Here is a 57671-nt window from a genome sequence, read left to right on the forward strand (position 1 = left end):
CGGATGATAGGTGCCGGTGGCGAACTGCACGTCCTTCGGCACGTCGACGACGACCGGACCCGGTCGGCCCGTTGTCGCAACGTAGAAGGCTTCATGCAGAACCTTGGCGAGATCGTTGACGTCGCGGACCAGCCAGTTGTGCTTGGTGCAGGGCCGCGTGATGCCGACCGTGTCGCATTCCTGGAACGCGTCGTTACCAATGAGATGCGTCGGGACCTGACCGGTGATGCAGACCAGCGGGATCGAATCCATCAGCGCGTCGGCTAGCGGCGTCACCATGTTGGTGGCGCCCGGACCGGACGTCACCAGCACGACGCCCGGCAGGCCGGTGGAGCGCGCATAGCCTTCGGCGGCATGGCCGGCGCCCTGCTCGTGGCGGACCAGAATGTGCTCGACCTCGGACTGCTGGTAGATCTCGTCATAGATCGGAAGCACCGCACCGCCGGGATAGCCGAAGATGTGCTTGACGCCATGATCAGCAAGCGCGCGCACGATCATCGCTGCGCCGGTCATCTGATTGGGATCGTGAGGCTTGCTGTCGCTCATGGTTCGCTCCGGATGCGCTCTGCGGCGCGGCTTGGTCTGGATAGTCGCTGGGTTCGGAAAGCTTGAAGTTCAGACAATAAAAAAGGGCCCGTTCAGGACCCTGTGCACACCGCTCGGTTCGTGGGTAGCCGTCAGCTACCCCCGGCGGTGCGCCAGGGTACCACGATAATAAGGAGATTTGTAACTTTGTTGCGCACAGGATCAGTCCGACTTTTCAAAACTTGCGCGGAACATAGCCAGCAAACGGGGGATGTCAAGGGAAGTTGCTGTGATCGCGCTGATTTTGAAGCCTAGCTGGGTCTTCGGCGTTCGGCGAGCAGAAAAATCGGGCGGGCTGGTATGCGCCCTCGGGTTTCGAAGGCACCGCCCCTCAACCGCCATGCCCGGCGCATGCCGGGCATCCACGCCTTTGGCCACAAGCGAAGACGTGGATGGCCGGGTCAAGCCCGGCCATGACGGTGCGTTAGTTACTAACGCCGGTGGCCACCCTCGCCCCCGCCTCCTCCGGCGTCACCCATGCGAACTCCGGCAGTTGATGCCGAAACCAGGTGAACTGCCGCTTGGCGTAGTGCCGCGTATCCGCCTGCCCGACCACGCAAGCTTCGTCGCGCGAGATCTCGCCGCGAATATGCCGGATCAGCGCTGGCACGCCATGCGCTTTCATGGCCGGCAGCAGCGGGTCCAGACCGCGTGCCGCGAGCGCCGCGACCTCGTCCAGCGCGCCCTCATCCAGCATACGCTCGAACCGCGCATCGATCCGCGCATAGAGTTCATCGCGCTCCGGCGTGAGAAAAATCGCGGTGAATGTGCCCGGCGGCAGCAGCGGCGGCAGGCCCTCGCCGTGCCAGTCGGCGAGCGAACGTCCGGTCGCTTCCACGACTTCCAGCGCGCGCGCGATGCGCGTGCGGTCGCGCAGATTGAGCCGCGCGGCGGAGACCGGATCAACCAAAGCGAGCTGCGCATGCAGCGCCTCCGGCCCATCCCTTTCCAGGCGCGCGCGTACATCGTCGCGCACCTCGGCGGCGACGGGTGGTACGGCCGAGAGCCCGCGCGTTAGCGCCTTGAAGTATAGTCCGGAGCCGCCGATGAAGATCGGCAGCCTGCCTTGCGCCCGCACCTCGGCAAGGACGCGCGCGGCTTCATCCACCCACGCCCCGGCGGAGAAGTTCACGGCAGCATCGACACTCCCGTAGAGCCGGTGCGGCGCCAGCGCCTCTTCCTCAACCGTCGGCCGCGCGGTGAGCACGCGCAGGTCGCGATAGACCTGCATACTGTCGGTATTGATGACCACGCCGTCCCGCGCGCGCGCCACGGCCAGCGCCAGCGCCGACTTGCCGCTGGCGGTCGGCCCTGCGATAAGCAGCGCTCTGTTGTCTGGCCTGGAACTCACGTCATGTCTCTCGTTGCGACCCTGATCTGCAACCCCGCCAATCCCGCTCTCGATAGCACGGTGGTCGACGGTCTGCGCGCACTTCTGCCGGGCGACACCGAAGCGCACTGGCTGAGCGACGGCGTCGCCGCCGACATCCTCTTCACCAGCGACCACAACGTGCTCGCGCTCGGCGACCGCCTGCGCGCAGCCCGCGGCGACATGCCGATCGACGTTGTCGTGCAGCCTGTCAGCGACCGGCGCAAGAAGCTTTTTCTCGCCGACATGGATTCCACCATGATCGGCCAGGAATGTATCGACGAGCTCGCCGACTTCGCCGGCCTCAAGGCCCATGTCGCCGCCATCACCGAACGCGCCATGCGCGGCGAGATCGAATTCGAGCCGGCGCTGCGCGAACGCGTTGCGCTCCTGAAGGATCTGAAGGTCGACGTTGTCGACGAGGTCCTGGCCTCGCGCATCACGCTGACGCCCGGCGGCCGCGAGCTGGTGCAGACCATGCGCGCCAATGGCGCCTATACGTGTCTGGTCTCCGGCGGCTTCACGCTGTTCACCAGCAAGGTCGCCGAGCTCGTCGGCTTCCAGGAAAATCGCGCCAACGTGTTGCATGTCGCTGATGGCAAGTTGACAGGCACCGTCGCCGAGCCGATCCTCGGCAAGGCTGCGAAACTCGCCACGCTGGTCGAGCTGCGCGAGTCCTTCGATCTCGACAATCTCGACACCATGGCCGTCGGCGACGGCGCCAACGATCTCGCCATGATCCAGGACGCCGGTCTCGGCGTCGCCTATCACGCCAAGCCTGCCGTGGCAGCGGCGGCGGCAGCCCGGATCGATCACGGCGATCTTACGGCGTTGCTCTATGCGCAGGGCTACAAGCGCAGCGAATTTGTGAGCTAGAGCCTCACTCCGAAAGCCCCGGTTTTCGGGCAGGATCGCGCTCCTGCGAGAAAGCCGGCTGTTTCCGTCGTCCCGGCGCATGCCAGGAGCCACGACCACCGTTAGCATGGCGAAGCGGCAGTCACGGCAGCGCTCTCATCCAAGAGCTCAATTGTCGAGCTGAAATCCCGATTGTTTGACGACCGGAGCCCAGCGCGCTGTCTCCTCCTGAATGCGGCTCGCAAGCTGCTTGGAATCGAGCGTGTAACTGTCAAATCCCATTTGCTCGAGAAATTCTGCGACCGGCTTCGCCTTCATCGCGGCGTGAACCATTTGCTGCAATTGTTCGACGATCGGCTGCGGCGTCTTGGCGGGCGCGAAGAGCCCGTACCAATCAACTCCGGTGACCTGGTCAAAGCCGAGTTCGGCGAATGTGGGCACATTCGGCAAGAAGCGCGATCGCTGCGCGCTCGTGACCGCGAGCGCGCGCAGCGCTCCTGATTCTACATGTTGGCGAATGTCGCCGGTCACCGCCATCGATGTCGGCATCGTGCCCGACAGCAGGTCCGGCACAATCGCCGCCATTCCGCGATAGGGCGCATGAGTCATCTCAATGCCGGCCTGCTGGGCAAACGCCCAGCCCTGGAAATGCATGATCGAGCCGGCAGCCGGCGTGGCATAGAACGTCTTGTTGACTTTGGCCCAGCCAATAAAATCCCGCAGTGTCTTGACCGATTCAGGAACGGCCTTTCCGACGACGAAGGTTTGCGCATTCGAGCACACTGGCGTGATCGGAATAAGATCCGCGACCGGATCATAGCTCAGCTTCGTGTAGACATGCGGAAAGATGACGATCGGCGAGGATGGCGAGAGTACGATGGTCGTGCCGTCAGGCGTGGCAGTTTTGGTGGCGTCGATCGCGATGCGACCACCAGCGCCGGTACGACCTTCGACGATGACCGAGTCGGCAAAATTCCCGCCGAGCTGATCGGCGAGCCGGCGGCCGATCACGTCGAGCGTCCCACCAGCCGCGAAACCAACCATGATCCGGGCCAGCGATGGTCGCGCCAACGCGCGACCACTCCAGAGTGCGGCTGAAGCGGCGACGCCCTGCAAGAGATGGCGGCGTGTCATGGGCATGGGTAATCCTCCGGACAAGGTCAGGTGCGGGATTGGGGCAGGTAGGCGATAGCCTTGATCTCGATCAGCAGATGCGGATGCGGAAGCTGGTGAACGGCGACCGTCGTCCGCGCAGGACCGTCGGAGCCGAAAAATTCGGCGTACACGTCGTTGTACCCGCCAAAGTCGTTCATATTGACGAGGAACGTGCTGACTTCGACGATATCGGACAGTCCGCCGCCGGCCTCGCTTATTATCCTCGCAATATTCTCGATCACCGCGCGGGTCTGTAACTGGATATCGACCGTCACCGTTCCCATGGCATCGGCGCTCGCGCCGGCTATCGTGTTATCCGCGCGTCGCGAGCTTGTTCCGGAAACGAAGACCAGGTCACCGGCACGCTTGAAGTGCGGATAGCGGCCGCGCGGCGTTGCCATGCCCTCCACGACAACTGCTTGAGGATCGGTCGTCATGTTGCTCTCGCCTCGTCGCACGTCATGCAGCATCTCGCAAATTTGTACGTATACGTCTCTTATCAAAAGCTAGCGATTGCCCCGACTACTGTCAAGAAAACGGAACTCGCACCGACTACACTGAAGTCAGCAGAAGTCACCGCTCGTATCGAAGAAGCCGAAGTATGCTGCTATCTTGTTGGGCTTTCTACGCAGTGCTAGAGCGTGAACTGCCTATTCGTGCATCGCGATGTGATCGCTCGTACGGCAATATCTGCAGATCGTGTCGGACCACCATGACCAGAACAACGACCAAACGCCGAACCAGGATGTCGGGCTCATCGCGCAGAACGGCGACCGGCAAGGCTTCCGCATCGTCCCTGCCTTCCCGTGGCGCCGAGGCCGCGCTGACGGCGCCGGTGCGGTCCATCCTCGACCGCTTTCGACTCGAAGACGTCGTGTCGCATTTATTGCGCAGGGCACATTTCGCCGCTGAGGAACGGTTCTCGCGCGAGTTTGCCGATGAGCAAATTACCCCGCGGCAGAAGGCGACACTGGTTGCGATCTACCAACGTCCCGGCCTCAGCCAGAACATGCTTGCCGAGCATCTTTTCTTGGATCGCAATACCGTCGCCGAAATGGTGAAGCGACTGGTGGAGCGACACCTGCTTGAGCGGCGACCGGCGCCCGGAGATCGACGTGCCTATGAGCTGTTTCTGGCACCTGACGGTGCAGCCATGCTGAATCGCGTCATGACACGGGACGCGTCAGTCGAGCGAGCTATCCTGCAAAGACTCCCCAAGGGAGCCGAAAAGCAATTCATGAAGTGTCTTCGGCTGATCGTTCAGACGCCACACTAGCAAGCGCCGCTGCGCGGGCATCATGGCGCATGGCACAGGTCGTCCGGGGCAGAGAGGCCATCGATACCAAGCCCAGCAGGGTCCGCATTCGTCCGCGTATCGTCCCGGCGTGCCCTGGAATGACAGTTTTTTTGGGGGATGCGGAGCCGCATCAAACATTTTTTCCTATCTCTCCTTGACAATATCCTTATATAGATTATTTTCTTATTCGTCCTACCCCTTCGAGAGGGGCGATCGCGATCGTCACGGTCGTGGGGTGGGATGCGGTGGACGCCGGAGATGCGGCGTCACGCGGTTCATGGGGTGACGTCTGTCTTCGGGCAGGACGGATCTGCGCCAGCACTGCCACTGGCAAGGAGACGGCTGGCCTTGAGATGGAAAGACCCCTGGACAGTGTGACGGACGACCAAGTCAAAACGCGTCCGGCTTACTCGCTTGAGGCACCCTGTCCCTCCGCCCTGGGACTGTAATTTTGGTGATGGGATCGTTCGCCATGGCAACGCGCAAGCAACCGAAAAAACACAGCAGGCGGAACGCCGGGCACTTCGCCCAGCGCGTCCGAAAGTCCTGATGCACTCACAATTGCGGAAGACCGCATTCGCATCAGGCCCAAGGGTGCAACGGGCACCCGGCGTTCCGCACGCCCTCTCACAAGGGGGCGGGAATGCGAAACACGACGGCGCCCCCGCGCCGCAAACACTGGGGGTGATGACGCATGTCTGAAGAGCAGTGGCTGTTTGACAGTTGAATCTGACATCGCATGACGCGCGAACGCCAAAATCAAACGCCGTCATGCCCGGCGAATGCCGGGTATCCACGACTTGGCCACAAGCAAGACGTGGATGGCCGGAACAAGTCCGGCCATGACGTGGGGATAGAACAGACAACCACTCTCCCCGCTGTGCGCGGCAACGCCGCGCTTGAGGGAGGGAGAAGAACCGCCCTACTGCACGCTCAGCGCCACGAAGCGCAGCTCGCCTTCGGCATTCGACACCAGCAGCAGGACCGACTTCTTGCCGTCCTTCTTCAAGGCATCGACGCGCTTCTTCACGTCGGCGGCATTGGTGACCGCTTCCTGCGCGACTTCGACGATGACGTCGCCGGCAGCCAGGCGCTTCTCGGCGGCGTCAGAGCCAGCATCGACGCCGGTCACGATGACACCCTTCACGCTGTCCTTGATCTTGTACTTGGTACGCAGATCCTTGCTGAGACCCGTGAGGTCCAGGCCCAGCGCCTTCTGCGTCGCCGGCTTCTCGGCTTCCGGCGTGGCCTTGATCGAGGCCTGCACCGGCTTGTCGTCCTCGAGACGTCCGAGGGTGACCTGCTTGGTCTCTTCCTTGCCCTTGCGAATGATCAGCACATTGACGGCCTTGCCGACGGCGGTGCCGGCAACGATGCGCGACAGGTCCTTCGGTTCCTTGACGTCACGGCCGTCGAACTTGATCACCACGTCGCCGGGCTCGAGGCCGGCGGGCTTGGCCGGGCCCTTGTCGTCGACGCCGGCGATCAGCGCGCCGCGCGCCGGCTTGATGTTCAGGCTTTCTGCGATCTCGTCGGTGACCGGCTGGATGCGCACACCGAGCCAGCCGCGGCGGACTTCCTTGTATTCGCGCAGCTGCTCAATGACGCCGACCACGGTCTTCGACGGCACGGCGAAGCCGAGGCCGATGGAGCCGCCGGTGGGCGAGATGATCAGCGTGTTCACGCCGACGACTTCGCCATCGAGGTTGAACAGCGGACCGCCCGAATTGCCGCGATTAATCGAGGCATCGGTCTGGATGTAGCTGTCATAGGGGCTGTTGTTGCTGATCTCGCGGTTACGCGCCGAGACGATGCCCGCAGTGACGCTGCCGCCGAGCGAGAATGGATTGCCGATCGCGATCACCCATTCGCCGAGCCGCAGCTTTTCACTGTCGCCGAACTTCACGGCGACCACCGGCTTCACCGGGGTAAACTTCAACACCGCCAGATCGGTCTTCTTGTCGACGCCAACCAGCTCGGCCTTGATCTTGGTGCCGTCATTCATGATGACGTTGATCTCGTCGGCGCCGTCAATGACGTGGTTGTTGGTGACCACAACACCCGAGGCATCAATGATGAAACCGGAGCCCAGCGAATTGGTCTTGCGCGGCTGCAGGCCGCCATTCTTGTCGCCGCCCGGGCGGCCGCCGCGGTTCTTGAAGAAGTCGTCGAAGAACTCTTCGAACGGCGAGCCCGGCGGCAGTTGCGGCATCGCCCCGCGGCCACCGCCCTCCCCCTTGTCGCTGTTCTTCGCCTCGACGGTCGAGGTGGTCGAGATATTGACCACGGAATCGATCACCTTCTCGGCAACGTCGGCGATCCCGTCCGGCCCGCGGGCCGAGGCCGGCGCGGAAAACGCGGCGACCGCGGCGCCGAAACAAAGCGCCGTCAGCAGCGGACGCAGGCCGCTATACGGTGCACGGCGCGAAACGAGGCTCAGAGAGGAATGAGCGATGGACATGTCGGAAACGTCTCCAAAAGAGAGTCGGCAAATTTGACTGAGAGTGCGCCCGAACGGCGACATCGCGCAAGCCTTCGGGCGGGCCATCCGGCTGGCCCATCTGGGACGGGGATTGCGGCGGAATGCAGACGTAAGCGTGCACGATCGCGTTGATCTGCAAGAGCTTTTTCGGACGCGCCGGAGAGATCACGAGTGGCGGCTAGCGCCGAATCGCCCAGATCAGGATCAGGCCACCGACGGCGGAGACCAGACCGGCGATACGCAGGATATTGTCAGGGCTTTGCAGCGCGCTCTTCATGGCGCGGCGCATCCATCCGGGAAATGCCAGGAACAGGATGCCTTCGAACATGAACAGGATTCCGATGCCGATGAGGAAGTCGGCAAACGCTATGGACCTCATCTGACGTCAACTCCCCGAACCTTCGCACCCTGGCCGCAGTTTCTTGGCAGTTTTCTTGGCGCTTTTCTGAAAACAAATGAGGCGCACCACGATGGCGCGCCTCATCCTTAGATCAGAGTAGGAGCGAACGCAAAACAGGTATCCGCGTAAGCTTAACCAGCGACGCCGTTACTGCGGCTTTGCCGCGGGGGGCTTTCCCGACGGATTGGCGAAGAAGCGGAAGAACTCCGAATCCGGCCGCAGCAGGAAGCGGGTGTCGTTGCTCTTCAATCCGTTCTCGTAAGCGGTCATCGAGCGATAGAACGCGAAGAACTCCGGATCCTGGCCGTAGGATTCAGCGAACAGACGGTTGCGCTCGCCGTCACCGGCACCGCGGGTCTGTTCAGCGGTCGAGTTGGCATCGGCGATGATCACCGTTGCTTCACGATCGGCCTTGGAGCGAATCTCCTGCGCCTTCTGGCCACCGCCCGCGCGGAATTCAGCGGCTTCCCGCTGACGCTCGGTCTGCATCCGCTGATACACCGCCTGGCTGTTCGCCTCCGGCAGATCGGCGCGGCGGATACGAACGTCCACGACGGAGATGCCGTAACCGTCGGCTTCCTTGTCGAGCTGCTCGCGGATCTTGTTCATCAGGTTCTCGCGCTCGTCGCGCACGATCTGGATGAAGGTAACCTCGCCGAGCACACGACGCATCGCGGCGTTGAGCAGCGTGGTCAACTGGATGTTCGCCGCCTGGATCGACCCGATGCTCTGATAGAAGCGCAACGCGTTCTTGATCTTGTAGCGGGCGAAGGCATCGACCACCAGACGACGCTGGTCATTGGCGATGATTTCCTGAGCCGGGTTCTCCAGATCGAGGATACGCTTGTCGATCGAGATCACGCTGTCGATGAACGGGATCTTGAAGTTCAGACCGGGCTCGGTGACCACGCGGACGGGCTCACCGAGTCGCACCACGAGGGCCTGTTCAGTCTGGCGCACCGTATAGATCGAGCCGAAGCCCACGATGACCAGCACCAGCACTACAATCAGTGCAACGATACCTGAGATGCCGGTTTTCATCGGGTGCTCCCGCTCTGCTGAGGCTGACCAGATGGCGCCGGAGGCTGACGCCGCGGCGTCAGTTCATTCAAGGGAAGATAAGGCACAACGCCCTGCGAAGCGCCGGCGCCCTGGCCGCCGTCATAGACTAGCTTCTCGGCACCGCCGAGGATCCGCTCCATGGTTTCGAGATAGATACGCTGACGGGTCACGTCCGGCGCCTTCTTGTACTCGTCATACACTTTCAGGAAGCGCGCGCTCTGGCCCTTGGCTTCGGCGATCGCCTGTTCGCGATAGCCTTCGGCGACCTGCAGTATCTGCGCAGCACGACCGCGCGCATCGGGAACGACGCGGTTGGTATAGGTCTGGGCTTCGTTCTGCAGACGCTGGGCGTCGGCCTGTGCCGCCTGCACGTCACGGAATGCATCGATCACCTGTGCCGGCGGATCGACCTTCTGCAACTGGACCTGCTGGATCAGGACGCCGGCGCTATAGCCGTCGAGCGTCTTCTGCATCAGTTCCTGCACCTGGGTTTCGGTGGTGGTGCGTGCGCCGGTGAGGATCGGCTGAATGTTGGCGCGGCCAACGACTTCACGCATCACGCTTTCGGCGACCGCTTTCACGGTGCCTTCGGGGTTCTGGATGTTGAACAGGAAGTTGCCGACACCGTCGGGCTTGATACGCCACAACACGGTGAAGTCGACATCGACGATGTTCTCGTCGCCGGTCAGCATCAGGCTTTCTTCCGGCACATCCCGGATGGTGCGGCCACGGCGACCGGTGTCTTCCAGGATCGACATGCCGACCGACAGGGTCGATACGCGCAGCGCCTTCGGCAACAGCACGGTCTCGATCGGATAGGGCAGATGATAGTTGAGGCCGGGCTGCACGGTGCGGACATGCTTGCCAAACCGGAGGACGACACCGAGCTCTTCGGACTGCACGCGGAAGAAACCGGACAGACCCCAGATCACGAGCGCCACGGCGAGCACGAGCGCGATGCCCATGCCGCTGACGAAGCCGCCGGGCAGCATCGACTGCAGACGGTCCTGCCCCTTGCGCAGCAGATCCTCAAGATCAGGCGGCCTCGGTCCGGACGATTGCGGACCAGAACCCCAAGGTCCCTTCGGACCAGAGCCCCATGGGCCTCCGCCTTGATTCTTCCACGGCATTCAACACTCTCCTCTGCGCGGCCGGACATACCGGTCTCGCCACGTCTGCATGGCTTTATAGGGGACGCCCCCAGCTCTTACAACGCGGGGTTCTTGATCGCTGGAGCTATGCCGGAGGTCGCAAATGTCAATGTTAACGGGCGGAAAACGCGGTTAACGGGGCGCTCTCCGGCAATATGTCACATAGGAGAAATCGACGCTGTCCTCGCCCGCCGCAGCGTTCCTGACGCGCGCAACTTCTTCCCACACAGTGAGATCAACCGGCGACATAAAGGTATCGCCGGTCGGCTGCGCGTGAACTTCGGTGACTTCGAGACGGTCGGCGATCCCCATCCATTGGGCATAGATCTCGGCGCCGCCGATCACGGCAATCTCAGTGACCAAACGCCGCAGCGCATCGCCAGTCGCCACCGCGCGTGCATCGGCAAGCGATGTGGTGACTACGGCGCCTGCGGCCTGATAGCCCGCATTGCGCGTGATGACGATATTGGTCCGTCCCGGCAGCGGCTTCGGAAACGACTCGAACGTCTTCCGGCCCATCACGATGGGCTTGCCAATGGTAAGCGCCTTGAAGCGCTGCATGTCCGACTTCAGCCGCCATGGAATAGCATTGCCCTGCCCGATCACGCCATTCTCGGCGACGGCATAGACGAAGACGACCTGGGGGGCAGCCGTCGTTGCGGTCAAACCGCAACCTCGGCCTTGATGTGCGGATGCGGATCGTAGCCTTCGAGGGTGAAGTCCTCATAGCGGAACGCGAAGATGTCCTTCACATCCGGATTGATCTTCATCACCGGCAGCGTGCGCGTCGGCCGCGTCAGTTGTAGCCGCGCCTGCTCCAGGTGATTCGAGTAGAGATGCGTGTCGCCAAGAGTGTGGACGAAGTCGCCGGGCTTGAGACCCGTGACCTGCGCGATCATCATCGTCAGCAGCGCATAGGAGGCGATATTGAACGGCACGCCGAGGAAGACGTCGGCCGAGCGCTGATAGAGCTGGCAGGAGAGCTTGCCGTTGACGACATAGAATTGGAAAAGACAATGACATGGCGGCAGTGCCATCTGATCTATCTCGGCCGGATTCCACGCCGTTACGATCAGCCGGCGCGAGTCCGGATTGCGCTTGATCATGTCGATGACATTGGTGATCTGATCGATGCTCCGTCCGTCGGGCGCCGGCCACGAGCGCCACTGCGATCCATAGACCGGACCGAGATCGCCATTGGCATCTGCCCATTCATCCCAGATCGAGACGCCGTGGTCCTTGAGATATTTGATGTTGGTGTCGCCTGCCAAAAACCACAGCAGCTCATGGATGATCGCCTTCAGCGACAGCTTCTTGGTGGTCAGGACGGGGAAGCCATCGCTGAGCTTGAAGCGCATCTGATGGCCGAACACCGACAGCGTGCCTGTGCCGGTGCGGTCGTGCTTCTCGGCACCGTCGCTCAGGATTCGCTCTAGCAGGTCGTGATACTGGTTCATGGTCGATCTTGCGGGCTCGTGAGCGGGCGAACTTATCGCCTCGGCCGGTGGTCGGACACGCCGATTCCCGGATTATACCCGAAAAAGTGTGTCCCTGCCCCGCAAACGGCAAGGGCTGTATCCGTGAGGACCCAGCCCTTGAAATCAATTGGTTAGCCGGTTCCCGATCACATTGCGGGCTTGAGCACCGCTGACCACTTCTCGACTTCGCTCTTCACCAGCGAACCGAGCGCAGCCTGGGTGCGGGCTTCCGGCTTCGGAATGTCCGACCCGAGATCGAGCAGACGCTTCTTGACGTTCTCGTCGTCCAGCGCCTTGGCGGCCGCGGCGTTCAGCTTGGCGGTGATCGCGGCAGGCGTGCCCTTGGGCGCGAAGATCGCGTTCCAGGCCGAGGCCTGATACTTCGGCAAACCGGCTTCGATGGTGGTCGGGACGTCCGGCAGCGACGGGTTACGATCGGGCGTCGCGATGGCATAGGCCTTGATGGTGCCGCCCTTGATCTGCGGAACCGCATTGACGATCTGGTCGCACATATAGTCGACCTGACCACCGACCAGCGCGTTCATCGCCGGACCGGTGCCATTGAACGGCACACCGGTCGGCTTGATATCCAGAACCGAGCTCAGCAATTCGCAGGACGAATACGACACAGAACCGACGCCGGCATGGGCCATGTTCAACTTGTCGCTATTGGCCTTCACATAGGTGACGAATTCCTTGAGATCCTTTGGCGCGAAATCCTTCTTCGCCAGGATCAGAATCGGCGTGCCGGCCAGCAGCGCGACGGGCTCGAAATCCTTCTCGGGGTGATAAGCGAGCTTCGGATACAGCGGCACGGCCGCAGCATGGGTGCCCATGTGGCCGGTGATGATCGTGTAGCCGTCATTGGCCGCACGCGCTGCACGCGTCGCGCCAGTCGTGCCGCCAGCGCCGACGACGTTCTCGATGATGATCTGCTGGCCGAGCGTCTTCGACATGTCCGCGGCGACGATGCGCGCGATCACGTCGGTCGGGCCACCGGCCGCGAACGGCACGATCATGGTGATGTTGCGGGTCGGGTATTCCTGCGCCTGAACAGCGGTTGCCAGTGCACCAAAGCCGGCGACGGCCGCCAGGCCACTGATCGCAACTCTGCGATTGAACAGCTTCATTTGATTTCCTCTCCGAGAATATTTTTGCCGCGAAATGCCGACAGTCGCGGGACTGAATATAAGCAAAGGCCCGAAGTCTATTCGACTTCGGGCCGTGGCGTAACGACGCAGATGCGTGGAGAGCTTCGTCAGCTCTCGGATTCGACGAAGACTTCGTCGCGCTTCTTTCGCAGTGCGGGAAGCACAGCGAGGATCAGCAGGAACGCCGAGATTGCCATCAGGGTCGCCGACAACGGACGGGTGAAAAACACAGTCGCATCGCCGCGCGAGATCAGCAGTGCACGACGCAGGTTCTCTTCCATCAGCGGACCGAGCACCATGCCGAGCAGCAGCGGCGCCGGTTCGAAGTCATGCTTGATCAGCCAGTAGCCGAGCAAACCGAATATGCCCGCGAGCACCACGTCCATCGGTGCGTTGTTCACCGAATAGATGCCGATGCTGCAGAACACCACGATCGACGGGAACATCAGGCGATACGGCACACGAAGCAGCCGAACCCAGATGCCGACCATCGGCAGGTTGATGACGAGCAGCATCAGGTTGCCGATCCACATCGAGGCGATCATGCCCCAGACGAGTTCCGGCTGCTTCTGCATCACCTGCGGACCCGGCACGATGCCATGAATGGTCATCGCGCCGACCATCAGAGCCATCACCGCATTCGGCGGAATGCCGAGGGTGAGCAGCGGGATGAACGAGGTTTGCGCTGCGGCGTTGTTGGCGCTTTCCGGCGCCGCAACGCCTTCGATCGCTCCACGACCAAAACGCTTCGGATCCTTCGACAGCTTCTTCTCAAGCGTATAGGCCGCGAAGGACGCGATGACCGCGCCGCCGCCCGGCAGAATGCCGAGAATGGAGCCGAGCACGGTGCCGCGCAGAATTGCAGGCGCAGAGTCCTTCAAATCCTTCTTGGTCGGCATCAGGCCCGTGACCTTCTGCTGCACGAGCTGGCGATCTTCCTCACCGCCCGCATCCAGGTTGCGGATGATTTCAGCAAAGCCAAACAAGCCCATGGCGACCGTGGCAAAGCCCAAGCCGTCAGCAAGTTCAGGAATGTTGAACGACATGCGCGACGCGCCAGTTTCGATGTCCGAGCCAACCATGGACAGCAGCAGACCGAATACGATCATCGCGATCGCCTTCAGCACCGAGCCCTTGGCAAGCACCACGGCAAAGATCAGGCCGAGCACCATCAGCGAGAAGTATTCTGCAGGACCGAAGGCAAGCGCGAGCTTGGTCAGCGGCGCGCCGAGCACAGCGATAAGAACCGTCGCAACGCAACCCGCAAAGAACGAGCCGATTGCTGCAATCGCGAGCGCCGGACCGGCACGGCCCTGCTTCGCCATCTGGAAGCCGTCGAGCGCAGTCACGACGGAACCCGCTTCACCCGGAATATTGACCAGGATCGACGTAGTCGAACCGCCATACTGCGCACCGTAATAAATGCCGGCGAGCATGATCAGCGCGCCGACGGGCGGCAGACCGAACGTGATCGGCAGCAGCATCGCGACGGTGGCAATGGTGCCGATGCCCGGCAGAACGCCGACCAGCGTACCGACCAGCGCACCGATCAGACAGAGCAGGATATTGATCGGAAGCGGGATCGACATTCCGCCGAGGAACGCCGGCGTCCACTGCACGAACTGGAAGACGGTGCTGAAGCCAAGACCGAGATTCGAAAAAAGATCACCCATGACGCCCTCGTTCTTAGCGGATCAGAAATGTCGGCCACATCTGCAACGGCAGACCAAGCGCGTACGGGAACAGCAAGGCGCAGAAGCCAGTGAGGCAGGCGCCCACGATGATCGTTTCTTTCCAGCGCGTCTCGGGCGTACCGAGCGCAGCAATCAGAAAACTCGACATCGCCGCGAAGATCATGCCCATCGGACGAATGCCGACCGCGAAAACCAGAATGGCCAGCGCCACAAAAAACGGACCGCGCCAGTGGAACTTGGAGAGCCCAGGGCCTTCTGTGAAAATGCCGACAACGGTTACGGCTGCACCAAGACCGAGCAGCAGAATGCCGAACATCCGCGGCGCGGTACCTGCTCCGAACGAAAAGCCATGCATGCCCTGGAGATCGCTGGATGCCCACAGAGCAAATGCAGCAATCGCCACCAAAGCAAGGCCGCCGATAAAATCTTGAGGGCCTTTGACCCAGCTCGGTAAGATGGATTTCTCCGGCGCATGGCTCGGCGCATCACTCATTGGTACGTTCCCCTGTCACGAGCTTTTAGCCCAAACAACATCGTTCGGAGACCGCCCAACGGCTCCGTGGTCAAGCTTGCTAGCGATTTTCGTCAGAGAACGCCAGCGAAACCAAGAAGGCCCCCGGCAACTAACAACCATAGCGGGTTAAGCCGCGTGGCAAACGCCAAAACGGCGGCACTCCCCGTTACCAGAAACGCCATCCAGGTGGTGTCGGAAGCAAAAAGCAGAACCAGCCCGCTCGCGCTCATGAGGCCTATCGATAAGGGGACCAGCGCTGCCTGTACGATTCCTGGCCATTGCGCGTGGCCCGACCGCGCAAGCAATTGGCTGACAAAATAAGCAAACACGGCCGTTGGCCCGCACATGGCGAGTGTTGCAACCATCGCGCCGAGGATGCCGGCGACCTGATAGCCGATCAGCGTCACAATGAGAACGTTCGGCCCCGGCGACAGCTGCGAGATCGCAAACACATCGGCGAACTGCTTGTCAGACATCCAGTGGTTGACGTCGACCGCGAGCCGATGAATTTCGGGAATGGCCGAATTGGCGCCGCCCACGGCAAAAAGCGACATCAGCCCGAACGACCAGGCCAGCGTGACAAGCGATCCGGGGGTGGCGTCGTTCATGCTGCCACCCGCCGTCGCATCAACATGGTCAGGCCGATACTGACGGGAATCGATACCAGAAGAACGGTCGGCAATGGCCATCGCATCACGCCAACGGCGACGAAAACGGCGGTCAGGAGCGCCAGGCTGACCGGCTCACGCTTCTTCAGAAGAGGCAGCATCATTCGGAAAATTACCGCGAACAGCAGTCCGACGGCAGCGCATGAGACGCCGGCCAGTGTGCGCCGCAGCACTTCGATATCCCCAAAGCGTGCATACAGGATCGCCAGAATGGTCACGATGATCACGGGCGGACCTAGCAATCCCGCAAAGGCTGCAATGGCGCCAGGCACGCCGCGAAACCGCGATCCAAAGACAACCGACAGATTGACGATATTCGGCCCGGGCAAGAAGTGGCAAAGCGCAAAAGTCTCGTTGAATTCCTCGGGCGTCATCCAGCTATGCCGCTCGACGATCGCCCGGCGCGCCCAGACCAGAACGCCACCGAAACCGGCCAAGGACATCTTCGCAAAGGCAAGGAATAGCGTCAGCAGTCCCGGCGGCGATGCCGACGCGAGTTCCGCAACTGAGGCGTCAGCCTGTGGTGAACTTGGACGCATGGTCCAGAACTAGAGCCATCCGCCCATCGGGCCAATCGATTTTTGCCTGTTTCCACGCCAATCGGCGGTTGAAATGACCGCCCGGCTGTATCGCGTCCAATTTGCGTCATATATAGAGGGCGCCAGCTTTTCCGGCTGCTGACCTCGGGTCAAGACCGGGATAGAATAGATAGAACAGTATGTGACGCGAGTCGGCCTCCGACCTCGCCCTCACTCCATATATGGCCATGACCAAGACAAGCGACGGGACCGACCGATGGCAACCGATCATATTCGATACGATGTGCTGGCGCGCGACGCCCTCCGTGGCGTTCTGCGCCGCGTGCTGATCGACGCTGCCGAGCATGGCCTGCCGGGCGAGCACCACTTCTTTATCACCTTCGTTTCAACGGCCGACGGCGTCAAACTGTCGCCGCGCCTGCTGGCCCAGTATCCAGAGGAAATGACAGTGATCCTGCAACATCAGTTCTGGGATCTCGTGGTCACCGAAGATCGCTTCGAGGTCGGCCTGTCCTTTAACGGCATCCCCGAGCGTCTCGTCGTGCCGTTCAACGCCATCAAGAGCTTCTACGACCCTTCGGTGCAGTTCGGCCTGCAGTTCGAAACCGAAACCGCTGCAGAGACCCCGGCTGCCGGTGCGTCGTCCGCAGCCACTGCGGCATCTGCTCTCGCCGCCCCTCCGGCTCCGCCCGCGCCTGCTTCAGAGGAAGAACCGCCAAAATCGGGCGAAGGTGCAGAAGTCGTCCGTTTAGACCGCTTCCGGAAAAAATAATCGCAAGACGTTGTAAGGTGCCGGGGCCGCGTTCGCGCGGCCCCATTCTTATGCGCCGTACCCGCCAGAAGTCTCTGCAGGGAGCGCGGCATCGCAAGGACCGTACCCATGGCCAAATCCTCGAAGACCTCCGCCACTGCCACCACCCGCACCGAAACCGACAGCTTCGGTCCGATCGAGGTCGCAGCGGATCGTTATTGGGGAGCACAAACGGAACGGTCGCGACAGAATTTCAAGATCGGTCACGATCGCATGCCGATGCCGATCATTCGCGCGCTCGGCATCGTCAAGCTGGCAGCGGCCGAAACCAATCGCGAACTCAAACTTCTCGAGCCCAAGCTTGCAAAAGCCATTGTGAGCGCAGCGCGCGAAGTCATCGATGGGAAGCTGGATGATCACTTCCCACTGGTCGTCTGGCAAACCGGCTCCGGCACGCAGACCAACATGAATCTCAATGAGGTCATTGCCAATCGTGCGAACGAACTCCTTGGCGGTGAACGCGGAACCAAGAAGCCAGTGCATCCCAATGACCATGTCAACATGAGTCAATCGTCCAACGATTCGTTTCCGACTGCGATGCACATTGCGGCAACGCAGGGTATTGTTGAGTACCTCATCCCCGCACTAAGCGAACTACATGCTGCGCTGCGCAAGAAGGAAAAAGCCTTCGCAAAGATCGTGAAGATCGGACGCACACATACACAAGACGCGACGCCGCTCACGCTTGGGCAGGAATTTTCGGGCTATGCTGCACAGATCGAAAGCGGCATCAAACGTTTGCGAAGCGTCGTGAAGGATCTCTACCCGCTCGCCCAAGGTGGAACTGCAGTCGGGACGGGCCTCAACTCCAAACCTCGTTTTGCGAAGTTGTTCGCGAAGCACGCAGCAACAATCACCAAGCTGCCTTTCATTACTGCACCGAACAAATTCGAAGCACTCGCATCAAACGACGCCTATGTGTTTGCACACGGTGCGATCAACTCGGTTGCAACTAGTCTATTTAAAATTGCAAACGATATCCGGCTGCTCGGATCCGGGCCCCGTTCCGGACTTGGCGAATTGATACTTCCGGAGAACGAGCCTGGCTCATCGATTATGCCTGGAAAGGTAAATCCGACACAATGTGAAGCAATGACAATGGTATGCTGCCAGGTATTCGGCAACCACACGGCAATTACGGTAGCCGGCAGTCAGGGGCACTTCGAACTCAATGTCTACAAGCCGGTGATGGCCCATTGCATGATGCAGTCCATCCAATTGATTGCGGACGTTGCGCGATCCTTCACAGAGCACTGCATCGACGGAATTCGCGCCGATGAAAAACGAATTCATGAGTTGATGGAACGATCACTGATGCTCGTGACTGCACTCGCACCGAAAATCGGTTACGATAACGCAGCGAAAGTAGCTAAGGTTGCTCATGCAAACGGAACGACATTGAAGGAGGAAGCGCTGCGGCTCGGTTTTGTTAGTGCAGCAGAGTTCGATCTTCTTGTTCAGCCGGCCAAAATGATACATCCTGGGTAAGCAAGAATATTTGCTCACAGCTTGTTGAGAATAACTCCAGAAGGAAATAGTTATAATCCATATCTGCTAAATGGTTAGAATGGTCGCATATCAGACGCGTTTTTCCTTGTGATACAGCAGAAGGTGATCTGGTTACGCTTCGTAGATGACTTCATTTTTCTGCGGAGCTTGTTTGGAACTACGGAGAATATTTTAGGATGGATACCGAAACCGCATTCACCCTCGTCTCGTACAACTACTGGATGGTGAAGACGACGTTTCCCACCCCATCATTTTTTTAAAGATAGGAGCGATCATGGGTGACCTGATCAATCTCAATCGCTTCAAGAAGCGCACTGCACGAGAGGAATCGGCAAAACAGGCCGATATAAACCGTGTGCGCTTCGGACGAACTAAGTCAGAACGAACATTGCAGGAGCAGCGCACAGTCCGTGCGAACAACGTGCTGGATCAGCATCACATCGATGGCGAGGACGCATCATGAAATCGCCCGTAGTTAAGAGATCGATCGTTGTTGCGGGTCACAAGACCAGCGTGAGTCTCGAAGAGGCGTTCTGGAACGGCATGAAGGAGATTTCGAATCTTCGCGACATGACGCTTTCCGAGCTGGTTGGTGAGATCGACACAAACCGTCAGCAGGGCAATTTGTCGTCCGCGATTCGGCTGTTCGTGCTCGATTACTTCCGTACACGTGCCGTTCCGCAACAGCGGATGCCGGAGCACAATCTCTCGGCGTAAACACAGCCGACCTTAAGCGAATCGCTTCGCCGCCGGTTGTGTTCGCTGAGTCATCGTCAGAACGTCGGCCGCGCCGAACTCGCGGTCGGCGGTGTCAGTACTAGCGGAGGCGCGGGCCTCAGCCTTGGTGCGCGCGCAGCACCGGGTGCCGGACGAATTTCAATGGGTGCTGGCAGCGGCGCAACCTGCTGACTTGCAACAGGCGGTGTCGCAGGACGAGGCGTAGCAGCCTTCGGTGCAAGACGGCGCGGATCGCGACCGGGAAGAAGCACATCGGAGGGCGCAGAGGCTGTCGGTGGATCGCTCGCAGGCGCCTGCGTGTCGACGGGCAGCGAGGCGGACGGCGGAGGAACGGCAACGGGCACAGCCGCCGGCGGCAACTCACCGCGCTCAAGCGAATCAAGCCGGCGCGTCTCGCGATCGATTGCGCGCACTGCGAGCCAGGATGATAGCGCCGCCACATCTAGCGTGCGATCGAGCTTGTCAGGCGTCCCCACCGCGAAGATCTGAACTTCCGGTCGAACGCTCGACGTCCCCGCGCTCGTGCCGGTCAATGTCGCGCGCATATCCACCTGGTCGGCAACGATATCGTAACCTCCGGACACAATCGCACGCCCTCCTTCGCCATCGAGTGTCGTCGCACCAACGCGCAGACGGCTGTCCTTGATACTGAACGGCACCTGCACCGAAGCTACGGACAATGCACCGCCGGTGATCGCGGTATCGACGATCTGACGCAACTTGGCGTCATTCGTCGCCTGCCCGGAATCGCTGGCGCGAATGGCAATGTCGAACGCACGTGGATCGAGGCCATTGATGCGCGCCCCGTCGATCGTCAGCAATCCACTGCCGGACAATGCGCCTTCCAGAGCCGAGGCACTGCGCCCCTGACTGGCCAGCGTCATCCGCAGCGACGTCTTGCCCGCGGGCATTGCCAGTGAGCGATAGCGCAAGGCTACTCCGTCTACACCAGAGAATTGCACGCGAGCCCCAAGTGCATATCCGGTGATCGATGGCTTGAGATCGACATCAGCCGTGATTTCGCCGCCACCGACAGACCCTTTGATCGTATCGATCGTCAGGGCCTGGCCATCACTCTTCACAGTGCCACTGATGGGACGCAATTCAACACCGCCGGGCAACGTCCCGCGCAGCGCCTGAAAGGCCAATTGCCCGCGCCATCCCTGCAGCACACCATGCCCGAGCGGATCCGTGGCGTCGCGACCTCTCGTGCCTATAGCAAAGCCGAAGGCCGGCCCGAGTTCGATCGCATCCATGCCGATCTGACCATCGATGGCTTTCTCGGCGCCCAGCGTCAGCGCAATACGGCCACGCATGCGCGAGCCGGCCAGCGTGCTGTCGATATCTTCAAGCGTGACCTTGTCGCCGTTCAATGTGAGCCGCGATGACAGGCTGACATTCTGCGCGGCCGCATCCGACGGCTTGAGAGCGACCAGCGGCGCCAGATTGGCGCGGCGTATTGCAAGCACAAGCGACGCTTTCGGTGATCCCGCCCAAGGTTCTGCACTGCCCTGAACATCGGCATCGACATCCGCGCCGGACAGTTTTGCCGTGACGCGCAGCGGCGCGCGCCATTGCCCTTTTGCCGATCCTTCGAAATTCACAATGGCGTCGCTTGCGGCGATCACGTTACTCAGACCCAACAATGCGAGAAGTTGCCCGCCCTGCCCGACCAATTTGGACTCGAGTGCCACATCGCTGCGCGACAGCTCATTGAGGTCGACGCCACGCATCGCCGCGAGGGGAGCAGATGCGGTCAACGTCGTCGTCCCCTTCACCTGCGACGCATCGATATCGAATACGGCGCGCGCATTTGTGCGATCGGCGCGTTGTTGATCCTTTGCCAGATCGAGCGACAGTTTGACGCGAACCGCGCCGGGCGTCGCGATCATGGCGCTGAGCCGCGACGCAACAGACGGCGCCAGCGGCGCGAGCATGTTGCTGATCAGACTCATCGATACGGATGTGGCGTTGAGTGTCAGTCCGCCCGTGGCTTCCATGCGATCGAACGAAGCGCGGCCGTCGAGCATCAGGCCGGTGGCTTCACCGATTTTGAAGCGATCGACCGAGATCATCTTTGGGCTGTAGGCCAGTTGCGCCACGAACGGGCGCATCTCCTGCCCGGCCGACACAGCACGCGCGATATCGAGTGACACCTGCCCTGCATCTGGCCACTCGGCCTGCGGCTCGCCAAGCGATCGGATCAAAGCCACCGCAGCGTCAAGATCGAGCCGGTCGGCCTTCAGGTCAGCATCGAAGCGGGGGCCGCCGGCGGCTGACGGATACGAATATGCAGCACGACCTTCGATCGTTCCACCGTCGATCTCCGCCTTGAGTGCCTCAATGGCCAGGCGATTGGAGGCCGAAGTAATATTGCCGCGAATGCGTAGCGGCTTCTGATTGCGCAAGCCGATATCTGTTCGGCCCTTGAGCCACGCAGCAAGCGCATCCGGATCGGACGACTCGACCGCGATGGCGCCCTTGAAGCCATCCGATACACCTGGCTGTGCTGCGCCGCCACTCAACGTAACGCGGGTCGCGCCCGGCGCACGAAATTCGAGACGATCGACGATCCAGGTAGCCGCATCACTGCGCAGGTCAGCGCCGATATTCTGCACGGGCTTTCCGCCGAGCATGATCTGCTCCACGCCAATCTCGATCTGTGTCGCCAAGGGCGCCATCGGCATGCTCGACAACAGTCTGCGCAATGCCGGCAATGGCGTCACCGCATCGTTGGTCGCATTGTCTCTGGAAAGCAGGCGGTCGGCATCAAGCTGCTTTGCCGATAGCACCGCATGAAGCAGCGGCGATGTGCCAAAGCGCATGTCGGCGAGACCAGCAAACCTGAACGCGGTCTCTTCCGCGCCATAGCTGGCTTCAAGCGTTTCCACATGCGCAGCCGCCGGATCGGCCTTGACCTTGGCGAAGACTCGCCACGGCGTCGGCGGTTGATCGCCCGCGCCATTCACCTTCAGGCCGGCTGGGCTTGCGAGAGTCAATGCGCCGTCGAAGCGTGGCGTGCGATTGTCGAAGTTGAGCACGCCATCGAGATCGACGGACAAGGGCTTCTCGCCGGGGTCGACAGTAAAACGAACGCGCGTGCCGTTGCCGTCACCGGTCGGCCCGGAGGACAAACGGAACGGATATCGCGCGCCCGACAACAGGAAATTGCCGTCGCCGCGCATGGCGCCGGCCGCCAATGAGCGAACATCGCCGCTGAAGGCGACATCGTAGAATTCGAGCGTGCTTTTGCTCGCAGCATCATGGAGTGCGGCACGACCGGTGACGTTCAACCGATCTATCGCCAGCGCGCCAAGATTGAATGGCCCTGTGGAAGCCGGAAGTTCGATACGCCCCTGCGCATTGAGGCCGAGATCGACCGCAGCGCCGCCGATGGTGAGTTCTGTCGCGCGCCATTCGCCGCGCATCAGCGAACTCAGGCTGAATTCCACATCGAGATTGACTGCACGGATCCTGCCGAGATCGTTGGGACTGCCCACCGTGATCGACTGCAGCCGCAGCGACGGCGCCGGCAGCAGCCGCGCCTCCAGCCCGCCGCTGACGCGAACGGGCGCACCGACCACGCGCGTGGCTTCAGCCTCGAATTGCGGGCGGAACTGATTCCAGTCGACGAAATAGGGCCCGACCAGAGCAGCAACCAGCGCCAGGATGAATGCAATTGCCAGGCCGAGCAGTGTCGTCTGCACCGAATCTCCCCTCAAGCGTTCCAGCAGAATGTCCGCCTGCCTGCCAGGCAAAGTGCTTTGCAGCACGTCACCGGGCAATACGCCTTACAGACGTTGCATGGCCACGCAGAAATACGCGGGAACGCATCTATTTATAGAACCAACTGTGGCGAAGTCACAGCACGCAATACATGGCCAGATCAGTCATCCCTCGCCATCCGTTTGCGGCGCATCGCCCGGCTTCGATCAAGTCGAAGCACCCTGCTCCAGCGGTTTTGCGGCGCCATGGGCGCGGTGCAAACGTCCGGCCACCGCCCTCACCTTGCCCGGCGACGCCATCCAGACCGCGAAGGTCGCAAGGAAGCTGACTGCGATTCCAAGGGCAAATGCAGGCGTATAGGTACCAAAGTGGTCGTGCAGGACACCCGTCACCAAGGGACCGGCGGCGCCGCCGGCCAGCGCGGCCAGCATGAGCGTGCCGAAAATGCTGCCGAAATGCTCACCCTGGAAAATCTCGGAAACCACGGCGCCCATGATGGACGTCACGCCATAGCCCAGCAGGCCCTGCGAGATCACCATGACATAGACGAGCGCCAGACTCGGCACGGACTCCAGCGCAATCAGGGACGCAAAGCAGATTGCGAAACCGACACCACTGACGGTCCAGATCCATTCGCGGCCGATGCGATCGGACAGATGGCCCAGAAATATCTGGCCGGGCACACCGAACAGACTGACCATACCGAGCGCCCAGGCGGCGACACCCGGCGTAAAGCCGATGTCGAGCAGATACTTGGTTTGATGGACCTGGACGGCATACCAAGCATACAGCCCACCGAACAGGCCGAGCGCGAGCCACCAGAACCGCGCCGTTCGTATGGCGCGTGCCAGGGTCCAGTCGATACTGGCCCAAACCGGGTCAACCACATTGGATACATGCTTCGCCGACGAGGTCGGCGCCTGATCGCCGTCCGGCAAGAGCCCCATGTCCTGCGGGCGTTTGCGCAGCAGCAAATTGATCGGCACGAGCACGACCAGCACCACGAGCCCGACCGCTGTGCAGGCCGTGCGCCAACCGGTCTGCTCGATCATCACCTGCACCCAGGGAAGCACGGTCACAGAGCCGATGCCGACGCCGGCGAATGCGAGGCCGACCGCGAGGCCGCGCTTGCGGCTGAACCAGTTCGGCAGAAACAGCGATTGTCCGGAATAGCCGAGGCAGACGCTGCCTGCGCCGACCAGAACGCCGATAGTCAGATAGAGATGCCACGGCTGCGTCGTCAGCGGTGCCAGCAACAGGCCAGCAGCCATCAGTACGGTGCCAAGTTCCATGACGGCTCGCGGGCCGCCGCGGTCCATCAGTCTGCCCATCAGCGGGCTCATGATCGCGGAAATCAGAAAGCCGAATGAAAAGGCACCGGCGGTGACGCCACGGTCCCAGCCGAACTCCTGGAGAATTGGCGGGAAGAACAGCGAGAACGATGTCCGCGCATTGACCCCGATGGCCATGGAAACGAACGTGACGGCGACGATGACCCAACCATAGAAAAACGGTAGCCGCATCGGATGATGCCTTTTTTATTGGACGCATTCTGCGTCAAAGCTTTTTGATCGCACCTTCCGTAGCCGAAAAGCGCAATCCATGCTGGTATATAATTATATCTACAACTTTAAACTTTTTAAGAATAGTTAAGCATTATCGCTGCTGCCGAATTTTCCTGCCCGCATTCGGCCTGACCGGATGCGGCAATCTGGCGTCACGCCTGCGGCAGGATTTTCCCTGGATTGAAGATATTGTCGGGATCGAGCGCCTTCTTGAGCGCCCGCATCGCGTCGAGCGCCTCATTGCCCAGTTCGGCCTGCATGTACTTTTGCTTGCCTTGCCCGATGCCATGTTCACCCGTGCAGGTGCCCCCCATCGCCTGCGCCCGTTGAGCGAGGCGATGCATGAAGTCCTCCGCGCGGGCGACCTCATTGGCGTCATTGCGATCGCAGACCATCGAGCAATGAAAGTTGCCATCGCCGACGTGGCCGACGATGGGCGCCAACAGGCCGAGGCGCGCGAGATCCTCTTCCGTCGCAGCGACACATTCCGCGAGTTTGGAAATCGGCACGCAGACGTCGGTGGCCGCAACGTCGGAACCCGGCCGCATGCTCTTCACCGACCAGTAGGCATCGTGACGGGCCTGCCAGAGCTTGGTGCGATCTTCCGGCTTCGTCGTCCACGAGAAATCGCCACCGCCGCATTCCAGTGCGATCTCGTGAAAATTTCGCGACTGCTCGGCCACTTCGGCCTCGCTGCCATGAAATTCCAGCAGCAGCAGCGGCGTTTCCGGCAGCGTCAGCTTGGAATAGGCATTACAGGCACGCACCTGCGCCTCGTTCAACAGCTCGATCCGTGCGACGGGAATGCCGGTCTGGATTGCTAGAATCGTTGCCTGACAAGCGCCTGCCACCGTGGCGAACGAACATGACGCGGCAGCCATGGTTTCAGGAATGCCACGCAGCTTGACGGTCAACTCGCTGATGATACCCAGCGTGCCCTCGGCGCCGACAAACAGATGCGTCAGATCATACCCCGCCGAAGATTTCTTCGCGCGGGTGCCCGTCTTGATGATCTCACCATCGGCGCGTACGACCTTGAGCGCGAGCACATTGTCGCGCATCGTCCCGTAACGCACCGCGTTAGTGCCGGAGGCGCGCGTCGACGCCATGCCGCCAAGCGACGCATCGGCACCGGGATCGATCGGGAAGAACAGGCCTTGATCGCGCAGATTTTCGTTGAGCGCCTTGCGCGTAACGCCGGGCTGAATCACGCAGTCGAGGTCTTCGCTGTGCACTTCCAGAATCTGGTTCATGTCGCGCATGTCGATGCAAATGCCGCCTGCCGGCGCATTGACCTGACCTTCCAGCGACGTGCCGGTGCCGAATGCGATCACCGGAACTTTGTTCGCTGCACAAATCCGGACCACGTCCTGGATATCCGCGGTTTCCTGTGCGAACACGACGCCATCCGGCGGCTGGTTGGCAAGCCATGTCGTGGTATGGCCATGCTGCTCGCGAACCGCCTGCGACGTCACCAGCCGATTACCAAAACGCGCCGTCAGCGCTTCAAGCGCCGTGGCCAAGGCCTTCGGCTCCGGACGTTTCAAATTGTTCGCAATGCTAGCCACAGCAGTCCCTCCGACGCGGCGGGACCGTGGCAAAGGTTGTATAACGGGTCAAGAGACGTGAGAGCGGGACAGGAATTACAGATGATTGAGCCAACCGACGATCTGCTGCTGCAATCCGTCCCTTTCCGGGCGCATGTCATGCAGATCGAACCGCAATGGATCGACTATAATGGCCATCTCAACATGGCCTATTACAACGTGCTGTTCGACCGGGCGATCGACGACCTGTGGCTCAAGATCGGGATCGGTCCCGAATATATGAGGGCGCGCAACAACTCGACCTTCACGGCCGAATGCCATGTTCGCTATGTCAGGGAAATCCATCTCTGTGATCCTGCACAGGTGTCGATCCTGGTTGTCGCCGCGGACGACAAGCGCATTCACACCTTCAAGGAGTTGCGCCACGCCACCGAGGGATGGCTGTCGGCGACGTCGGAAAACATGACGCTCCACATGGACATGACGGCCCGGAAGGTTGCGCCGTTTCCGCCTGATATCAGCGCCCGCGTGCAGGCGCTGGCCAATGCGCACCGATCCGTAGATCGTCCCGAGGGCATCGGCCGATCGATCGGGATGCCCTCGAAGAAATAACCGTCAGACGCGCGTGCGGCCGCGGACGAGGCCGACAACGGCCGAGATCAGGAACAGGACGATGGCGATGAAGAAGATCGCCTTGGCGATTTCGATGGAAGCGCCGGCGATACCGCCGAAGCCGAGAACGCCGGCAATGAGAGCGATAACGAGGAAGGTAACGACCCAGCTGAACATGGCACAAACCTCAGTTTCTGGTTTTTGACGCGGCATTCGCCGTCGCGCTTGATGCTGAAACAAGCCGGAGCGAAAACGAAAGTTCCCGACCCACGTACCAGCCAACACCACGCAAACGAGAGCGCTCCTGCGTGCCAACGGGCGCCAGATGAGCCCCATGCGGGGATAAGTCTGTCGCCAGAAGCCTCTCGCTCCTATATGCCCTCCTATCCTGCTAAGAAGGCTCCCCTTTAAGGCCCCACGGTGCCAACGTGGGCGGAATACGATTCGCATGAGTGACGCACGCAAAATGCCCGCCAACGATCTCCCTGCCTACCAACCGGCGGCGGGCGGCATTGGCGCGCGTGCGCGCGCTGCTGCGGCGCCAGCGGCACAGTATCTGAGCGGGCTCAATCCGGAGCAGCGCGACGCCGTCGAGACGCTCGACGGCCCTGTCCTCGTGCTCGCGGGTGCCGGCACCGGCAAGACCAAGGTTTTGACCTCGCGGATCGCCCATATCCTTAGCATGGGCCGTGCGCGGCCCGGTGAAATCCTGTCGGTGACCTTCACCAACAAGGCCGCGCGGGAGATGAAGCACCGGCTCGGCATCATGCTCGGCCAGGCGGTCGAGGGCATGCCGTGGCTCGGCACCTTCCACTCGATCGGTGGCCGCATCCTGCGCACCCATGCCGAACTGGTGCAGTTGAAATCCAATTTCACGGTGCTCGACACCGACGACCAGATCCGACTGCTGAAGCAGCTCTTGCAGGCTGACAATATCGACGACAAGCGGTGGCCGGCGCGGATGCTGGCCAACCTGATCGACGGTTGGAAGAACCGCGGACTGACGCCATCGCAGGTGCCGTCAGGCGAAGCGGCCGTGTTCGGCAATGGCAAGGGCGGCAAGCTCTACGCCGCCTATCAGGATCGGTTGAAGACCCTCAACGCTGCTGACTTCGGCGATCTATTGCTCGAATGCATCAGGCTGTTCCGCGAGCATCCGGACGTGCTGAAACAGTATCAGCAGCGCTTCAAATATATCCTCGTCGACGAATATCAGGACACCAACGTCGCGCAGTATCTGTGGCTGCGGCTGCTGTCGCAGGCGCCGGGGCAGCGTGTGCTGCCGGAAGCGGACGCGCCATCAGCAGACAACAAACCCTCCGCACCGCTCAAGAACATCTGCTGCGTCGGCGACGACGATCAGTCGATCTATGGCTGGCGCGGCGCCGAGGTCGACAACATCCTTCGCTTCGAACATGATTTTCCCGGCGCCAAGGTCGTCCGGCTGGAGCGCAACTATCGTTCGACCGGCCATATCCTCGCCGCCGCATCGCATCTGATTGCGCATAACGAAGGCCGCCTCGGCAAGACGCTGCGCACCGAGGACGTCGACGGCGAGAAGGTCACCGTCACCGGCTCATGGGATTCCGAGGAGGAAGCCCGTGCGATCGGTGAAGAGATCGAACAGTTGCAGCGCGAGGGCAACAAGCTCAACGACATCGCGATCCTCGTCCGCGCCTCGTTCCAAATGCGCGAATTTGAAGATCGCTTCGTCACGCTCGGCCTGCCCTATCGGGTCATCGGCGGCCCGCGCTTCTATGAGCGCGCGGAAATCCGTGACGCACTCGCCTATCTGCGCGTGATCAATTCGCCCGCCGACGACCTTGCTTTCGAGCGTATCGTCAATGTGCCCAAGCGCGGCCTCGGCGATGCCACCGTGCAGATGCTGCACGACCACGCCCGCCGGCGCCGCATTCCGTTGTCCGAGGCCGCACGTCAGGTCGTCGAGACCGACGAGATGAAGCCGAAGGCGCGCGGCAGCCTGCGCGACCTGATGATGAGCTTCGAACGCTGGCGCAAGCAAAGCGAGGTCATGCCGCATACCGAGCTTGCCGAAGTCGTGCTCGACGAAAGCGGTTACACCGACATGTGGCAGAAGGATCGCTCCGCCGATGCTGCCGGCCGCCTTGAAAACCTCAAGGAACTGGTGCGCTCGATGGAGGAGTTCGAGAACCTGCAGGGTTTCCTCGAACACATCTCGCTGGTGATGGATCGCGAGGGCGGTGCCGACGAGGATGCCGTGTCGGTGATGACACTGCATTCCGCCAAGGGGCTCGAATTCGACAACGTCTTTCTACCGGGCTGGGAAGAAGGCCTGTTTCCGCATCAGCGCGCGCTCGACGATCAGGGTCGCGCCGGGCTCGAGGAAGAACGCCGCCTCGCCCATGTCGGCATCACCCGCGCGCGCCGCCGCGCCAAACTCTATTTCGCAACCAACCGGCGCATTCATGGCACCTGGAACACGACGATGCCGTCGCGCTTCCTCGATGAATTGCCGGCGGCTAATGTCGAGATCACGGAATCAAAGGGCGGTTCGGGCTGGGGCGGCGCCGGAGGTTACGGCGCATCGCGCTTCGACAATGTGGAGTCCTTCGGCTCAAGCTATTCGACACCGGGCTGGCAGCGCGCGCAGGCCAACCGCTCGCGCGGCGGTGGACAAGGCGGCAGCGGCTTCAGCGAAGGCCAGTCGCCTTTCGGCGGCTCCTCTTCATCGCGAAACAAGCGGCCGATGACTATCGAGGGCGAGTTGATCGCGAAGTCCACCGGCACGGAGTCCGACTTCACGCTGCAGGATCGCGTCTTCCACCAGAAATTCGGCTACGGCAATGTGACCAAGATCGACGGCAACAAGCTCACCATCGTGTTCGAGAAGGCGGGTGAGAAGAAGGTCGTCGACAGTTTCGTGGAACGCGTCTGACAATGCCGGTCTACATCGCGCTCATTCAGAAGGATGCCAGCGGCATCTTCAACGTTTCCTTTCCCGACCTGCCCGGCATCGTCACCTCCGGCGACACCCTCGATGAAGCGATCGAGGAAGCCGAGGAAACGCTCGAATACGCGGCCGGAGACTGGCGCAATCTGGACGGCTCGAGCGGCCTTCCGACGCCGCGCACCATCGAGCAATTAACCAGCGACCCTGCATTTGCCGATGCGGCCGACGGCGGCACGATTGTCGAGATCGACTACGAAGCCGCAGAATAGCCCTAAAATCGCCTGTTCCGCGATTGCGCCGGCGCATCTTCATTCCTATGTACGCACCCCGCGCCCGACAAAGCCGTTTCGGCTGCGCCGTTCGTGCGTCCCGGTATGACCGCCCGGTCCTCTGCCTTCCCCTTTTCGAACGATCATATCGCCGATGTCACCCATCATTTCCGTTTCCAATCTGACCAAGAGCTATGCCTCGGGCTTTACGGCCCTGAAGGGTATCGACCTCGATATTAACCGCGGCGAGATCTTCGCGCTGCTGGGGCCGAACGGCGCCGGCAAGACGACGATGATCAGCATCATCTGTGGCATCGCCAATGCCACCTCCGGCAAGGTCATGGTCGATGGTCACGACATCGCCCGGGACTATCGCGCCGCGCGGTCGCTGATCGGGCTGGTGCCGCAGGAACTGCACACCGACGCTTTCGAATCGGTTTGGGCCACGGTCAGTTTCAGCCGCGGCCTGTTCGGCAAACCGAAGAACCCGGCGCTGATCGAGAAAATCCTGAAAGACCTCTCGCTGTGGGACAAGAAGGATAACAAGATCATCACGCTGTCCGGCGGCATGAAGCGCCGCGTGATGATCGCCAAGGCGCTGTCGCACGAGCCGCAAATCCTGTTCCTCGACGAGCCCACCGCCGGCGTCGATGTCGAGCTCCGCAAGGGCATGTGGGAAGTCGTGCGCACGCTACGCGCCGCAGGCGTCACGGTGATCCTCACCACGCATTACATCGAAGAAGCCGAGGAGATGGCCGACCGCATCGGCGTCATCAACAAAGGCGAGATCATCCTGATCGAGGAAAAGACCAAGCTGATGGAGCAGCTCGGCAAGAAGCAGCTCAAGCTGTATCTGCAAGGCAAGGTCACGGAGATTCCAGCCAGCCTGGCTCACTACAACCTCGAACTGGCAGCGGACGGCCATCAGTTGATCTACAGCTACGACACTAAGAGCGAGCGCACCGGGATCACTAGCCTGCTCGGCGATCTCCGCGAATCCGGCATCCGCTTCTCCGATCTCGACACCACGCAGAGCTCGCTCGAAGACATCTTTGTCAGCCTGGTGAGGAAGTAACATGAACTTCAGAGCTGTCCGCGCCATCTATCTGTTCGAAATGGCGCGCACCTGGCGCACCGTGCTGCAGAGCATTGTCTCGCCGGTGATCTCCACGTCGCTGTATTTCGTGGTGTTCGGCGCCGCGATCGGCTCGCGCATCACCTCCATCGAGGGCGTCAGCTACGGTACCTTCATCGTGCCTGGCCTGGTGATGTTGTCAGTACTCACGCAGAGCATTTCCAACGCCTCCTTCGGCATCTACTTCCCCAAATTCACCGGCACGATCTATGAATTGCTGTCGGCGCCGGTGTCCTATGTGGAAGTTGTGCTTGGCTATGTCGGCGCCGCCGCGACCAAGTCGATCCTGCTGGGCCTGATCATTCTGGCCACTGCCGGACTGTTCGTGCCGCTGCACATTCTGCACCCGTGGTGGATGCTGACCTTCCTCGTGCTCACGGCCGTCACATTCAGCCTGTTCGGCTTCATCATCGGCATCTGGGCCGATGGTTTCGAGAAACTGCAGGCGATCCCGCTGCTGGTGGTGACGCCGCTAACCTTCCTGGGCGGAAGCTTCTACTCCGTCAGTATGCTGCCGTCGGGCTGGCGGACCGTCACGCTACTCAATCCGGTCGTGTATCTGATCAGCGGCTTCCGCTGGAGCTTCTACGAGATCTCCGACGTCAGCGTCGGCTGGAGCATCGGCGTCACCTGCATGTTCCTGGTGATCTGCATGTTGGTCGTCTGGTGGATTTTCAAGACCGGCTACAAACTGAAAAACTGAAATCGCTGATAACAAAAATGGCCCGGTTTGAACCGGGCCATTTTCATTTCAAATCAATATCCGCTTAGCGATAGCAGCGGAATTTGCCATGGCGGTTGTAATAGCCGCGGCACTGTGTCCGTCGACCCTCGGGAATACCGAGCACGCCCTTGACGCCGCCCACGGCCGCGCCGACGCCAAGGCCAACTGCGCCACCGACCACACCGCCGACCGGTCCGGCGGCGCGATTGCCGTCACGGTAACCTTGGTTGGCACCCTGCTCACCACCCCTGAATACGCCCTGCGCCTGCGCAAAATGCGGCATGGCGACCAGAGCCAGCACGCCCGCGGCGAACGCCAGGCGGGTCTTCATCGACGAACTGATCGGCAATACAGCGGTCTTAACGGTCATCTGGAGCTTCCCTCTGAGCGGCGAGAATTCGCCGCTTGCAATTGTGGGAGGGCAACGCGTGACCTAGGAACCGGTTCCATCTGCCTCCATGAGAAGCTTCCTATCGCGCATCCACGGGTCGGGCCGAGCCCTCTTTCGGCCCGGTCGCCGCCTTGGTGCCGCCTAGCCCAACATTAAGGATGCACGAAACTGTCACTGGCACGCGGGCCGCCCGATATGCATATTGGGTGCGGGACGGTAGGCGGTACAACAGGTTACGGCCCGGAGGCCAAGGTAAGATGCGTTCGTTTTATATGACCCTTGCGGGTCTCGCCGTTTTCGCCGCCACCAGCACTGCGCAGGCCAAGATTGCCATTACCGTCGACAAGGATGCCCAGCAGCTGACCGTCGTGCAGGACGGCGTTGAGAAATATCGCTGGCCGGTGTCGTCAGGCATCCCGTCCTATGAGACCCCGAATGGCAGCTTCCAGACATTCCGCATGGAGGAGGATCACTTCTCCAAAGAATTCGACGACGCGCCAATGCCCCATGCCATCTTCTTCACCAAGAAGGGCCACGCCATCCACGGCACCGATTCCGTGAACCGCTTGGGCTCGCCGGCCTCCCACGGCTGCGTCCGGCTGTCGCGCGAGAACGCCGCGACCTTGTTCGCCATGGTCAAGGCTGACGGGGTGCTTAACGCCACCGTCACGCTGACGGGCTCCTCGCAGGTCGCGCTCGCCCGCAATCCGCGCCCGGCGAAGCCGTCCGCCGTCGCCCGCCGTGATATCGCTCCTGCCTCACCGTCCTATGACGCCGCCGGCAATCCCATGGATCTCACGCCGCAGGTCGTGGCACCGAACCGCCGCGTTGCGCGTCAGGTACAGGCGGCCGATGATGATCGTTACATCTATCCGGCCGATGGCAATGACGGTCAGCGTTATCCGGCTCCTCCCGGCTATCGCCGCATGACGGAAGCCGAGACCCAGCAGTATTACGCCAATCGTGGCTATTACAGCCGGCAGTCTCCACCGCAGGCCTACGCGCCGCGGCCGTATCAGCCACGCGGCTTCTTCGGCGATTACTGAGCGAACATGTGTGACGCGTTTTGTTGACGCGAACCGACGTCCGCCTCGCTTGAAAACGCTTTAGTTGTCTCCGTCCCGTAGCCGGCGCCACACGGCGCCGAGCACGTTGGAGTAATCGTCGGTCCAGACCCGCTGATCGTCGTTCGCCTCAGTCAGGGCCCATTGCGATGACGTCGCGATGGAGCCGACATCGGCGGCGTCATGGGCCGAGATGACCACGTTGGTCGAGAAGATATATTCGTTGTCGCGGCCGGAATCCTCCGAATAGACCCAACTCTTCATGTCATTGGCATCGGCGATGCCGACCACGACACTGGCGAGTTCGAGATGCCGGTTCGACACATGCATGACGACGGCGCCCTGCGGGGCGAGCTTTTCCTTGTAGATCTCCATCGCCTCCTCGGTCGCCAGATGGATCGGGATCGCATCCGACGAATAGGCATCGACGATGATGAGATCGTAGACTCCGTCAGGCTCCTTCGCGAAGGTCAGCCGCGCATCGCCGATCACCGGCTTGACGTCCGGCTCGCACTTCTGGATGTAGCTGAAATATTTCGGATCCTTGGCGGTATCGACCATCGACTGGTCGATCTCGAAAAACTTCCAGTCCTCACCCGGCGCTGACGCACAGGTCAGCGAGCCCGAGCCGAGCCCGATCACCGCCACGCGCAGCGGTGCCCCCTTGCGGGCGCGCACCGCCGTGATCGCCTGCCCGATGCCGCCGTCCTTGTAATAATAGGAGATCGGCTCCGGCCGGCCGGTCACCGGCGTGCCATCGTCGTTGAGATATTTCTCGGCGCCATGGATCGTCGTGCCATGCATCAGCACGTGATACTGGTTGTTCGGCGTCACCACGATCTTGTGCACGCCGAAGAAACTACGCACGGTTTCGACCCGACCATCGTCCGCCGGGTAGAAACGAATCAGCGCCAGCGCAAGAACAGTGATCGCCACGAGCTTGAGCCGGTCGGCCCGCAGCAGGATCGCAACGATCATGCCGAGGACGGCAACGACGCTGACGACATAGACGCGTTGGGTATCGATCCACGTGAACAGCTTCCCGGTCGTGTAGCTCGGCACGATCAATGCGATTGCGGCAACCACGAGCGCGATCCAGTACCAGCGCGCCCAGCCGGAATAGCGCTCCGGCAAAGACGGCCGACACAGCACGGCAAATGCAATCAGGATCGGATATTCGGCGATCCATGAGAATGTGAACGGCGCGATGAGGCCGGCAAACAGACCACCGACCATGCCGCCGAACGACAGCGCGACGTAGTAGCCCGTGAGATACCGCGCCGCCGGACGCTGCCGGGCCAGTTCACCGTGGCAGGCCATGGCGATGATGAAGAAGGCCAGCAGATGACCGCCGAGCGTGAGCAGAAGATTCTGTTCCCCACCCACCGCGAGCAACACGATGACGCCGGCAATCGCCAGCGGCTGCAGCATGAGAATCCACGCATGCGGCAGCAGCGGCCGCGACTGGAACACCAGCACCCAGGTCAGCAGATACAGCGACAGCGGCAACACCCAGAGCAGCGGCGCGGCTGCAACGTCGGTCGAGATATGCGCGGTGACCGCGATCAGCAAGCCGGATGGGACAGCGGCAAGGAAAATCCAGCGTGCACGCAGCGCCCAGCTCGGCGCCGGCGCGTCGATGGCATCAGCACCCGGTGCAGCGACAGCAACCGGCGGCGACTTCAGCAGCAACACGCCGCAGCCGGCGATCAGCAGGATCAGCAGGCCATAGCCGGACGTCCAGATCAGGTTCTGCGTGCGCAGCGAAAACATCGGCTCCAGCAGCACCGGATAGGTCAGCAGCGCGAGAAAGCTCCCGATATTCGACGACGCATAGAGGAAATATGGATCGTGGCCGTTGGGATGACCGGTGCGCACGAACCAGGCCTGCAGCAGCGGATTGTTCGCAGCAAGCGCGAAGAACGGCAGACCGATCGACACCGCGAACAGGCCGAGCAGCCAGAACGCATAGCCACTCTCCGGCGGCGTGCCCCAGCCCGATGCGATGGACAGCGGCAGCGTCAGCAGCGCAACAACCAGCAACAGGAGATGAATGACGACCGGTACCAGCCGGCTGCGCAGCTGCATCAGATAATGCGCATAGGCATAGCCACCGAGCAGCAGCGACTGGAAGAACACCATCGCCACCGACCACACCGCCGGCGAACCGCCAAGCCGCGGCAGCACCATTTTGGTGAACAGGGGCTGCACCGAGAATAACAGGAGTGCGCTGGTGAAGATTGCCGCGGTGTAAACCACCAGAAGAAGCCGATTGCGGGAGGCCGAGTTTGGGGCGGCGACGGGCTGCGACGAACTCATGAAGGCTCCAGCATATTGTGCGGCAGAAAAGCGAGAATCCGGCCGGTAACCGGCGGGCGGGAATGGAGCATATGGCACCGTTTCGGGCAATGCGCGCTAACTATGGAACCACAATCGTGATGGGCGGCCTTGTGCCGCGCGCGCGCCTCTTCGATAAAGAGGGCCCCTAGCAGGCTTTTTGAAGCGGACATGTCAGACACCGACGTTTTGATCATCGGCGCCGGCCATAATGGCCTCACTTGCGCGGCCTATCTCGCCATGAGCGGGTTGCGCGTGAAGGTGGTCGAACGACGTTCGGTAGTTGGCGGCGCCGCGGTGACGCAGGAGTTTCATCCCGGCTTCCGCAATTCGGTCGCGGCCTACACTGTCAGCCTGCTCAACCCACAGATCGCCTCCGATCTGAAGCTTGCCGAACACGGCCTGCGGATCGTCGAGCGCAAGGCGCAGAATTTCATCCCAGCGCCGGACGGCAGCTATCTCCTCACCGGCGAAGGCCGCACGCAACAGTCGGTTGCCAAGCTCAACGCGCGCGATGCCGAACGGATCGGCGCGTTCTCGCATGAGCTCGAAGTCATTGCCGACGTGCTCAGGGATTTCGTGCTGCGTTCACCGCCGAACGTCGTGCAAGGTTTCGGTCTCGGCGCGATCAGCGAAGCCATCAATGCGCTCGGCACCGCCAGGATTCTCAACGCACTGACCATCGAACAGCAGCGCGTATTGCTCGATCTGTTCACCTGCTCCGCCGGCGAGATGCTTGACGACGTTTTCGAGCATGATCTGGTGAAGGCATTGTTCGGCTTCGACGCCGTGGTCGGCAACTATGCGAGCCCCTATGCCGCCGGCTCGGCTTACGTGATGCTGCACCACGCCTTTGGCGAGGTGAACGGCAAGAAAGGTGTCTGGGGCCACGCCATCGGCGGCATGGGCGCGATCACGCAGGCCATGGCCGCCGCGGCGCGCTCGCACGGCGTGCAGATCGAACTCGACAACGGCGTCCGCGAAGTGCTCGTGGAGAACGACAAGGTCGTCGGCGTCATCCTCGACAATGGGGAGAGTATCCGCGCGAAATATGTCGCCTCCAACGTCAATCCGAAGCTGCTGTATACGCGGCTGATGCCAGCGGATGCGCTGCCCAAGCCATTCCTCGATCGCATCCGCAACTGGCGCAATGGCTCCGGCACATTCCGGATGAATGTCGCGCTGAACGCCCTTCCCTCGTTCACCGCGCTGCCCGGTAACGGCGATCATCTCTCTGCCGGCATTATCATCGCGCCGAGTCTCGCCTACATGGATCGCGCCTGGCTCGATGCGAAGCAACACGGCTGGAGCCGCCAGCCGATTGTCGAAGTGCTGATCCCCTCCACTCTTGATGACAGCCTCAGCCCACCGGGCCAGCACGTCGCCAGTCTCTTTTGCCAGCATGTTGCGCCTACACTCCCGAACGGCGCATCGTGGGATGACCATCGGAACGAGGTCGCCGATCTGATGATCAAGACGGTGGACGACTACGCACCCGGCTTTGCCGCCAGCGTTATCGGCCGACAGGCACTATCGCCGCTCGATCTGGAGCGCGACTTCGGCCTGCTCGGCGGCGACATCTTTCACGGCGCGCTCAGCCTGAACCAGTTGTTCTCGGCCCGCCCGATGCTCGGCCATGCGGATTACCGCGGACCGCTGAAGGGCCTCTATCATTGCGGCTCCGGCGCACATCCCGGCGGCGGCGTGACGGGCGCGCCCGGTCACAATGCGGCCAAGGCGATCCTCAGGGACCACCGGGCGCTGTTCGGCTGAGGACATCCTGTGGATAAGCCTGTGAACAGGCGGTGGATGATCCCTGAATAAGCCTGGGCGGAAGCTCGGGAGGACGGCGGTATAATCGGCTTACAACCCTGTGCGCAGCCGCTGTATCGCCCCTGTATCCCCGCCGGTATAAACCCTGTACCAAGCGCGCCTCAGCTGTGCAGACCCTGTTTACAACGCCACCCGGACCCGCGATGACCACGCCCCAAGGAACCAGCCGCGCCACCTTTGCTGTCGGCGACGAATTCAGCGCCAAGCGCATCGTCGATCTCCTCACCGAGAGTTTCGAGGAAGGCCAGGCCGCGATTGCTGCATTCGAGAGCCCCGAGGGCCGCTGGGACGTCACTGTCCATTTCGCCGATCCGCCGGACGAGGCGTCGATCCGCGACCTCGTCAGCCTCGCCTCGGACGACACCGTGGCGGCAAGCATCGTGTTCGACAGCATCGAGGCCAAGGACTGGGTCAAGGAGAGTCTCGAAGGCCTCGTTCCCGTGCGGGCCGGCCGCTTCATCGTTCACGGCCAGCACGACCGCGACAAGGTGCGCCCCAATCAACTGGGCATCGAGATCGAAGCGGCGTTGGCTTTTGGCACCGGCCATCACGGCACCACGCGCGGCTGCCTCATCTATCTGGATTATGTGCTGCGTGCGAAGGCGCCGAAACGCATGCTCGATCTCGGCACCGGCACCGGCGTGCTGGCCATCGCTGCCGCGAAGGCCACCAAGCGCCGCGTGCTGGCGACCGATATCGACCCGATGTCTGTGAAGGTGGCGCGCGAGAATATGCGGCTCAACGGCGTCGGTAATCTCGTCGATACTGTTTGCGCAACGGGCTTTTCCTCGCCGGCTTTCGGCGATCGGGCGCCGTTCGATCTGATCCTCGCAAACATCCTCGCCAATCCACTCCGCGCGATGTCGACCGACATGAGCCGGCATCTCACGCGTAATGGAATGGTGATCCTGTCCGGGCTTTTGCCGCATCAGGCGATGAGCGTGATCGCCGCGTATCGCGCCCGCGGGCTGGTGCTCCGCAAGCATCAAATCATCGAAGGTTGGAGCAGCCTTCTTATGCAGCGAACAGGCTGATACGCCATTCGTCATTTTCCGAACTCCGGAATAACGACGGGCGATCTGGCTAAAGCTGACGGCGGAGTTTGCTACTTCGGGGGCGGCACGTCGCGGCGACGGAGCGTTGCATTTTCCAGCCGCTCGACCCGCGTCACGCGGGCTTCGACGAAACGGCCCAGAATCTGGATGATGCCGCTGCGTTGATGTGGCTGATTGGGCGGCGTCTGGGTGGACTGCACCTGGGTAGGCTGGGAATGGCCAAGCGTGGCGGGTGGCGAAATTTTCTCGAACGTAAAAGCAGGCATTGTGTATCCCCTCTTCGTTGAGTTGAGACACTCTGAATGGCCAAGCATCGCACCGACAACACAAGCCGGGGGACGTTGTTCCATCCGGTTGAACACAACCATCAGATTTCAAGCATAACTTGTGCCAAATCTGCGCAACCCTGCCCCTCGATTGCAGGCCTGACAGCGCACCCATAGGATGATCCCGCGATGTTCGAAGCCCATTTCCAGACGTTCGAAGAGCCCGAAAGCGGCGTGGCGCTGACTGCGCGGCTGGCCGCATTTCGCGAGGAATTGCTGCGCCGGAAACTGGCAGGCTTCGTGATTCCCCGCGCCGATCAGCAGCAGAACGAATATGTACCGCCCTCCGACGAGCGGCTGGCCTGGCTCACCGGCTTCACCGGATCGGCCGGCATGGCGATCGTACTGCTGCAGGAAGCCGCGGTGTTTGTCGACGGCCGCTATACGCTGCAGGCGGCCAAACAAGTTGATGTGAATGCGTGGAGCATCCAGTCGCTGGTCGAGCCGCCGCCGGAAACCTGGCTCGCCGACCACCTGAAGCCCGAAGATCGCCTCGGATTTGATCCATGGCTGCACACTTCTGCGGCAGCCGAACGGCTGGCGGCCGCCTGCGCCAAGGCTGGTGCCGAACTGGTGGCAGTTGACAGCAATCCGCTCGATTCGGTGTGGGCCGAGCGCCCGGCGCCGCCGCTCGGCGCGGTATCGATTCACCCACTCAACTATGCCGGCGTTTCCGAAGCCGACAAGCTCGCCCAGATCCGCGGCGAGATGGAGCGCCTGCGCGTCGATGCGCTGGTGCTGTCGGATTCCCATGCGGTCGCCTGGGCCTTCAATATCCGCGGTGCCGACGTCTCGCATACGCCGCTTCCGCTGTCCTATGCGCTGGTGCCGAAACACGGCCGCCCGCAGATCTTCATCGATCATCGCAAGCTCTCCAACAGCACGCGCAACCATCTGGAGGTCTCCGCCGATGTGCAGGAGCCGGGTGCACTGACTGCGGCGCTCGCAGAGCTCGCTGCCTCCGGCGCGTCCATTGCGCTCGACAATGCCACCGCCGCCGATGCGCTGAGCCGCTTGATCACAGCCGCTGGCGGCAAGCCCGTGCGCGGCAATGATCCCGTCGCGCTGCTCAAGGCCGTGAAGAACCCGGTCGAGGTCAAGGGCACACAGACCGCGCATCGCCGCGATGCTGTGGCACTGGCGCGCTTTCTCGCCTGGATCGACCGCGAGGCGCCGAAGGGCAAGCTCACCGAGATCGACACCGTCGAGGCGCTGGAGACATTCCGTCGCCAGACCGGCGCGCTGAAAGATGTCTCGTTTCCGACCATCGCCGGCACCGGCCCGAACGGCGCCATCGTGCATTACCGCGTCACCCGCAAGACCAATCGCCGTATCGCGCTGGGCGATCTCCTGCTGATCGATTCCGGCGCGCAATATGAAGACGGCACCACCGACGTTACCCGCACCATCGCCATCGGCGAGCCGACCGACGAGATGCGCGATCGTTTTACGCGCGTGCTGCGCGGCCATATCGCCATTGCGCGCGCTGCGTTTCCCGATGGCACGACGGGCGCGCAGCTCGATACGCTGGCGCGCCAGTTCCTCTGGCATGCCGGCCTCGATTTCGCCCACGGCACCGGACACGGCGTCGGTAGCTATCTGTCTGTGCATGAAGGCCCGGCGCGGATCTCCAAGCTCGGCACCACGCCGCTCAAGCGCGGCATGATCCTCTCCAATGAGCCCGGCTACTACAAGACCGACGCCTTCGGCATTCGCATCGAGAATCTCGAACTGGTTGTCGAAGCCCATATCGAGGGCGCCGAGCAGCCGATGAATGCATTCGAGACGCTGACACTGGCGCCGATCGACCGCCGGCTGATCAATGCGCATCGCATCAGCAAGCGCGAACTCAAATGGATCAACGACTATCACGCCCGCGTCCGCCGCGAGGTGATGCCGCTGCTCGATGATGAAGCGACGCGTGTCTGGCTGGAAGCGGCGACCGAGCCGCTGACGCAGCCGCAATGAAAACCGTCATTGCGAGGTCAGGGAAAGCTTGCAGCTTTCCCCTTAGCGAAGCGACGCGGAAATCCAGAGGCCACAAGACTGGATTGCTTCGTCGCAAGGGCTCCTCGCAATGACGAACATAAACGAAGAGACCAATCCCACGTGAATTACAGCCCGCCTTTTCCAAAAGTCGACGCCGTCGATCTCTCCAAATCGCGGGTGATGCTGCTGTTGCTGGTGGTGATGACCGGCATCGCGCCGATCTCGCTCTATATGCTGGTGCCGGCGCTGCCCGAACTCGCCCGCACTTTCGGCGCCGACATCTCGATCGCGCAGATGACGGTGTCGCTCTACATGGTCGGGCTCGCTTTCTCACAGCTGATCATGGGGCCGCTGTCGGACAAGTTCGGCCGAAGGCCAGTGCTGCTTGCGGGCCTCGGGCTGATGGTGATCGCCGGCATCGGCTCGAGCTTCGCCATCTCGCTGCCGCAACTCATCGCCGCGCGGTTCTTTCAGGCGCTCGGCGGCGCAACGGGCATGGTGATGAGCCGCGCCATCATCCGCGACCTTTATCCGCGCGAACGCGTCGGCGCAATGATCAGCCTCGTGATCGCGGTGATGATGATCGCGCAGATGCTGAGCCCCCTCGCCGGCGGTCTCTTGGAAACCGGCTTCGGCTGGCGCGCGATCTTCTATGTGGTCACCGCGTCTTCGCTGATTGTGACGCTCGCGATCGCATTTTTTCTGCCGGAGACACGACGGCGTGCTGCCAGCGACAGCGGCGGCGGTGGCTTTATCGCCGACTCGCGAGTGCTGCTGCGCAGCCGGACCTTCATCGGCTATCTCCTGTGTTATGTCGTGGCCTCCTGGATCATCTTCACCTTTGCCGGCGGCGGCCCCTATGTGGTCGTCACGCAGATGGGCCGGACATCCGCCGAATATGGCGCATGGTTCGCGACCTCCGGCCTCGCTTACCTCGTCGGCAATCTGTGTTGCGTGCGCTTCGCGCCGCGCCGGACCATCGAACAACTGATCTGGTTTGGCCTCGCGCTGCAATTCGGCGGCGCCATGCTCAATGTGGTCTGGGGTCTCACCGGCCTGAACCAGAATCCGGCCTGGCTGTTCCTCACCCATATGGTCGTGATGTTCGGCAATGCCTTCGTGATGTCGAACGGCGCTGCCGGCGCCCTCAGCATTCGTCCGCAGGCCGCGGGCACGGCATCCGGCATGATGGGCTTCCTGCAGATGGGATTGGGCTCGCTGTGCTCGCAATTCGGCGCCTGGCTCGGCGGCCATTTCGCAACGCCGGTGCCGCTCAACATCGCGCTCGTCGTGCTGTCCTGCGGCTGCGCAGCCGCGATGATCTTCCTGGTCCCCCGCCGCAAGACCGTGGTGACGGAAGAACTGATCGAGCAGGCCGAAGGCGAAGAGAGCGGGTTGTTGTAGGCGCCTTTTCTCTCGACGTTATGGCCGGACGGCGCGAAGCGAACTTCGCGATGATCTCAGACCTTTCCCCCACGTCATGGCCGGGCTTGTCCCGGCCATCCACGTCTTCCTCTTTTTGCGGCCAAGACGTGGATACGCGGGACAAGCCCGCGCATGACGGCTGAGTATGCGATGACGGCTGCGCGTCGTTGCCTATTCGAATTTCAAACAGCCACGGTGCTGCAAACATGCGTCATCGCCCCCATTGTTTGCGGCGCGGGGGCGCCGTCGTCGCTTGCATTCCCGCCCCCTTGTGAGAGGGCGTGCGGAACGCCGGGTGCCCGTTGCACCCTTGGGCCTGATGCGATGCGGTCTTCCGCAAGTGTGAGTGCATCAGGACTTTCGGAGGCGCCGAGCGAGTGCCCGACGTTCCGCATACGGTGTTTTTTCAGCCTGCTTGCACTTTGCCTTGGCGAACGGTCCGATCACCAAAATGATGGTCCCACGGCGGAGGGACAGGGAGCCTCAAGCGAGTAAGCCGGACGCGTTTTGACTTGGTCGTCCGTCACACTGTCCAGGGATCTTTCCATCTCAAGGCCGGCCGTTTCCTTGCCAGTGGCAGTGCTGGCGCAGATCCGTCCTGCCCGAAGACAGACGTCACCCATGAACCGCGCGACGCCGCATCTCCGGCGTCCACCGCATCCCACCCCGCGAACGTGACGATCGCGATCGCCCCTCTCGATGGGGCAGGACATAGGAGAATATAAACCTGATAGGGATGCTGTCAACGGGAGATAGGAAAAAATGTATGGCGCGAGTCCCGGCCCCAAGCTTGTCATTCCGGGGCGGAACCGGCGCCGCAGGCGCAGGGACCGAGCCCGGAATCCCGACAAGTTTTGCGCTGAACACTCCGAGATTCCGGGTTCGCGCCGGCCCGCTTCGCGGTCCTTTGCGCCCCGGAATGACGAGCGTGGAGCGAGGCGCACCGGGAAATGCCAGCGTGCGACCGCCCCTACCCCCCGATCAGCGCCAGCCACTCATCTTCCGTGAGCACTGCAACGCCGAGATCGCGCGCCTTGGTGAGCTTCGAGCCGGCATCCTCGCCGGCCACCACGTAGTCGGTCTTCTTCGACACCGAACCGGCCACCTTCGCCCCAAGACGCTCGGCACCCGCCTTCGCCTCGTCGCGCGTGAACTTGGTCAGTGAGCCCGTGAAAACCACGGTCTTGCCGGCCACCGGCGTATCGGTCTTGGCCTGTGCGACGTCGAGTACCTCGATCTCGCCGAGCAATTCGTCGAGCGCCTTCACGTTACGTTTCTCGGCAAAGAACTCGACGACCGCGTCTGCGACGATTTCACCGACGCCGTCGATGGCGTTGAGGTCGGAATAGGCTTCGGACGTATTCTCTTCAGTCCCCTGCCCCGCAGCCGCGGCCAGCATCGCCTCGCGAAACGCGGCGAACGAACCGTAGTGCCGCGCCAGCAGCTTGGCATTGCCTTCGCCGATATGGCGGATGCCGAGCGCAAAAATCAGGCGATTGAGTTCGATCTTGCGGCGGTCGTCGATGGCCGCAAAGAGATTGCGCACCGACGTCTCGCCATAGCCTTCGCGGTCGCGCAGTTTCTTGTTGGCGCGCTCGTCGCGTTTGGCCAGCGTGAAGATATCGACGGGATGCATGATGATGCCCTCGTCGTAGAATTCCTGGATCTGCTTGTCGCCGAGGCCGTCGATATCGAAGGCGAGGCGCGAGACGAAATGCTTGAGCTTCTCGACCGCCTGCGCCGGACACACCAGCGCGCCGGTGCAGCGCGTGACGACTTCGTCATTCTCGCGGATGGCGTGGCTGCCGCAGACCGGACACTTGGTGGGAAATTCATACGACTTTGCGCTCTTCGGGCGCTTGTCGAGGACGACATTGACGACCTGCGGGATGACGTCGCCGGCGCGCTGCACGATCACCGTGTCGCCTTCGCGAATATCGACGCCGTCGCGCAGCGGCTGGCCGTCATTGCCGATGCCTTTGATGTAATCAGCATTGTGCAGCGTCGCATTCGACACCACGACACCGCCCACCGTGATCGGCGTCAGCCGCGCCACCGGCGTCAGCGCGCCGGTGCGGCCGACCTGGATGTCGATCTTTTCCAGCACCGTCGTCGCCTGCTCGGCGGCGAATTTATGTGCGATGGCCCAGCGCGGCGCGCGGCCGGCGAAACCGAGGCGCGCCTGCCAGTCGATGCGGTCGACCTTGTAGACGACACCGTCGATGTCATAGCCGAGCTTGGCCCTGATCTCGCCGATGCGGCGATAGAAGGCGAGCGCGTCATCAACGCTCTTGCACAGCGTGATCTCGGGATTGACGGTGAAGCCGACCTTGTCCAGCCACGCGATCATCGCATGCTGGGTCGGCTGATCCATCGGATAGTCCGACATCTCGCCCCAGGCATAGGCGAAGAATTTCAGCGGACGTGACGCCGTGATCGCCACGTCCTTCTGGCGCAGCGAGCCGGCCGCGGAATTTCTGGGATTGGCAAAGACGGTGTCGCCAGCCTCTTCCTGTTTTTTGTTGAGCGCGAGGAAGTCGCTCTTGAGCATATAGACCTCGCCGCGCAGCTCGCATGCGGCGGGGATGTGCTTGCCCTTCAGCGTCGTTGGAATGTCCTTGATGGTGCGGACATTGGCCGTGACGTCCTCGCCGGTGAATCCGTCGCCCCGCGTGGCGGCGCGGATCAGTTCGCCATTCTCGTAGCGCAGCGACAGCGACAGGCCATCGATCTTCGGCTCGGCGACAATGGCCGGGATCTCATCGAGCTTGAGGAAGCGCTGGATCCGCTCGACGAACTCGGTCACTTCCTCATCGCTGAACGCATTGCCCAGCGACAGCATCGGCACCACATGCTGCACCTTGGCAAAGCCGCGCGCGGGCGCTGCGCCGACCGTCTGTGTCGGCGACGCGCCGGTGACGAGATCGGGAAACTTCGCCTCGATCGCCTCGACCCGGCGACGCAGCGCGTCATACTCCGCATCCGACACCGTCGGTGCGTCGTCCTGATAGTAGCGCTTGTTGTGAGATTCCATCTCCAGCGACAGCCGCATCAGCTCGATCTTGGCTTTGGGCTTCGTGAGCGTGGAGATGTCGGGGGGAATTTTTGCGGGTTTTGCCATACGCGGTCACCGATGTTCGTCATGGCCGGGCTTGTCCCGGCCATCCACGCCTTGAAGCGCTGTTGTAAAGACGTGGATGCCCGGCACAAGGCCGGGCATGACGGAGTACAATGGTGAAACAAGGCGCACGTCGCGGGTTCCGGGTTCGCTCGCAAGCGCGAGCGCCCCGGAATGACGTTCAAATCAAGCCGCGCCCTTGAGCAACCGCTCCGCCGCGGCCCGCGCCTCGGCGGTAATCTCCGCGCCCGCCAGCATCCGCGCGATTTCCTCGCGGCGGTGATCCTCGGCCAGCGTGTTGACGCGCGTCGCCACGCGCTTGCCCTTGTCGAGGGCGTCCTTGGAGATCAGCAGATGCTGGTCGGCCCGAGCCGCGACCTGCGGCGCATGGGTGACGGCCATCACCTGGACCTTGCCGGCGAGCCGCGCCAGACGGGCGCCGATGGCGTCGGCCACCGCACCGCCGACACCGGTGTCGATTTCGTCGAACACCAAGGTCGGCGCGGAGCCCTTGTCGGAGAGCACGACCTTCAGCGCCAGCAGGAAGCGCGAGAGTTCGCCGCCAGAGGCGACCTTCATCATCGGGCCCGGGCGGGTGCCAGGATTGGTCTGGACCCAGAATTCGACGCGGTCGATGCCCTGCGGGCCGGGCGCCTGCGCATCGCTATCGACCTGGGTGATGAACTTGGCGCGTTCCAGCTTGAGCGGCCCGAGTTCGGCGATGACCGCCTTGTTGAGCTTCTCTGCGGACTTGACGCGCGACGCCGAGAGCTTGGTCGCCGCAGCGCTGTATTTCCTGTCGGCATCCGACGCCGCGGTCTCCAGTCCCTTGAGCTGGTCGGCGCCGGCATCGATGGTGGCGACATCGGCAAAGTATTTCGCGGCCAGCGCGGCGAGCCCGTCGACCGGTGTCGAATATTTCCGCGCGGCGCCGCGCAGCGCGAACAGCCGTTCCTCGATGCGCTCAAGTTCCGCAGGATCGAAATCGGCGGCGATGAGCGCGGCGCTGAGATGCTGGTCGGCTTCTTCCAGCGCGTTGATGGCGACGTCGATCGCTTTCACCGCGGGCTCGACCAGCGACGGCGATGAACCGGCGCGGCGCTCCAGCCGGCGCACGGCGGCGGCCAGTGACGAGATCGGCGAATGATGGCCGGACACGGCCTCCTGCGCCTCGCGCAGGTCGGCCGCGATCTTCTCGCCCTGCATCATGCCGGTGCGGCGCTCCGCAAGCTTGCTCTCCTCGCCGTCCTTCGGATTGAGCTTCTTCAGCTCATCGGCAGCGTGGCGCAGATAATCGGCATCGCGGGCGGCGCGCTCCATATTGGCGCGATGGGTCTCCAGCGCCGCATAGGCGGTCTTGCGGGCGTCCCAGAGCGTCTCCAGCGCGGTGACGTCCTTCTCCAGCCCGGCGAAGGCGTCGAGCAGCCGGCGATGCGTGGCGGCGTCCACAAGGGCGCGCTCATCGTGCTGGCCATGGATCTCGACCAAAGCTGCGCCGACCGCCTTCATGGTCTGCACGGAGATCGCCTGATCGTTGATGAAGGCACGGGTGCGGCCATCGGCGAGCTGCACACGGCGCAGAATCATCTCGCCGGAATCGTCGTCGAAGCCGTTGTCTTTGAGAATCGCCAGCGCCGGATGGCCCTTGGCCAGGTCGAACACGGCTGTCACCTGGCCCTGCTCGACGCCGTGGCGCACCAGACCGGCATCGCCGCGGCCGCCAAGGGCCAGCGCAAACGCATCGAGAAGAATGGATTTGCCGGCGCCGGTTTCACCGGTCAGCACTGCAAGACCGCGGGAAAACTCGATATCGAGCCGTTCGATCAGGACGATGTCACGGATCGACAGACGGGCCAGCATGGGAGGTCAGTTCCTAACCGAGGCCAAATCTCTTGAAGGCCTTGCTCAGGTAAGACCCCTTGTTCTCGCTCGGCTCGAGACCGCCGGACTTTACAAGATTGTAGGCGTCTTTGTACCACTTGCTGTCAGGAAAGTTGTGGCCAAGCACGGCGGCAGCCGTCTGCGCCTCGCCGACCACGCCGATCGCCATATAGGCCTCGGTCAGGCGCATCAGCGCCTCCTCGACGTGACGCGTGGTCTGATACTGCGTCACCACCGTCTTGAAGCGGTTGATGGCGCCGGTGTAGTTGCGCTTGTCGAGATTGTAGCGACCGATTTCCATTTCCTTGCCGGCAATCTGGTCGCGTGCGCCTTCCAGCTTCTTCTTCGCCGAGGTCGCATATTCCGAGGTCGGATATTTGCGGACCACTTCCTCAAGCGCAGCCATCGCCTTTTCGGTGCGGCCCTGGTCGCGCGAGATGTCCGGGATCTGGTCGTAATGCGAGGCGGCGATCAGATACTGCGCATAGGCCGCATCCGGGCTGCCGGGATGCAGCGTGACATAGCGTGTCGCCGAGCCGATGCAGGTGTCGTAGTCGGCAGATTCGTAAGCCGCATAGGCCGACATCAGCAGCGACTTGCGCGCCCATTCCGAATACGGATGCTGACGATCGACTTCCTCGAATTTCTTCGCGGCGGCCTTCGGATCCTTGTTCTGGTTCATGAGGTACAAACCCTCATTGTAGAGCTTGTCGGCGGGCTCCTCGACGAAGGTGTCGTCCTTGGTGCCAAACTTGTCCCAGATCGCGCCGGTACCGCAGCCGCTCAGCGGCACGGCCAGCACGATGAGGCCCGCGGCGAACCGCGCCTGGCGGCCGAAACGGGCGAGCAGTGAACCACTGGATTCGAGCGTAATGCGCTGTGCCGACATATATCTGAGACCTGACGCCTTCATGCGGTGCCTGCGCGGTTCGCGCACAATCACGGACCAACCGGATATGCGCCCGCAGCTTCGCTTGGCGACCGCGTGCTCTATCTACCCGAATGACATCCGTTAACCAACCGGATACGGAGCCATTTCGCCCGGATTAAGGCGAAGGATGTGGAGATACAGGCGGTTATGGTTACCGGGGATGTCCCGATGCACGCAAAGGTCCGCGCTCGCGCAAAAGCGCAATGCAAAATACCGGCAGTAGGTAGAAGGAGGCCGAAAGCCCGATCTTAGGAAACGTCCGGGCCGAAGGCCGGGGCGATCATGCCGCCAAGCATGCCCGACGTGACATCGGCGCTGGCGCGGCCGCGGCGGACAGGGACGGCATCGGCTTCGACGATCTTCCAGGCGGACCGATCGGCCATCAGGGCGCGGAGCACGGCATTGTTGAGCTTGTGGCCGCCGCGCACGGAGCGGTAGGCGCCGAGGATCGGCAGGCCGGCCAGTGCCAGATCGCCGACGGCGTCCAGCACCTTGTGGCGGGCGCATTCATCGCTGTAGCGCAGGCCTTCGGTGTTGAGCAGCTTGTCATCGTCGAACACGACGGAATTCTCGAAGGATGCGCCGAGCGCGAAACCGGCGCTCCAGAGGCGGGCCACGTCGTTCATGCAACCGAAGGTACGTGCACGGGCGATATCGCGGCGGAAGGATTCGGGATTGAGATCGAGCACGTAACTCTGGCGGCCAATCACCGGATTGGCGAAGCTGATTTCGACTTCGGCGCGGAAGCCCGCAGCGTGGGGGCGGATTTCGCCGAACGAGTCACCGATGGCAACCTGCACGGGTTTGAGAACCTGAATGAAGCGGCGACGGGCGCCCTGCTCCACAACGCCGGCCTGATCGATGGCGGCGACGAAGGCGGCTGCGGAGCCGTCCATGATCGGCACTTCCGGTCCATCGACTTCGATGGTGGCGTTGTCGATGCCCATGCCGCGCAGCGCAGCGAGAACATGTTCGGCGGTGGAAACGATTGGGCCTTCACGATCGCCGAGCACGGTGGCAAACTCGGTGGCGATAACGGATTTGGCGTCGGCCTGGATTTCGCGATCAGCACCTTCAAGACCGGTGCGAACAAAAATATAACCTGCATCGACGGGCGCAGGTCCAAGCGTGAGACTGACAGGCTTTCCGGAATGGACGCCGACACCGGTAACGGTGGCTTGCGATCCAAGCGTTGTCTGTCGGCTGAAAGTCATAAGGTACCCACCCAAGTAGCCTCTCGTCATGAGAGGGACTCTCTCAGTCGAACCTTGCGGCCTCCTGAGTCCCCGAGTCGCAGTCACATTAACCCCTGCCACAAAGTGCGCCAACTCACGCTTTTTTACCGATTGTTACCCCACCTTTGCCGCAATCAAGCCAGGGGTTTACCAATATTTCTGCCGGTTCCACGTCTGTTTCGAACCTTGGCAGAGCGCGTCGGTAAAGATTAATGACTTACTATCAATAGGTTAAGAAATCCTGCGCCTTTTGGCGGCTGTAACAAACGAAAGCCCCGGCTGATACAGCCGGGGCTTCTGTCGTCGTCACGATTGTAACAAAGGTCAGCTGGTCTGGCGGCGCAAGAAGGCCGGGATATCCAGATGGTCGTCGCCCTGTGGCGCCGGCGCAACAGGTGCCGGGCGACCGTGCGAATCGAGGCCCTGCGGAGCCGGACGGCGGGCGTATTCGGACACCGGCGGCTCGTTGCCCATCTGCTGGGCGACGCTGCGCTGTGGCTTACGCTCGGGCAGCGGCGGCATCGGAGCCATCGGCGGGGCCGACGGACGACCGGAGACCGGCGCTTCCGTTTCCTCGTCGCGGCGGCCGAGACCGACATTGGCCAGACGCTGCAGCAGCGACAGACGAGCCTTCTGCGGTTCCTCTTCCGATTCGCCGCGTGCCTGACGGATCTCGTTCTGGGCCGGCATCGGCAGTTCTTCGAATTTCGGCATCCGCGGAGCGCGCAGCGGAGCACGTTCGGCCGATGGCGGAATGAACTGTTCGGGGATCGGCGCTTCGACAGGGGCTTCCTGACGCGGCGCTTCCGGGAACAGCGAGGGCTTCTGCGCGATCGGACGTACCATCACGTCGCCATACTGCTGCGGCGCAGCGGCTTCCGGAGCCACGGCAGCGGCGATGGCGGCGAGCGCGGCACGCTCATGGCTGGTCGCCGGCGCACGGGGCGCAGCAGCAGGCGCCGGAGCGCCGGCAGACTTGGCAGCCGCTGCGGCAGCGAGACGCTGGTTGTCAGCGCGAAGACGCGCGGTCAGATCGGCCAGGCGGGCATCCGGAGCGCCGTTGCCAGCAGGAGCAGCAACGGCCGAGGTCACGGTGGTGACCGGAGCCGAGGAATTGCGGGCCAGCATGGCCTGCTCGATGCCGGTGGCGACGACCGACACGCGGATCACGCCATCGAGGCTCTCGTCGAAGGTGGCGCCGACAATGATGTTGGCGTCGGCATCGACTTCTTCGCGGATACGGGTCGCGGCTTCGTCGACCTCGAACAGGGTCAGGTCCTTGCCGCCGGTGATCGAGATCAGCAGGCCGCGGGCGCCCTTCATCGAGCTATCGTCGATCAGCGGGTTGGCGATCGCAGCTTCCGCCGCGGTCAGCGCGCGCTTCTCACCGGTAGCTTCGCCGGTGCCCATCATCGCCTTGCCCATCTCCTTCATGACTGCGCGCACGTCGGCGAAGTCGAGGTTGATGAGGCCTTCCTTGACCATCAGGTCGGTGATGCAGGCGACGCCCGAATAGAGCACCTGGTCGGCCATTGCGAAAGCGTCGGCGAAGGTGGTCTTCTCGTTGGCGACCCGGAACAGGTTCTGGTTCGGGATGATCAGCAGCGTGTCGACCACCTTGTGCAGCTCGGCAATGCCGGCTTCGGCCGTGCGCATGCGGCGCTGGCCTTCGAAGTGGAACGGCTTGGTGATCACGCCGACGGTGAGGATGCCCATGTCGCGCGCGGTCTTGGCGATGACGGGAGCTGCACCGGTGCCGGTGCCGCCGCCCATGCCGGCGGTGACGAACACCATATTGGCGCCGGTCAGGTGATCACGGATTTCGTCGATGACTTCCTGCGCGGCGGCCGCGCCGACGTCGGGCTGCGAACCAGCACCGAGGCCCTGGGTGACCTGCGTGCCCATCTGCACGATGCGCTGGGCCTTCGACATGGTCAGCGCCTGTGCATCGGTGTTGGCGACGACGAAATCGACGCCCTGCAGACCGGCGGTGATCATGTTGTTGACGGCGTTGCCGCCAGCGCCACCGACACCGAACACGGTAATGCGGGGCTTCAGCTCGCTGATATCAGGAACGTTGAGATTGATGGTCATGAGGTTGCCTCTCGATTACGCGCGCGTTGTGTGGTCATGCCATTGGCCGGTGGCCGATGGCGTCGGAGATGGAAAAAACACTGGCCGGAAAAATTTCATCAGAAGCCCTCTCGAAGCCATCGTCCGACCTTTCCGAAATAACCGTCACTGGTCCCTGTCTTGAGCTGCCGCGTATGCCGCGGTTCGACATGTTCAAGATGAGCGAATTGCGGATAGACCAAGAGGCCCGACGGCACCGCGAACGAAGCGCTCTTGGCTTCATTGGGCAGCCGGCCGAAGCCGAGTGGTCGTGCAATGCGAACGGACCGTCCGAGGATCTGGCTGCCGAGTTCGGCAAGGCCCGTGAGCTGCGACGCGCCGCCTGACAGCACCACGCGTGCGCGCGGTTCTGCAGCGAAGGGCGAATCCGCCAGCCGGTCCCTGACCATCTCAAAAATCTCCTCGGCACGCTGACGCACGATGTTCGCGATCGTGGCGCGGGATACGACCTGCGGAAAATCGCGATCGTTATCACCAGCCGTCGGCACGTTCATGAGTTCGCGCGCATCGGAGCCACCCGTCAGCACCGTGCCATATAACGTCTTGATTCGCTCGGCATCCGCGATGCAAGCACCAAGTCCGCGCGCAAGATCCATGGTGATGTGTTGCCCGCCGACCGCAAATCCCGAGGCATGCACGAAGCGTCCGCCGGAATAGGTCGCGATCGTTGTCGTACCTGCGCCCATCTCGACGACGGCAGCGCCGAGATCGGTCTCATCATCGGTGAGAACAGAGAGACCTGCGACGTAAGGCGCCGCAGCCATGGCTTCGACATTGAGATGGCAGCGCTCGACGACCAGCATCAGGTTACGTGCGACCGTCGCGTCCGCAGTGACGACGTTCATATCGACGCCGAATTGCGAGGCTACCATGCCCTTGGGATCGCGAATGCCCTTCACGCCATCGAGTGAATAACCGACCGGCAATGCATGGAGCACCGTGCGGCCCGGCGGCGTTGCGTGGCGCATGCCGGTCGAAGTGACACGTGCGATATCGGACGCCGTGACCGCGCCGCCCTTGATATCGGCTGACGCTTCAATCAGTTGGCCCTGCAGGCGACCGGCCGAGACCGACAGCAAAACGGATTCGACGCGAACCTTGGCCATACGTTCGGCCAGCGCCACCGCCTGACGGACGGCCTGCTCGGCCTCGCCCATATCGACGATCGCGCCGGACTTCACGCCGCGCGACTGGATCTGGCTGTAGCCGATCAGTTCAACCGCATGGCTGCGGCCGCGCAGAGCTTCGTTCGGCGCAGATGGCCGCAGACGCGCGATCATGCACGCGATCTTGCTGGTGCCGACGTCCAGCGACGCCACCAGCGCGGTGCGATTGGCCGCCATCTGACGCGTTTTCGGCGCTTGGTTGCGATCGAGACCGGTCATGCCGCGCCAGCCTTCTTCTTGGACTTGTCTTGTGCCTTGAACAGGTCTTCGCGCGCCTTCGCGGCGTCTTCTGACAGCCGCACGGTCAGCCGATCCGATAGCCGCATGTCGATGGCGACGATGTCACGCGAGAACAGGCGATCTTCCTTGTCGAGCTTGCTGAGCATGGCCAGCGCGTTGCCGACGTCGATTTCCGGGAGGCGGATGTCGAGGCCATCCTTCAGGCGGAGATTCCAACGGCGCTCACCGACAAAGATCGCAGCCTTGGTGACTGAGCGGACCTGCGGGTAGCGATCCAGCAGCGCGAGAAAATCCCTGGCGTTGCTGTCGGCGCCCTTGCCCACCACCAGCGGCAGCGACATGAAGCGGCGCGACACGTAGTTTTCGAGAACGGCACCGTCATCGGCGATCACCGAGAGACGACCGTCCTCCTGCCACAGCGCAAAGGCCGTGCGCTCGGTGACATCGATCTGCAGGCGATTCGGATACAGCTTCAGCACATTGGCGTCGGCGATCCACGGATTGGCCTTGAGCTTGTCGCGAACAGCCGCGGCATCGAGGAAGAACAGCGAGGAGCGACCATTGACGCCGCCGATGGCCAGGATCTCGTCCTGGGTCAGCTGCTTGCGCCCGTTGAGAATGACGGAGGCAATGCGGAAGCCGGCGGCATTGGCCGCGGCATTGCGCGTATCTTGGAAAGCGGCGACGACCTCATCGACATGGCCACCCTTGACCACGCCGAACGCAACGCTGCCCGTCAGCATCAGCACGGTGGCCGCAATGCCGACGCGGCGCGGCACGTAACGCTCCAGCATTGCGATGAAGCGATTGGAGCTCTGTTCGCGGACGGCAGGCTTGGCGGCACGAAAACGGGCCCAGAAGCGGGCGAGCGGGCTCAGCTGCTCACGCAGCAGAATGCCTGCCCCAAGGGCAGCCATTTTAAGATCAGCTTGGGGCCTCAAGGGTCGCACCGACCGAGAGAGGCGTCCTCCACCATCCATACCACGAGCTCGTCACAGGTTATGCCCGCATTGGCGCGGGGCCAAATCACAGGCCATGACACGGGTGACGTCTCGGTCATGCCAGAATGGATTCAAGCCTTTGAAAAAGGCCGGTTTTCCATCGATACGCGTCGTCACGGAATCCCCGCAAAGCTCACGCCTCGGCAGCCAAGCGCAACACGCGCCGCCAGCGTTAACCTTCGGCCTTCCTGGTAAACAAAGTGTAAAGGGGATGGGCGCAGAGCGCGATTTGATGCGGCTGTGGAAGACTTTAGCCGAGGTGTGGCTGACCTGCCCGAGGGAACTGCGGCAGCTTCATGGCCGGCATCGCCGGGTTGCGAGAATTAACGCGGGTGATCGGGTTGCGGCAATGCTCGCGGTTGAAACTCCGTCATGCCCGGCCTTGTGCCGGGCATCCACGTCTTCGCAGCGAAGTAAGGCGTGGATGGCCGGGACAAGCCCGGCCATGACGGAGTGAGATAACTGGCTGGCTAGCCACCTGCCCGTTTCACCGCCAGATCGATCTGCCCGTTCAGGAAATCGACGAAACTGATCCCCTGGGCATTCAGCGCCTTGGGATAGAGCGAGGCTTTGGTCAGGCCCGGAAGCGTGTTGGTCTCCAGATAGACTGGGCCTTTGGCCGACACGATGAAGTCCGACCGCGAATAGCCGCGGCAGGACATCGCCCGGTGCGCCTTGACCGCGAAATCCATGATCGCTGCCGCAATCTCCGGCGTGAAACGCCCGGGGCAGATTTCCTGCGTCGATTTGGCGAGATACTTCGCCTCGTAATCGAAACCACCGTCGGCCGGAATGATCTCGATCGGCGGCAATGCGATCAGCGAGCCATCGGCCTGCTCGAGCACGGCGCAGGTCGCCTCGACGCCGGCGACGAACGGCTCGATGACGTAGTCTTCGGTCTTGGCCGCGTTGCGCACGGCAACGAGATCCTGTTTCGCATTGACGAACATCAGGCCGTAGCTCGATCCGTCACGCGCGGGTTTCGCGATCAGCTTGCCGTATTCGGCGAGCGCCGCTTCCATGTCGTTCAATGCGACACCTACCGCGATGGGCACACCTGCGATGGCCGCGAAGCGCTTGGCGCCGACCTTGTCGAAGGACAGATTGGATGACGCCGAACCGGAACCGGTGAACGGGATGCCGCGCATTTCGCACATCACCTGCAGCTCGCCATTCTCCGCAGCGCCGCCATGCATGCCGAGCACCAGCACACGGTTCTCGGCTTGGGCCTTGTCGAGCGCCTGCGTCAGCACGCCGATGCTGCTGCCACCGGGCTTGAACGGGTCCTCGAACGGACGATCATGGGAGAGCAGCGCCGTGCCCGACGTCTCGTAGACGCGGTCGTCGGCATCCCAGAACCACAGATCCGCATCGGGCAACGCGCTGTGCAGGGCCTGTGCGGAGGCCACCGACACCAGACGCTCCTTGTTCAGGCCACCAAACATGATGGTGATCCGCTGAGGTCTCGCCTGCTCCGTCATCGTGTCGTCTCCGAACCCATCCGCGAATCGCGCCTTTGCCGACAAGGCAATAGCATCACGCTAGCCGAGTCATATAATGCCTTGTCGGAGGCGGTTTTGCGAGCCCGCCCCGCGGTGACATGGAAGCGACCTGATGATCAGAGCCTGGCTCGAACTCTCTACCTTCGGCATCTTCGCGACGCTCGGCACCATCTATTACGGAGTCGCACTGATCCTCGTGGGGCTGACCTCCAGCCGGCTGCTGTCGATGCGGCTGAGGTCCATCCACGGCATCGTCGCGCCTTTCTTTTCCTCGGTGGCCATCCTGTTCGGCCTGCTCACGGGCTTCCTTGCCAGCGACGTCGGCGACCGCAACCGCCAGGCCGTCCGCGCCGTTCAGATCGAGGCCGGCGAGCTACGCAACATCCATACGCTGAGCGTGGCATCGGTCACTGACATGTCCAACATACGCGCCGCGCTGAAGGCCTATGTGACATCGGAAGTGACGGAGGAATGGCCGGCAATGCTTCTCGGCCTGAAGTCGCCGCGCACCGATGTGGCCTATGACAGCCTGCTGCGCGAAATCAGCGATCCCGCCATCACGCGCGACGCCAGCAACACAGTGCATGGGGCGCTGATGGGCGCCTCGATCCGCGCCGGGACCGCGCGCAACGACCGGCTCAGCCTGTCGACCGACCACACCAACGATCTGAAATGGACGTCGGTCCTGCTGCTCGGGCTGATCACGCAACTGGCGCTGGCGCTGGTGCATTTGGAACGTCCGCGGGCCATGCTCGCGGCGCTCACGGTGTTCGCCAGCGGCGCCATCGTCGCGCTCGGCATTATCGCGCTGCAGGAACATCCGTTCGACGGCGCCTTCCGCGTCGCCCCTGCGCCACTGGAAAATCTGCTGAGCATCAGCGAGGCCGGGCCTGCGTCGGCACTACCGCCACCGCCGAAATAGCAGCCAAAGCGTTTCCGAGCGAAGTGGTGCCGGTTCGCGTCAAGGAAACGCGTCAGACATATTGTGCTACGGCGCAACGCCGATCCGCTTGATTTCCCAATGCAGGTCGATGCCCGACTGCGCCAGCACGCGTGCACGCACGGTCTCGCCGAGCGTTTCGATATCGCTCGCCGTGGCATCACCGGTATTGATCAGGAAATTGCAGTGCATCTCCGACACCTGCGCGCCGCCGACGCGCAGGCCGCGGCAGCCTGCAGCATCGACCAGCTTCCAGGCGGAGTGACCGGGCGGGTTCTTGAACGTCGAGCCACCGGTCTTTTCACGGATCGGTTGCGCGGTCTCGCGATGCGCCTGCACCTCGTCCATCCGCGCGCGAATGGCTGCCGGCTCTGTAATCGTTCCGCGAAATCTCGCCGAGGTGAAGATGATCGACGGTGAGACGCCGGAATTGCGATAGACGAATTGCATGCCGGCATTGTCGAAGACGTGCTTCGTGCCATCGCGGCCGATGCCGGTCGCCTCGATCAGTACATCCTTGGTCTCGTCGCCATTGGCGCCGGCATTCATCCGCAGTGCGCCGCCGATCGATCCGGGAATGCCGAAATAGAATTCCAGCCCGCCGACATTCGCTGCTGCCGCCGTTTCCGCCACGCGCTTGTCGAGCGCGGCCGTGCCCGCGCTGACGATATCGCCTTCGGCTGATGTTGCACCGAAGCCGCGCGGGCTCAGGCGAATGACGACACCTTCGATGCCGCCATCGCGCACGATGAGATTGGAGCCGACGCCGACGACGGTGACCGGGATCTCGCTCGGCAGCTTCGACAGAAAGTAAGCGAGGTCATCCTCATCCGCCGGCGTGAACAGCACCTGCGCGGGGCCACCGACGCGGAACCATGTCAGCGGCGCAAGGGACTCGTTCGCGAGCAGACGCCCGCGCAGATCGGGCATCGTAGCTTTGAGATGGGGTGTGATGTCGGGAAAGCTAGCCACGCTTAGCCCAGCGCCTTCAATTCGCCCGGCAATGCGTAAGCCCATTGCGTGATGTTGCCGGCGCCGAGACACACGACCGTATCGCCACTCTTGGCGACACCGGCGACCAACCCCGCAAGCGCCGCCGACTCCTGCAGCGGGATCACCTCGCGATGGCCGTGGGC

General features: G+C 62.2%; 49 protein-coding genes (2 of these 49 cut by a window edge). 17 read left to right on the top strand and 32 right to left on the bottom strand.

Annotated features, from left to right (window positions below):
* On the bottom strand, positions 1–546 hold the 5' end (the start) of the coding sequence (locus tag AB8A38_RS09590; protein ID WP_439085819.1) for an acetolactate synthase 3 large subunit. The gene continues 1233 nt to the left of window position 1, outside the view; 546 of the gene's 1779 nt are visible here — the first part of the coding sequence; the start codon lies at positions 544–546; its stop codon lies off the left edge, out of view.
* A 463-nt stretch (positions 547–1009) separates the two neighbouring features.
* Entirely contained in the window at positions 1010–1936 is a 927-nt protein-coding gene (gene miaA, locus AB8A38_RS09595) for a tRNA (adenosine(37)-N6)-dimethylallyltransferase MiaA (RefSeq protein WP_439085820.1), read from the bottom strand.
* A gap of 3 nt (positions 1937–1939) precedes the next feature.
* Here miaA and serB point away from each other — a divergent pair, with 3 nt between their 5' ends.
* On the top strand, positions 1940–2830 hold the full coding sequence (gene serB / locus AB8A38_RS09600) for a phosphoserine phosphatase SerB (RefSeq protein ID WP_315841361.1): 891 nt from the start codon (positions 1940–1942) through the stop codon (positions 2828–2830).
* Positions 2831–2977: 147 nt separating this feature from the next.
* Here the strand turns inward: serB and AB8A38_RS09605 are convergent, their stop codons facing one another.
* Together AB8A38_RS09605 and AB8A38_RS09610 are read right to left on the bottom strand one after the other, a co-directional pair.
* A complete protein-coding gene (locus AB8A38_RS09605; protein WP_439085821.1) occupies positions 2978–3949 on the bottom strand; it encodes a Bug family tripartite tricarboxylate transporter substrate binding protein in 972 nt (323 codons plus the stop codon).
* 20 nt (positions 3950–3969) lie between these two features.
* Positions 3970–4401, bottom strand: coding sequence for a RidA family protein (locus tag AB8A38_RS09610; RefSeq protein WP_439085822.1), 432 nt, complete (start codon positions 4399–4401; stop codon positions 3970–3972).
* Positions 4402–4709: 308 nt separating this feature from the next.
* Between AB8A38_RS09610 and AB8A38_RS09615 the strand changes: the two genes are divergently transcribed.
* Positions 4710–5240 carry a MarR family winged helix-turn-helix transcriptional regulator gene (locus AB8A38_RS09615; protein WP_439085823.1) on the top strand — a complete coding sequence of 177 codons (531 nt, stop codon included), beginning with the start codon at positions 4710–4712 and terminating at the stop codon, positions 5238–5240.
* Positions 5241–6183: 943 nt separating this feature from the next.
* On the opposite strand, the gene AB8A38_RS09620 is transcribed toward AB8A38_RS09615, so the two are convergent.
* The 11 genes from AB8A38_RS09620 to AB8A38_RS09670 all read right to left on the bottom strand — a co-directional run bounded on the left by AB8A38_RS09620 (position 6184) and on the right by AB8A38_RS09670 (position 16400).
* On the bottom strand, positions 6184–7722 hold the full coding sequence (locus tag AB8A38_RS09620) for a Do family serine endopeptidase (RefSeq protein ID WP_315841357.1): 1539 nt from the start codon (positions 7720–7722) through the stop codon (positions 6184–6186).
* Positions 7723–7921: 199 nt separating this feature from the next.
* Positions 7922–8122: a DUF2065 domain-containing protein gene (locus AB8A38_RS09625; protein WP_315841356.1), complete on the bottom strand. Its 201-nt coding sequence runs from the start codon at positions 8120–8122 to the stop codon at positions 7922–7924.
* 168 nt (positions 8123–8290) lie between these two features.
* The gene (gene hflC / locus AB8A38_RS09630) at positions 8291–9184 is read right to left on the bottom strand and encodes a protease modulator HflC (RefSeq protein ID WP_089268264.1); all 894 of its coding nucleotides are present in this window, start codon (positions 9182–9184) and stop codon (positions 8291–8293) included.
* A complete protein-coding gene (gene hflK, locus AB8A38_RS09635; protein WP_315841355.1) occupies positions 9181–10335 on the bottom strand; it encodes an FtsH protease activity modulator HflK in 1155 nt (384 codons plus the stop codon). Before hflK ends, hflC begins: the two co-directional genes overlap by 4 nt.
* Positions 10336–10488: 153 nt before the next feature.
* On the bottom strand, positions 10489–11022 hold the full coding sequence (locus tag AB8A38_RS09640) for a dihydrofolate reductase (RefSeq protein ID WP_439085824.1): 534 nt from the start codon (positions 11020–11022) through the stop codon (positions 10489–10491).
* Positions 11019–11813, bottom strand: coding sequence for a thymidylate synthase (locus AB8A38_RS09645; RefSeq protein ID WP_315841353.1), 795 nt, complete (start codon positions 11811–11813; stop codon positions 11019–11021). Before AB8A38_RS09645 ends, AB8A38_RS09640 begins: the two co-directional genes overlap by 4 nt.
* A 167-nt stretch (positions 11814–11980) precedes the next feature.
* The gene (locus AB8A38_RS09650) at positions 11981–12964 is read right to left on the bottom strand and encodes a tripartite tricarboxylate transporter substrate-binding protein (protein ID WP_315841352.1); all 984 of its coding nucleotides are present in this window, start codon (positions 12962–12964) and stop codon (positions 11981–11983) included.
* Positions 12965–13092: 128 nt separating this feature from the next.
* Positions 13093–14658: a tripartite tricarboxylate transporter permease gene (locus AB8A38_RS09655; RefSeq protein WP_439085825.1), complete on the bottom strand. Its 1566-nt coding sequence runs from the start codon at positions 14656–14658 to the stop codon at positions 13093–13095.
* A gap of 13 nt (positions 14659–14671) precedes the next feature.
* Positions 14672–15172, bottom strand: a complete 501-nt coding sequence (locus tag AB8A38_RS09660) for a tripartite tricarboxylate transporter TctB family protein (RefSeq protein WP_089268259.1) — start codon at positions 15170–15172, stop codon at positions 14672–14674.
* A gap of 92 nt (positions 15173–15264) precedes the next feature.
* The gene (locus AB8A38_RS09665) at positions 15265–15801 is read right to left on the bottom strand and encodes a chromate transporter (protein ID WP_315841351.1); all 537 of its coding nucleotides are present in this window, start codon (positions 15799–15801) and stop codon (positions 15265–15267) included.
* Entirely contained in the window at positions 15798–16400 is a 603-nt protein-coding gene (locus tag AB8A38_RS09670) for a chromate transporter (RefSeq protein ID WP_439085826.1), read from the bottom strand. Before AB8A38_RS09670 ends, AB8A38_RS09665 begins: the two co-directional genes overlap by 4 nt.
* 256 nt (positions 16401–16656) lie before the next feature.
* On the opposite strand from AB8A38_RS09670, the gene AB8A38_RS09675 reads away from it, so the two are divergent.
* The 4 genes from AB8A38_RS09675 (at position 16657) to AB8A38_RS09690 (ending at position 19437) form a co-directional block, all read left to right on the top strand.
* Positions 16657–17172 (top strand): SspB family protein, encoded by a 516-nt coding sequence (locus AB8A38_RS09675; protein WP_439057706.1) that lies wholly within the window; start codon positions 16657–16659, stop codon positions 17170–17172.
* Positions 17173–17280: 108 nt separating this feature from the next.
* Complete coding sequence (gene fumC, locus AB8A38_RS09680; RefSeq protein ID WP_439085827.1) at positions 17281–18699, top strand: class II fumarate hydratase; 1419 nt, start codon at positions 17281–17283, stop codon at positions 18697–18699.
* 295 nt (positions 18700–18994) lie between these two features.
* Complete coding sequence (locus AB8A38_RS09685; protein ID WP_116660764.1) at positions 18995–19183, top strand: DUF4169 family protein; 189 nt, start codon at positions 18995–18997, stop codon at positions 19181–19183.
* Positions 19180–19437, top strand: coding sequence for a ribbon-helix-helix domain-containing protein (locus AB8A38_RS09690; RefSeq protein ID WP_068734045.1), 258 nt, complete (start codon positions 19180–19182; stop codon positions 19435–19437). The genes AB8A38_RS09685 and AB8A38_RS09690 overlap by 4 nt, the downstream gene beginning before the upstream one ends.
* Before the next feature lie 56 nt (positions 19438–19493).
* On the opposite strand, the gene AB8A38_RS09695 is transcribed toward AB8A38_RS09690, so the two are convergent.
* The 3 genes from AB8A38_RS09695 to AB8A38_RS09705 form a co-directional block, all read right to left on the bottom strand.
* The gene (locus tag AB8A38_RS09695) at positions 19494–23165 is read right to left on the bottom strand and encodes an AsmA family protein (RefSeq protein WP_439085828.1); all 3672 of its coding nucleotides are present in this window, start codon (positions 23163–23165) and stop codon (positions 19494–19496) included.
* A 225-nt stretch (positions 23166–23390) separates the two neighbouring features.
* The gene (locus AB8A38_RS09700) at positions 23391–24707 is read right to left on the bottom strand and encodes an MFS transporter (RefSeq protein WP_315841346.1); all 1317 of its coding nucleotides are present in this window, start codon (positions 24705–24707) and stop codon (positions 23391–23393) included.
* A 194-nt stretch (positions 24708–24901) separates the two neighbouring features.
* On the bottom strand, positions 24902–26317 hold the full coding sequence (locus tag AB8A38_RS09705) for an FAD-binding oxidoreductase (protein WP_439085829.1): 1416 nt from the start codon (positions 26315–26317) through the stop codon (positions 24902–24904).
* An 81-nt stretch (positions 26318–26398) separates the two neighbouring features.
* Here AB8A38_RS09705 and AB8A38_RS09710 point away from each other — a divergent pair, with 81 nt between their 5' ends.
* Positions 26399–26908 (top strand): thioesterase family protein, encoded by a 510-nt coding sequence (locus tag AB8A38_RS09710; RefSeq protein ID WP_439085830.1) that lies wholly within the window; start codon positions 26399–26401, stop codon positions 26906–26908.
* Between the two features lie 3 nt (positions 26909–26911).
* Here the strand turns inward: AB8A38_RS09710 and AB8A38_RS09715 are convergent, their stop codons facing one another.
* Positions 26912–27085 carry a DUF1328 domain-containing protein gene (locus AB8A38_RS09715; protein ID WP_115033412.1) on the bottom strand — a complete coding sequence of 58 codons (174 nt, stop codon included), beginning with the start codon at positions 27083–27085 and terminating at the stop codon, positions 26912–26914.
* Positions 27086–27356: 271 nt separating this feature from the next.
* Here AB8A38_RS09715 and AB8A38_RS09720 point away from each other — a divergent pair, with 271 nt between their 5' ends.
* The 4 genes from AB8A38_RS09720 to AB8A38_RS09735 all read left to right on the top strand — a co-directional run bounded on the left by AB8A38_RS09720 (position 27357) and on the right by AB8A38_RS09735 (position 31947).
* Complete coding sequence (locus AB8A38_RS09720; RefSeq protein WP_439085831.1) at positions 27357–29825, top strand: ATP-dependent helicase; 2469 nt, start codon at positions 27357–27359, stop codon at positions 29823–29825.
* 2 nt (positions 29826–29827) lie between these two features.
* Positions 29828–30109 carry a type II toxin-antitoxin system HicB family antitoxin gene (locus tag AB8A38_RS09725; RefSeq protein ID WP_315841342.1) on the top strand — a complete coding sequence of 94 codons (282 nt, stop codon included), beginning with the start codon at positions 29828–29830 and terminating at the stop codon, positions 30107–30109.
* A 154-nt stretch (positions 30110–30263) separates the two neighbouring features.
* Positions 30264–31184: an ABC transporter ATP-binding protein gene (locus tag AB8A38_RS09730; protein WP_089268247.1), complete on the top strand. Its 921-nt coding sequence runs from the start codon at positions 30264–30266 to the stop codon at positions 31182–31184.
* Position 31185: 1 nt separating this feature from the next.
* Complete coding sequence (locus tag AB8A38_RS09735) at positions 31186–31947, top strand: ABC transporter permease (RefSeq protein ID WP_093760486.1); 762 nt, start codon at positions 31186–31188, stop codon at positions 31945–31947.
* Positions 31948–32011: 64 nt separating this feature from the next.
* Here AB8A38_RS09735 and AB8A38_RS09740 read toward each other — a convergent pair whose 3' ends face one another.
* Complete coding sequence (locus tag AB8A38_RS09740; protein ID WP_089268246.1) at positions 32012–32338, bottom strand: hypothetical protein; 327 nt, start codon at positions 32336–32338, stop codon at positions 32012–32014.
* Between the two features lie 278 nt (positions 32339–32616).
* On the opposite strand from AB8A38_RS09740, the gene AB8A38_RS09745 reads away from it, so the two are divergent.
* The gene (locus AB8A38_RS09745; RefSeq protein WP_315841341.1) at positions 32617–33405 is read left to right on the top strand and encodes a L,D-transpeptidase; all 789 of its coding nucleotides are present in this window, start codon (positions 32617–32619) and stop codon (positions 33403–33405) included.
* 60 nt (positions 33406–33465) lie between these two features.
* On the opposite strand, the gene AB8A38_RS09750 is transcribed toward AB8A38_RS09745, so the two are convergent.
* Positions 33466–35742, bottom strand: coding sequence for a spermidine synthase (locus tag AB8A38_RS09750; RefSeq protein WP_315841340.1), 2277 nt, complete (start codon positions 35740–35742; stop codon positions 33466–33468).
* A 189-nt stretch (positions 35743–35931) separates the two neighbouring features.
* On the opposite strand from AB8A38_RS09750, the gene AB8A38_RS09755 reads away from it, so the two are divergent.
* Together AB8A38_RS09755 and AB8A38_RS09760 are read left to right on the top strand one after the other, a co-directional pair.
* A complete protein-coding gene (locus AB8A38_RS09755; RefSeq protein WP_315841339.1) occupies positions 35932–37533 on the top strand; it encodes a phytoene desaturase family protein in 1602 nt (533 codons plus the stop codon).
* A 203-nt stretch (positions 37534–37736) separates the two neighbouring features.
* Complete coding sequence (locus AB8A38_RS09760; protein WP_439085832.1) at positions 37737–38627, top strand: 50S ribosomal protein L11 methyltransferase; 891 nt, start codon at positions 37737–37739, stop codon at positions 38625–38627.
* Positions 38628–38698: 71 nt separating this feature from the next.
* Here the strand turns inward: AB8A38_RS09760 and AB8A38_RS09765 are convergent, their stop codons facing one another.
* A complete protein-coding gene (locus AB8A38_RS09765; RefSeq protein WP_439085833.1) occupies positions 38699–38914 on the bottom strand; it encodes a hypothetical protein in 216 nt (71 codons plus the stop codon).
* Positions 38915–39103: 189 nt separating this feature from the next.
* Here AB8A38_RS09765 and AB8A38_RS09770 point away from each other — a divergent pair, with 189 nt between their 5' ends.
* A complete protein-coding gene (locus AB8A38_RS09770; protein WP_439085834.1) occupies positions 39104–40942 on the top strand; it encodes an aminopeptidase P family protein in 1839 nt (612 codons plus the stop codon).
* Positions 40943–41143: 201 nt separating this feature from the next.
* Positions 41144–42367: a multidrug effflux MFS transporter gene (locus tag AB8A38_RS09775; protein WP_439088484.1), complete on the top strand. Its 1224-nt coding sequence runs from the start codon at positions 41144–41146 to the stop codon at positions 42365–42367.
* Between the two features lie 991 nt (positions 42368–43358).
* Here AB8A38_RS09775 and ligA read toward each other — a convergent pair.
* From ligA to AB8A38_RS09815, 8 genes are all read right to left on the bottom strand, one after another.
* Positions 43359–45509, bottom strand: coding sequence for an NAD-dependent DNA ligase LigA (ligA, locus tag AB8A38_RS09780; RefSeq protein ID WP_439085835.1), 2151 nt, complete (start codon positions 45507–45509; stop codon positions 43359–43361).
* Between the two features lie 183 nt (positions 45510–45692).
* Complete coding sequence (gene recN / locus AB8A38_RS09785; RefSeq protein ID WP_439085836.1) at positions 45693–47366, bottom strand: DNA repair protein RecN; 1674 nt, start codon at positions 47364–47366, stop codon at positions 45693–45695.
* 13 nt (positions 47367–47379) lie between these two features.
* Complete coding sequence (locus AB8A38_RS09790) at positions 47380–48276, bottom strand: outer membrane protein assembly factor BamD (RefSeq protein WP_439088485.1); 897 nt, start codon at positions 48274–48276, stop codon at positions 47380–47382.
* 290 nt (positions 48277–48566) lie between these two features.
* Positions 48567–49532 (bottom strand): UDP-3-O-acyl-N-acetylglucosamine deacetylase, encoded by a 966-nt coding sequence (gene lpxC / locus AB8A38_RS09795; RefSeq protein WP_315841334.1) that lies wholly within the window; start codon positions 49530–49532, stop codon positions 48567–48569.
* 345 nt (positions 49533–49877) lie between these two features.
* The gene (gene ftsZ, locus AB8A38_RS09800) at positions 49878–51647 is read right to left on the bottom strand and encodes a cell division protein FtsZ (protein WP_068734083.1); all 1770 of its coding nucleotides are present in this window, start codon (positions 51645–51647) and stop codon (positions 49878–49880) included.
* A 98-nt stretch (positions 51648–51745) separates the two neighbouring features.
* On the bottom strand, positions 51746–53071 hold the full coding sequence (gene ftsA, locus AB8A38_RS09805) for a cell division protein FtsA (RefSeq protein ID WP_068734085.1): 1326 nt from the start codon (positions 53069–53071) through the stop codon (positions 51746–51748).
* The gene (locus AB8A38_RS09810; RefSeq protein ID WP_439085837.1) at positions 53068–54072 is read right to left on the bottom strand and encodes a cell division protein FtsQ/DivIB; all 1005 of its coding nucleotides are present in this window, start codon (positions 54070–54072) and stop codon (positions 53068–53070) included. Before AB8A38_RS09810 ends, ftsA begins: the two co-directional genes overlap by 4 nt.
* A gap of 491 nt (positions 54073–54563) precedes the next feature.
* On the bottom strand, positions 54564–55574 hold the full coding sequence (locus AB8A38_RS09815; protein ID WP_439085838.1) for a D-alanine--D-alanine ligase family protein: 1011 nt from the start codon (positions 55572–55574) through the stop codon (positions 54564–54566).
* A 133-nt stretch (positions 55575–55707) separates the two neighbouring features.
* Here AB8A38_RS09815 and AB8A38_RS09820 point away from each other — a divergent pair, with 133 nt between their 5' ends.
* Entirely contained in the window at positions 55708–56517 is an 810-nt protein-coding gene (locus AB8A38_RS09820; RefSeq protein ID WP_175367176.1) for a DUF4239 domain-containing protein, read from the top strand.
* A gap of 66 nt (positions 56518–56583) precedes the next feature.
* On the opposite strand, the gene murB is transcribed toward AB8A38_RS09820, so the two are convergent.
* The gene (gene murB, locus AB8A38_RS09825; protein WP_439088486.1) at positions 56584–57465 is read right to left on the bottom strand and encodes a UDP-N-acetylmuramate dehydrogenase; all 882 of its coding nucleotides are present in this window, start codon (positions 57463–57465) and stop codon (positions 56584–56586) included.
* A gap of 44 nt (positions 57466–57509) precedes the next feature.
* Positions 57510–57671, bottom strand: partial view of a UDP-N-acetylmuramate--L-alanine ligase gene (gene murC, locus AB8A38_RS09830; RefSeq protein WP_439085839.1) — the final stretch only. 1242 nt of this gene lie beyond the right edge of the window; only the last 162 of its 1404 coding nucleotides appear in the window; the start codon falls outside the window, past its right edge; the stop codon is at positions 57510–57512.

It is taken from the genome of Tardiphaga sp. 839_C3_N1_4 (assembly GCF_051811045.1).
Classification (GTDB): Bacteria; Pseudomonadota; Alphaproteobacteria; order Rhizobiales; family Xanthobacteraceae; genus Tardiphaga.

Coding starts and splice junctions, on each gene's coding strand:
- AB8A38_RS09730 (WP_089268247.1), top strand. CDS start 30,264: ATGTCACCCATCATTTCCGTTTCCAATCTGACCAAGAGCTATGCCTCG.
- serB (WP_315841361.1), top strand. CDS start 1,940: ATGTCTCTCGTTGCGACCCTGATCTGCAACCCCGCCAATCCCGCTCTC.
- AB8A38_RS09755 (WP_315841339.1), top strand. CDS start 35,932: ATGTCAGACACCGACGTTTTGATCATCGGCGCCGGCCATAATGGCCTC.
- hflC (WP_089268264.1), bottom strand. CDS start 9,184: ATGAAAACCGGCATCTCAGGTATCGTTGCACTGATTGTAGTGCTGGTG.
- AB8A38_RS09675 (WP_439057706.1), top strand. CDS start 16,657: ATGGCAACCGATCATATTCGATACGATGTGCTGGCGCGCGACGCCCTC.
- AB8A38_RS09610 (WP_439085822.1), bottom strand. CDS start 4,401: ATGACGACCGATCCTCAAGCAGTTGTCGTGGAGGGCATGGCAACGCCG.
- AB8A38_RS09820 (WP_175367176.1), top strand. CDS start 55,708: ATGATCAGAGCCTGGCTCGAACTCTCTACCTTCGGCATCTTCGCGACG.
- AB8A38_RS09775 (WP_439088484.1), top strand. CDS start 41,144: ATGCTGCTGTTGCTGGTGGTGATGACCGGCATCGCGCCGATCTCGCTC.
- AB8A38_RS09770 (WP_439085834.1), top strand. CDS start 39,104: ATGTTCGAAGCCCATTTCCAGACGTTCGAAGAGCCCGAAAGCGGCGTG.
- AB8A38_RS09650 (WP_315841352.1), bottom strand. CDS start 12,964: ATGAAGCTGTTCAATCGCAGAGTTGCGATCAGTGGCCTGGCGGCCGTC.
- AB8A38_RS09815 (WP_439085838.1), bottom strand. CDS start 55,574: ATGACGGAGCAGGCGAGACCTCAGCGGATCACCATCATGTTTGGTGGC.
- AB8A38_RS09745 (WP_315841341.1), top strand. CDS start 32,617: ATGCGTTCGTTTTATATGACCCTTGCGGGTCTCGCCGTTTTCGCCGCC.
- hflK (WP_315841355.1), bottom strand. CDS start 10,335: ATGCCGTGGAAGAATCAAGGCGGAGGCCCATGGGGCTCTGGTCCGAAG.
- AB8A38_RS09670 (WP_439085826.1), bottom strand. CDS start 16,400: ATGCGTCCAAGTTCACCACAGGCTGACGCCTCAGTTGCGGAACTCGCG.
- AB8A38_RS09605 (WP_439085821.1), bottom strand. CDS start 3,949: ATGCCCATGACACGCCGCCATCTCTTGCAGGGCGTCGCCGCTTCAGCC.
- AB8A38_RS09760 (WP_439085832.1), top strand. CDS start 37,737: ATGACCACGCCCCAAGGAACCAGCCGCGCCACCTTTGCTGTCGGCGAC.
- recN (WP_439085836.1), bottom strand. CDS start 47,366: ATGCTGGCCCGTCTGTCGATCCGTGACATCGTCCTGATCGAACGGCTC.
- AB8A38_RS09665 (WP_315841351.1), bottom strand. CDS start 15,801: ATGAACGACGCCACCCCCGGATCGCTTGTCACGCTGGCCTGGTCGTTC.
- AB8A38_RS09790 (WP_439088485.1), bottom strand. CDS start 48,276: ATGTCGGCACAGCGCATTACGCTCGAATCCAGTGGTTCACTGCTCGCC.
- AB8A38_RS09615 (WP_439085823.1), top strand. CDS start 4,710: ATGTCGGGCTCATCGCGCAGAACGGCGACCGGCAAGGCTTCCGCATCG.
- AB8A38_RS09700 (WP_315841346.1), bottom strand. CDS start 24,707: ATGCGGCTACCGTTTTTCTATGGTTGGGTCATCGTCGCCGTCACGTTC.
- ftsA (WP_068734085.1), bottom strand. CDS start 53,071: ATGACCGGTCTCGATCGCAACCAAGCGCCGAAAACGCGTCAGATGGCG.
- AB8A38_RS09720 (WP_439085831.1), top strand. CDS start 27,357: ATGAGTGACGCACGCAAAATGCCCGCCAACGATCTCCCTGCCTACCAA.
- AB8A38_RS09810 (WP_439085837.1), bottom strand. CDS start 54,072: ATGGATGGTGGAGGACGCCTCTCTCGGTCGGTGCGACCCTTGAGGCCC.
- AB8A38_RS09660 (WP_089268259.1), bottom strand. CDS start 15,172: ATGAGTGATGCGCCGAGCCATGCGCCGGAGAAATCCATCTTACCGAGC.
- AB8A38_RS09725 (WP_315841342.1), top strand. CDS start 29,828: ATGCCGGTCTACATCGCGCTCATTCAGAAGGATGCCAGCGGCATCTTC.
- AB8A38_RS09710 (WP_439085830.1), top strand. CDS start 26,399: ATGATTGAGCCAACCGACGATCTGCTGCTGCAATCCGTCCCTTTCCGG.
- murB (WP_439088486.1), bottom strand. CDS start 57,465: ATGCCCGATCTGCGCGGGCGTCTGCTCGCGAACGAGTCCCTTGCGCCG.
- AB8A38_RS09715 (WP_115033412.1), bottom strand. CDS start 27,085: ATGTTCAGCTGGGTCGTTACCTTCCTCGTTATCGCTCTCATTGCCGGC.
- AB8A38_RS09655 (WP_439085825.1), bottom strand. CDS start 14,658: ATGGGTGATCTTTTTTCGAATCTCGGTCTTGGCTTCAGCACCGTCTTC.
- AB8A38_RS09690 (WP_068734045.1), top strand. CDS start 19,180: ATGAAATCGCCCGTAGTTAAGAGATCGATCGTTGTTGCGGGTCACAAG.
- AB8A38_RS09685 (WP_116660764.1), top strand. CDS start 18,995: ATGGGTGACCTGATCAATCTCAATCGCTTCAAGAAGCGCACTGCACGA.
- AB8A38_RS09765 (WP_439085833.1), bottom strand. CDS start 38,914: ATGCCTGCTTTTACGTTCGAGAAAATTTCGCCACCCGCCACGCTTGGC.
- ftsZ (WP_068734083.1), bottom strand. CDS start 51,647: ATGACCATCAATCTCAACGTTCCTGATATCAGCGAGCTGAAGCCCCGC.
- AB8A38_RS09625 (WP_315841356.1), bottom strand. CDS start 8,122: ATGAGGTCCATAGCGTTTGCCGACTTCCTCATCGGCATCGGAATCCTG.
- AB8A38_RS09750 (WP_315841340.1), bottom strand. CDS start 35,742: ATGAGTTCGTCGCAGCCCGTCGCCGCCCCAAACTCGGCCTCCCGCAAT.
- AB8A38_RS09740 (WP_089268246.1), bottom strand. CDS start 32,338: ATGACCGTTAAGACCGCTGTATTGCCGATCAGTTCGTCGATGAAGACC.
- lpxC (WP_315841334.1), bottom strand. CDS start 49,532: ATGACTTTCAGCCGACAGACAACGCTTGGATCGCAAGCCACCGTTACC.
- AB8A38_RS09735 (WP_093760486.1), top strand. CDS start 31,186: ATGAACTTCAGAGCTGTCCGCGCCATCTATCTGTTCGAAATGGCGCGC.
- fumC (WP_439085827.1), top strand. CDS start 17,281: ATGGCCAAATCCTCGAAGACCTCCGCCACTGCCACCACCCGCACCGAA.
- AB8A38_RS09620 (WP_315841357.1), bottom strand. CDS start 7,722: ATGTCCATCGCTCATTCCTCTCTGAGCCTCGTTTCGCGCCGTGCACCG.
- ligA (WP_439085835.1), bottom strand. CDS start 45,509: ATGGCAAAACCCGCAAAAATTCCCCCCGACATCTCCACGCTCACGAAG.
- AB8A38_RS09645 (WP_315841353.1), bottom strand. CDS start 11,813: ATGAACCAGTATCACGACCTGCTAGAGCGAATCCTGAGCGACGGTGCC.